Annotated in this window: 56 protein-coding genes and 1 pseudogene (2 of these 57 cut by a window edge); 24 read left to right on the forward strand and 33 right to left on the reverse strand. The window is 33.0% G+C overall.

Annotated features, from left to right (window positions below):
* The 8 genes from N4A35_06240 to N4A35_06275 all read left to right on the forward strand — a co-directional run.
* Nucleotides 1–584: the 3' portion of an FAD-binding oxidoreductase gene (locus N4A35_06240; GenBank protein MCT4581000.1), read on the forward strand. The gene continues 481 nt to the left of window position 1, outside the view; only the last 584 of its 1,065 coding nucleotides appear in the window; the start codon falls outside the window, past its left edge; the stop codon is at nucleotides 582–584.
* Nucleotides 585–641: 57 nt separating this feature from the next.
* Entirely contained in the window at nucleotides 642–4,439 is a 3,798-nt protein-coding gene (locus N4A35_06245; GenBank protein ID MCT4581001.1) for a PKD domain-containing protein, read from the forward strand.
* Nucleotides 4,439–4,822: a gliding motility-associated C-terminal domain-containing protein gene (locus tag N4A35_06250; GenBank protein ID MCT4581002.1), complete on the forward strand. Its 384-nt coding sequence runs from the start codon at nucleotides 4,439–4,441 to the stop codon at nucleotides 4,820–4,822. The genes N4A35_06245 and N4A35_06250 overlap by 1 nt, the downstream gene beginning before the upstream one ends.
* A gap of 75 nt (nucleotides 4,823–4,897) precedes the next feature.
* Nucleotides 4,898–5,905 carry a CBS domain-containing protein gene (locus tag N4A35_06255; GenBank protein ID MCT4581003.1) on the forward strand — a complete coding sequence of 336 codons (1,008 nt, stop codon included), beginning with the start codon at nucleotides 4,898–4,900 and terminating at the stop codon, nucleotides 5,903–5,905.
* Between the two features lie 208 nt (nucleotides 5,906–6,113).
* The gene (locus tag N4A35_06260; protein MCT4581004.1) at nucleotides 6,114–6,236 is read left to right on the forward strand and encodes a hypothetical protein; all 123 of its coding nucleotides are present in this window, start codon (nucleotides 6,114–6,116) and stop codon (nucleotides 6,234–6,236) included.
* Between the two features lie 93 nt (nucleotides 6,237–6,329).
* Nucleotides 6,330–6,683: a 4Fe-4S dicluster domain-containing protein gene (locus N4A35_06265; GenBank protein MCT4581005.1), complete on the forward strand. Its 354-nt coding sequence runs from the start codon at nucleotides 6,330–6,332 to the stop codon at nucleotides 6,681–6,683.
* An 87-nt stretch (nucleotides 6,684–6,770) separates the two neighbouring features.
* Nucleotides 6,771–7,658: a hypothetical protein gene (locus tag N4A35_06270; protein MCT4581006.1), complete on the forward strand. Its 888-nt coding sequence runs from the start codon at nucleotides 6,771–6,773 to the stop codon at nucleotides 7,656–7,658.
* A gap of 64 nt (nucleotides 7,659–7,722) precedes the next feature.
* Nucleotides 7,723–8,925: an NAD(P)-dependent oxidoreductase gene (locus N4A35_06275; protein ID MCT4581007.1), complete on the forward strand. Its 1,203-nt coding sequence runs from the start codon at nucleotides 7,723–7,725 to the stop codon at nucleotides 8,923–8,925.
* Nucleotides 8,926–9,028: 103 nt separating this feature from the next.
* Here N4A35_06275 and N4A35_06280 read toward each other — a convergent pair whose 3' ends face one another.
* Nucleotides 9,029–9,331 (reverse strand): hypothetical protein, encoded by a 303-nt coding sequence (locus tag N4A35_06280; GenBank protein ID MCT4581008.1) that lies wholly within the window; start codon nucleotides 9,329–9,331, stop codon nucleotides 9,029–9,031.
* A 391-nt stretch (nucleotides 9,332–9,722) separates the two neighbouring features.
* Between N4A35_06280 and N4A35_06285 the strand changes: the two genes are divergently transcribed.
* Nucleotides 9,723–9,992, forward strand: a complete 270-nt coding sequence (locus N4A35_06285; protein ID MCT4581009.1) for a hypothetical protein — start codon at nucleotides 9,723–9,725, stop codon at nucleotides 9,990–9,992.
* Nucleotides 9,993–10,008: 16 nt separating this feature from the next.
* On the opposite strand, the gene N4A35_06290 is transcribed toward N4A35_06285, so the two are convergent.
* From N4A35_06290 to N4A35_06305, 4 genes and pseudogenes are all read right to left on the reverse strand, one after another.
* Nucleotides 10,009–11,403, reverse strand: coding sequence for a radical SAM protein (locus tag N4A35_06290; protein ID MCT4581010.1), 1,395 nt, complete (start codon nucleotides 11,401–11,403; stop codon nucleotides 10,009–10,011).
* Nucleotides 11,393–12,139, reverse strand: a complete 747-nt coding sequence (locus N4A35_06295; protein MCT4581011.1) for a prolipoprotein diacylglyceryl transferase — start codon at nucleotides 12,137–12,139, stop codon at nucleotides 11,393–11,395. Before N4A35_06295 ends, N4A35_06290 begins: the two co-directional genes overlap by 11 nt.
* Nucleotides 12,139–12,564 (reverse strand): annotated as a pseudogene (gene ruvX / locus N4A35_06300) (Holliday junction resolvase RuvX). The gene N4A35_06295 and the pseudogene ruvX overlap by 1 nt, the downstream one beginning before the upstream one ends.
* Entirely contained in the window at nucleotides 12,564–13,892 is a 1,329-nt protein-coding gene (locus N4A35_06305) for an exonuclease domain-containing protein (protein MCT4581012.1), read from the reverse strand. The pseudogene ruvX and the gene N4A35_06305 overlap by 1 nt, the downstream one beginning before the upstream one ends.
* A gap of 108 nt (nucleotides 13,893–14,000) precedes the next feature.
* Between N4A35_06305 and N4A35_06310 the strand changes: the two genes are divergently transcribed.
* Genes N4A35_06310 through N4A35_06320 form a run of 3 tightly spaced genes read left to right on the forward strand, consistent with a single transcriptional unit; the run spans nucleotide 14,001 to nucleotide 17,085 of the window.
* Nucleotides 14,001–15,527 (forward strand): hypothetical protein, encoded by a 1,527-nt coding sequence (locus N4A35_06310; protein MCT4581013.1) that lies wholly within the window; start codon nucleotides 14,001–14,003, stop codon nucleotides 15,525–15,527.
* A 7-nt stretch (nucleotides 15,528–15,534) separates the two neighbouring features.
* Nucleotides 15,535–16,539, forward strand: a complete 1,005-nt coding sequence (locus N4A35_06315; protein ID MCT4581014.1) for a hypothetical protein — start codon at nucleotides 15,535–15,537, stop codon at nucleotides 16,537–16,539.
* A gap of 3 nt (nucleotides 16,540–16,542) precedes the next feature.
* Complete coding sequence (locus tag N4A35_06320; protein MCT4581015.1) at nucleotides 16,543–17,085, forward strand: hypothetical protein; 543 nt, start codon at nucleotides 16,543–16,545, stop codon at nucleotides 17,083–17,085.
* A 28-nt stretch (nucleotides 17,086–17,113) separates the two neighbouring features.
* Here N4A35_06320 and ligA read toward each other — a convergent pair whose 3' ends face one another.
* Together ligA and N4A35_06330 are read right to left on the reverse strand one after the other, a co-directional pair.
* A complete protein-coding gene (ligA, locus tag N4A35_06325) occupies nucleotides 17,114–19,123 on the reverse strand; it encodes an NAD-dependent DNA ligase LigA (protein MCT4581016.1) in 2,010 nt (669 codons plus the stop codon).
* Entirely contained in the window at nucleotides 19,123–19,815 is a 693-nt protein-coding gene (locus tag N4A35_06330; GenBank protein MCT4581017.1) for a hypothetical protein, read from the reverse strand. Before N4A35_06330 ends, ligA begins: the two co-directional genes overlap by 1 nt.
* A gap of 103 nt (nucleotides 19,816–19,918) precedes the next feature.
* On the opposite strand from N4A35_06330, the gene N4A35_06335 reads away from it, so the two are divergent.
* The 4 genes from N4A35_06335 (at nucleotide 19,919) to N4A35_06350 (ending at nucleotide 25,958) form a co-directional block, all read left to right on the forward strand.
* A complete protein-coding gene (locus N4A35_06335; protein ID MCT4581018.1) occupies nucleotides 19,919–21,361 on the forward strand; it encodes an aminoacyl-histidine dipeptidase in 1,443 nt (480 codons plus the stop codon).
* Nucleotides 21,362–21,665: 304 nt separating this feature from the next.
* On the forward strand, nucleotides 21,666–22,655 hold the full coding sequence (locus tag N4A35_06340) for a hypothetical protein (GenBank protein MCT4581019.1): 990 nt from the start codon (nucleotides 21,666–21,668) through the stop codon (nucleotides 22,653–22,655).
* Nucleotides 22,656–22,782: 127 nt separating this feature from the next.
* Entirely contained in the window at nucleotides 22,783–25,194 is a 2,412-nt protein-coding gene (locus tag N4A35_06345; GenBank protein ID MCT4581020.1) for a prolyl oligopeptidase family serine peptidase, read from the forward strand.
* 14 nt (nucleotides 25,195–25,208) lie between these two features.
* Nucleotides 25,209–25,958 (forward strand): CPBP family intramembrane metalloprotease, encoded by a 750-nt coding sequence (locus N4A35_06350; GenBank protein ID MCT4581021.1) that lies wholly within the window; start codon nucleotides 25,209–25,211, stop codon nucleotides 25,956–25,958.
* An 18-nt stretch (nucleotides 25,959–25,976) separates the two neighbouring features.
* Here the strand turns inward: N4A35_06350 and N4A35_06355 are convergent, their stop codons facing one another.
* From N4A35_06355 to N4A35_06445, 19 genes are all read right to left on the reverse strand, one after another.
* On the reverse strand, nucleotides 25,977–27,137 hold the full coding sequence (locus tag N4A35_06355) for a glycosyltransferase (GenBank protein MCT4581022.1): 1,161 nt from the start codon (nucleotides 27,135–27,137) through the stop codon (nucleotides 25,977–25,979).
* A 4-nt stretch (nucleotides 27,138–27,141) separates the two neighbouring features.
* Nucleotides 27,142–28,344: a glycosyltransferase family 4 protein gene (locus N4A35_06360; protein ID MCT4581023.1), complete on the reverse strand. Its 1,203-nt coding sequence runs from the start codon at nucleotides 28,342–28,344 to the stop codon at nucleotides 27,142–27,144.
* Nucleotides 28,345–28,357: 13 nt separating this feature from the next.
* On the reverse strand, nucleotides 28,358–29,803 hold the full coding sequence (locus N4A35_06365; protein ID MCT4581024.1) for an LptF/LptG family permease: 1,446 nt from the start codon (nucleotides 29,801–29,803) through the stop codon (nucleotides 28,358–28,360).
* Between the two features lie 109 nt (nucleotides 29,804–29,912).
* Nucleotides 29,913–30,293, reverse strand: coding sequence for an START-like domain-containing protein (locus N4A35_06370; protein MCT4581025.1), 381 nt, complete (start codon nucleotides 30,291–30,293; stop codon nucleotides 29,913–29,915).
* A gap of 124 nt (nucleotides 30,294–30,417) precedes the next feature.
* Nucleotides 30,418–31,122: a DNA repair protein RadC gene (gene radC, locus N4A35_06375; GenBank protein ID MCT4581026.1), complete on the reverse strand. Its 705-nt coding sequence runs from the start codon at nucleotides 31,120–31,122 to the stop codon at nucleotides 30,418–30,420.
* 200 nt (nucleotides 31,123–31,322) lie between these two features.
* A complete protein-coding gene (kbl, locus tag N4A35_06380; GenBank protein MCT4581027.1) occupies nucleotides 31,323–32,513 on the reverse strand; it encodes a glycine C-acetyltransferase in 1,191 nt (396 codons plus the stop codon).
* Nucleotides 32,514–32,710: 197 nt separating this feature from the next.
* Nucleotides 32,711–33,424, reverse strand: a complete 714-nt coding sequence (locus N4A35_06385; GenBank protein MCT4581028.1) for a DNA alkylation repair protein — start codon at nucleotides 33,422–33,424, stop codon at nucleotides 32,711–32,713.
* Nucleotides 33,425–33,431: 7 nt separating this feature from the next.
* On the reverse strand, nucleotides 33,432–34,079 hold the full coding sequence (locus N4A35_06390) for a protein-L-isoaspartate(D-aspartate) O-methyltransferase (protein ID MCT4581029.1): 648 nt from the start codon (nucleotides 34,077–34,079) through the stop codon (nucleotides 33,432–33,434).
* A gap of 96 nt (nucleotides 34,080–34,175) precedes the next feature.
* Nucleotides 34,176–35,630 carry a glycosyltransferase family 39 protein gene (locus N4A35_06395; GenBank protein ID MCT4581030.1) on the reverse strand — a complete coding sequence of 485 codons (1,455 nt, stop codon included), beginning with the start codon at nucleotides 35,628–35,630 and terminating at the stop codon, nucleotides 34,176–34,178.
* Nucleotides 35,627–36,334: a phenylalanine-4-hydroxylase gene (locus N4A35_06400; GenBank protein MCT4581031.1), complete on the reverse strand. Its 708-nt coding sequence runs from the start codon at nucleotides 36,332–36,334 to the stop codon at nucleotides 35,627–35,629. The genes N4A35_06395 and N4A35_06400 overlap by 4 nt, the downstream gene beginning before the upstream one ends.
* Nucleotides 36,335–36,343: 9 nt before the next feature.
* Nucleotides 36,344–37,126: a nucleoside triphosphate pyrophosphohydrolase gene (gene mazG, locus N4A35_06405; protein MCT4581032.1), complete on the reverse strand. Its 783-nt coding sequence runs from the start codon at nucleotides 37,124–37,126 to the stop codon at nucleotides 36,344–36,346.
* A 97-nt stretch (nucleotides 37,127–37,223) separates the two neighbouring features.
* Nucleotides 37,224–37,862, reverse strand: coding sequence for a YqaE/Pmp3 family membrane protein (locus tag N4A35_06410; protein ID MCT4581033.1), 639 nt, complete (start codon nucleotides 37,860–37,862; stop codon nucleotides 37,224–37,226).
* Between the two features lie 44 nt (nucleotides 37,863–37,906).
* Entirely contained in the window at nucleotides 37,907–40,174 is a 2,268-nt protein-coding gene (locus N4A35_06415) for a DUF1573 domain-containing protein (GenBank protein MCT4581034.1), read from the reverse strand.
* Nucleotides 40,174–40,653, reverse strand: coding sequence for a hypothetical protein (locus tag N4A35_06420; GenBank protein MCT4581035.1), 480 nt, complete (start codon nucleotides 40,651–40,653; stop codon nucleotides 40,174–40,176). The genes N4A35_06415 and N4A35_06420 overlap by 1 nt, the downstream gene beginning before the upstream one ends.
* A gap of 161 nt (nucleotides 40,654–40,814) precedes the next feature.
* Nucleotides 40,815–41,246 carry a peptidylprolyl isomerase gene (locus tag N4A35_06425; GenBank protein ID MCT4581036.1) on the reverse strand — a complete coding sequence of 144 codons (432 nt, stop codon included), beginning with the start codon at nucleotides 41,244–41,246 and terminating at the stop codon, nucleotides 40,815–40,817.
* 7 nt (nucleotides 41,247–41,253) lie between these two features.
* Nucleotides 41,254–41,577 carry a DUF4359 domain-containing protein gene (locus tag N4A35_06430; GenBank protein ID MCT4581037.1) on the reverse strand — a complete coding sequence of 108 codons (324 nt, stop codon included), beginning with the start codon at nucleotides 41,575–41,577 and terminating at the stop codon, nucleotides 41,254–41,256.
* A gap of 78 nt (nucleotides 41,578–41,655) precedes the next feature.
* A complete protein-coding gene (locus N4A35_06435; GenBank protein MCT4581038.1) occupies nucleotides 41,656–42,045 on the reverse strand; it encodes a DUF1573 domain-containing protein in 390 nt (129 codons plus the stop codon).
* A 161-nt stretch (nucleotides 42,046–42,206) separates the two neighbouring features.
* A complete protein-coding gene (locus tag N4A35_06440) occupies nucleotides 42,207–42,662 on the reverse strand; it encodes a DUF1573 domain-containing protein (protein MCT4581039.1) in 456 nt (151 codons plus the stop codon).
* A gap of 143 nt (nucleotides 42,663–42,805) precedes the next feature.
* Nucleotides 42,806–43,582, reverse strand: a complete 777-nt coding sequence (locus N4A35_06445; protein MCT4581040.1) for an enoyl-CoA hydratase-related protein — start codon at nucleotides 43,580–43,582, stop codon at nucleotides 42,806–42,808.
* A 147-nt stretch (nucleotides 43,583–43,729) separates the two neighbouring features.
* On the opposite strand from N4A35_06445, the gene N4A35_06450 reads away from it, so the two are divergent.
* Complete coding sequence (locus N4A35_06450) at nucleotides 43,730–44,503, forward strand: N-acetyltransferase (protein ID MCT4581041.1); 774 nt, start codon at nucleotides 43,730–43,732, stop codon at nucleotides 44,501–44,503.
* Nucleotides 44,504–44,610: 107 nt separating this feature from the next.
* On the opposite strand, the gene N4A35_06455 is transcribed toward N4A35_06450, so the two are convergent.
* The gene (locus N4A35_06455; protein MCT4581042.1) at nucleotides 44,611–45,417 is read right to left on the reverse strand and encodes an SDR family oxidoreductase; all 807 of its coding nucleotides are present in this window, start codon (nucleotides 45,415–45,417) and stop codon (nucleotides 44,611–44,613) included.
* Nucleotides 45,418–45,580: 163 nt separating this feature from the next.
* On the opposite strand from N4A35_06455, the gene N4A35_06460 reads away from it, so the two are divergent.
* Together N4A35_06460 and N4A35_06465 are read left to right on the forward strand one after the other, a co-directional pair.
* The gene (locus N4A35_06460; GenBank protein MCT4581043.1) at nucleotides 45,581–45,769 is read left to right on the forward strand and encodes a membrane or secreted protein; all 189 of its coding nucleotides are present in this window, start codon (nucleotides 45,581–45,583) and stop codon (nucleotides 45,767–45,769) included.
* Between the two features lie 86 nt (nucleotides 45,770–45,855).
* Nucleotides 45,856–46,050, forward strand: coding sequence for a hypothetical protein (locus tag N4A35_06465; GenBank protein MCT4581044.1), 195 nt, complete (start codon nucleotides 45,856–45,858; stop codon nucleotides 46,048–46,050).
* Between the two features lie 15 nt (nucleotides 46,051–46,065).
* Here the strand turns inward: N4A35_06465 and N4A35_06470 are convergent, their stop codons facing one another.
* The 4 genes from N4A35_06470 to N4A35_06485 form a co-directional block, all read right to left on the reverse strand.
* The gene (locus N4A35_06470) at nucleotides 46,066–47,598 is read right to left on the reverse strand and encodes a phospholipase D-like domain-containing protein (GenBank protein ID MCT4581045.1); all 1,533 of its coding nucleotides are present in this window, start codon (nucleotides 47,596–47,598) and stop codon (nucleotides 46,066–46,068) included.
* On the reverse strand, nucleotides 47,599–48,510 hold the full coding sequence (locus N4A35_06475; protein ID MCT4581046.1) for a DUF72 domain-containing protein: 912 nt from the start codon (nucleotides 48,508–48,510) through the stop codon (nucleotides 47,599–47,601).
* 86 nt (nucleotides 48,511–48,596) lie between these two features.
* Entirely contained in the window at nucleotides 48,597–48,848 is a 252-nt protein-coding gene (gene purS / locus N4A35_06480) for a phosphoribosylformylglycinamidine synthase subunit PurS (GenBank protein ID MCT4581047.1), read from the reverse strand.
* Entirely contained in the window at nucleotides 48,845–49,579 is a 735-nt protein-coding gene (locus N4A35_06485) for a CDP-alcohol phosphatidyltransferase family protein (protein MCT4581048.1), read from the reverse strand. Before N4A35_06485 ends, purS begins: the two co-directional genes overlap by 4 nt.
* Nucleotides 49,580–49,722: 143 nt before the next feature.
* Between N4A35_06485 and N4A35_06490 the strand changes: the two genes are divergently transcribed.
* Complete coding sequence (locus N4A35_06490) at nucleotides 49,723–50,595, forward strand: aminotransferase class IV (protein MCT4581049.1); 873 nt, start codon at nucleotides 49,723–49,725, stop codon at nucleotides 50,593–50,595.
* Here the strand turns inward: N4A35_06490 and N4A35_06495 are convergent.
* Nucleotides 50,564–51,148 carry a YqgE/AlgH family protein gene (locus N4A35_06495; GenBank protein MCT4581050.1) on the reverse strand — a complete coding sequence of 195 codons (585 nt, stop codon included), beginning with the start codon at nucleotides 51,146–51,148 and terminating at the stop codon, nucleotides 50,564–50,566. The genes N4A35_06490 and N4A35_06495 overlap by 32 nt on opposite strands.
* Before the next feature lie 118 nt (nucleotides 51,149–51,266).
* Here N4A35_06495 and N4A35_06500 point away from each other — a divergent pair, with 118 nt between their 5' ends.
* The gene (locus N4A35_06500; protein ID MCT4581051.1) at nucleotides 51,267–52,178 is read left to right on the forward strand and encodes a hypothetical protein; all 912 of its coding nucleotides are present in this window, start codon (nucleotides 51,267–51,269) and stop codon (nucleotides 52,176–52,178) included.
* 1,043 nt (nucleotides 52,179–53,221) lie between these two features.
* Here N4A35_06500 and N4A35_06505 read toward each other — a convergent pair.
* The gene (locus tag N4A35_06505; GenBank protein ID MCT4581052.1) at nucleotides 53,222–54,196 is read right to left on the reverse strand and encodes a DUF368 domain-containing protein; all 975 of its coding nucleotides are present in this window, start codon (nucleotides 54,194–54,196) and stop codon (nucleotides 53,222–53,224) included.
* 127 nt (nucleotides 54,197–54,323) lie between these two features.
* Between N4A35_06505 and N4A35_06510 the strand changes: the two genes are divergently transcribed.
* The 3 genes in view from N4A35_06510 to N4A35_06520 are tightly spaced (at most 17 nt apart) and all read left to right on the forward strand, a layout consistent with a single transcriptional unit that may run on beyond the window.
* Nucleotides 54,324–55,883: a hypothetical protein gene (locus N4A35_06510; GenBank protein ID MCT4581053.1), complete on the forward strand. Its 1,560-nt coding sequence runs from the start codon at nucleotides 54,324–54,326 to the stop codon at nucleotides 55,881–55,883.
* A gap of 17 nt (nucleotides 55,884–55,900) precedes the next feature.
* Nucleotides 55,901–56,641 carry a DUF2807 domain-containing protein gene (locus N4A35_06515; GenBank protein ID MCT4581054.1) on the forward strand — a complete coding sequence of 247 codons (741 nt, stop codon included), beginning with the start codon at nucleotides 55,901–55,903 and terminating at the stop codon, nucleotides 56,639–56,641.
* Nucleotides 56,641–57,671, forward strand: the 5' portion of a protein-coding gene (locus tag N4A35_06520) for a glycosyltransferase family 39 protein (GenBank protein MCT4581055.1). Its footprint extends 937 nt past the window's final position; the window shows 1,031 of its 1,968 coding nt (coding positions 1–1,031); the start codon lies at nucleotides 56,641–56,643; the stop codon falls past the right edge of the window. The genes N4A35_06515 and N4A35_06520 overlap by 1 nt, the downstream gene beginning before the upstream one ends.

Raw genomic sequence — 57,671 nt, forward strand, 5'->3', positions numbered from 1 at the left:
AGTTGAATGCTATTGAATCTAGTAATTTTGATTTAATTTCTATCTATTCTAGAGAGCAGACTGGTGATGCTTTAACGGAAGGAAGAATTGACAAAACAAAGGCCATTGCATTATTTAAAGAAAAATCGGAATTACTAAAAGCTGATGGTTTTTACATGTGTGGACCTGAAGAGATGATCGTTGCAACTGCTGAAAGTTTAAAAGATTTAGGAGTAGCAGACGACAAAGTTCACTATGAATTATTTACTACACCTGTTTTATTAGCGCAAGAAACAAAACAAGAAACTAGTAATTTTGAAGGAGCCGCTACTGTTACCGTAATTTACGACGATGAAGAAGTTGAATTCACATTAAACGCTGATGGAGACACCATCCTTGATGCTGCAATGGAAAACGATGTTGATGTTCCTTTTTCTTGTAAAGGTGCTGTTTGTTGTACTTGTAAAGCTCTAGTAACTGAAGGAAAAGCAATTATGACAGCGAACTACTCTCTTAGTGAAAGTGAAGTTGAAGAAGGATATATTTTGACTTGCCAAGCTCACCCAGCTTCTGAAAAAGTTGTGGTAGATTTTGATGAGGCCTAAGCTATAGGCAACTTCCCCCTAACAAGTAGCGTCTATTAAATATATAATGTGTGTGTTATGAGAAGTATTATCCTTTTGTTAGGCATTTTATTGTACGTCAATTTTTCTTGGGCACAGTGTAATAATATCCCTATAGATTTAAACACTTGGACCGCTCAAGGGGGGACTTGGAATGTGTCAGGTTCTGGAACCTCTGTTTTTCAGACAGTGAATGGACCAAACGTTTATTTTTTAAGCCCTCAACCCTTTATTAATGTTATTATTTCTGGAACATTACGTACTGATGATGCAGATGATGATAATATGGGATTTGTATTTGGTGTAGAAGGTACTATAGACACCTCTCCATTTCACTATTATAGATTTGAATGGGATGAAGGTGGGAATGGGAACGGTATGTACGTCAGAGAATACGACCAAACAGGACTTGTTGCAACCCATTTATCTTTAGTAGGGAATCATTGGACTCGAGGAATGAATCATAACTTTACGCTGACCTATCAATCTAGTAAAATAATCATTACGATGGATGGAACGCAGGTTTTGGAAATGGATGGTTGCTTTAACCCTGGAAAATTTGGTTTTTTTAATCGCTCTCAAGCAAATGTTACCTACTCCAACTTTCAATATTTACCTACTCCAGATTTTCAATTTGTTTCAAATGATAGTATTTGTATTACAGAACCTGCAATAACAGATATTTTCTGTGTAAGCTCTAACACTAATCCTTATGCTGAGATTAGATGGGATTTTGGAGATGGAACCATTATCTCTAATGTTACTAATGCTTCACACAATTATGCAGCAGCTGGTACCTATAACTTAGAACTATATGTTCGAGATTTTTTTGGATGTGAAGATTCAATTACCAAACAAATTAGAATCTTTGACCCATCTTTTACTTTAGGACCTGATCAAAGTATATGCCCGGGGGCTTTTAATGCAACTTTTACTTCTAGTAATACCAACCCAGGAAATACATACCTCTGGTCTAGTGGCGAAACAACACCTAACATTACTAAAAACACAACAGCCGAATATCGTCTAACGTTAACTGATGCCAATGGATGTATCGCAAGAGACACGGTTAATTTATCTGTTGGTGTTTTACCAACTGTTTCCTACACTGCAAACTCTGAATGTATTTATGATAATGTTGTCTTTACCAATACAACTAATAGTACGCAATCTGTATTCTGGGATTTTGGAGATGGAAATACTTCCAATGCTGCTAATCCAAGTCACCAATATGCCGCTAGTGGAAACTATACTACCAAATTAGTAGCTACTTTTGGTCAAGGATGCAAAGATTCAACGACTCTAGCTATCGATATCTTTGATGCTCCCCAAGCCAACTTTACTGGAAATGATGACTGTTTTAATAATACTGCAATATTTACCAATACTTCTTCGATTAATACAGGAACAATTACAAATAACATTTGGAGCTTTGGTGATGGGGGAACTGGAAATCAATTGAACGAAAGTCATGACTATGCTACAGCAGGAAATTATACCGTAGAATTGGTAACAGTTTCTAATAATTTATGTTACGATACTGTTTCTTATTCATTTGATAGACATGCAATTCCAAACATGGCTTACAACTTCAGTAATGCCTGTCTATATGATAGCATTTTATTTACCAACAATTCTACTGTAGATATGCCTTCTGTTTTCCAATCTTATGAATGGTTTTTTGGAGATGGAAATACCTCTGCTAATAACAGCCCTTATCATAAGTATTCAAATTATGGAAACTATACAACAAAGTTAATTGGGACTACACAATTTGGGTGTCAAGACTCATTAACACAATCGATAACAATACACCCTACTCCTAGTGCTGAATTTTCCTTTGTCAACGACTGTTATAATGTTTTAGCTAATTTTACGGATCAATCTACCATAGGAAATGGCACAATTACAGATTGGAATTGGAGCTTTGGTGATGGTTTAACAGGAAATTTAGACAATGAAACTCACCTTTACAATACAGATGGAAACTTTGTGGTAGAATTAGTGGTTTCTTCTGACAATAGTTGTACAGATACTGTAACACATACCATTACTAGATTTCCATTACCAATACCAGCTTATACTGCTAACTCAGAATGTGTATATGACCAGGTACAATTTAATGATGTTTCAACCATTAATGCACCAGATAATATAACCACTTGGGAATGGTCTTTTGGACCTGGGTTAAATGCTAATCAGCAATCTCCTAATATTCTATTTCCATCTGCAGGTAGTAATCCCGTAAAATTAGTATTAACATCAAACAATGGTTGTAAAGATTCTATCTCAAGTACAATAGATATTTATGCCCAACCAAACGCAAACTTTATTACGAATGATGATTGTAATAATATACCTGCAACTTTTATCGATAATTCATCTGTAGTAGATGGTATCATTACAAATTGGGAGTGGGATTTAGATGATGGTACTTCTTCTACCAATCAAAATTTAACTCATTATTACCAAACACCTGGAACCTACACTATAGAACTGATTGTTACGAGCAGTAATTTATGTAAAGATACACTTACACAACAATTAGTTCGCCACCCCATCCCTACTGCCAGCTTTAATTTTCAAAACGAATGCCAGTATGACGCTTTAACTTTTACCAATCAAAGTTCAATTACTAATGGAAATACAATTATTGACTATAGTTGGGACTTTGGTGATGGTAGTAACCTTAACCAAAACGAACACCCTACTCACTTTTTTTCAAACTCAGGTCTTTATGAAGTTCAATTAACAATCACTTCAGATAATAACTGTATTGACGATACCACTGTATATGTAGAAGTGTATGCAGTACCACAAGTTAACTTTTTAGCTCAAGATCAGTGCATTAATGTTGGTGAAAGTAATTTTACCAATGTTAGCACTATTAATAGTGGCGGGTTTAACGAATGGAAGTGGAATTTTGGTGATGGAGCTATAGATAATGTATTGCATGCTAATCATCAATATAATAGTAGTGGGAATTATACCGTAGAATTAATTGGGATTTCCAACAATGGATGTTCAGACACCATAACCAAACCTGTCACTATTTACAATAAGCCTACAGCTAGTATGTTTATTAATAAAACTGAAGATTGTGTCCCAGTTTGCTTTTATTTTGCTGATTTATCAACTGATGATAATGGTATTAGCTTTTGGGAATGGGAATTTGAAAACCATGAGGCTAGTATTCAACAGCATCCAAGTATTTGTATAGAAGAAGCTGGAGAATATGATGTTTCATTAATCGTTACCAACATCTACAATTGTAAAGATACCATCATCGAAACGGATTTACTTAAAGCAAGACCTAATCCTATTGCAGATTTTACAATGTCCACTCAACTCACTGATATACTTAACCCTTTCCTTTCTTTTACCAACAATAGCTTTGATGCGCAAACTTGGAAATGGGATTTAGGAGATGGAACAATTGATGCAGCTAACTACGACACAGAGAATACCTACAACAATGCTGGTGTTTATCCTATTCAATTATATGTTGAGAATCAATATGGTTGTAATGACAGTTTAACTAAAGACTTAACTGTTCGATCAAAAGCATTCCACTATTTACCAAATTCATTTACTCCCAATGGAGATGGAATCAATGACGCTTTTAAAGTTCAAGAAGAAAGTTTAAATTTTGAAAGCTTAAGCGTCTATGACCGATGGGGAAAACCAGTTTTTTATAGTGAAGACATTCTTCAGGAATGGAATGGTACTACAAATGGTATAGCTTCTAAAGGAGGTACCTATGTTTGGATTTTACGTTATATTGATGAATTTGATAACAATCAAATTGAAAAAGGAAGTGTCACACTAATAAAATAATGAAAACCTATACTTTAATCCCACTCCTACTATTTTTTTTAGCTTGTAATACTACCAAGCCTACGACTTCTTCAGCTCAGCCCAAAAATATTTCAAAAGACGCTGTATTGGATCAAATTGAATGTGAAAATGCATTTACGCCTAACAATGATGGTCAAAATGATTCTTTTATACCTGTTTTAAAGAAGGGAGAGTTTGTCGAATTTAAAGTCTATTCTCGCTGGGGTAATCTAGTTTATTCAACGCTATCCCCTAGTCAGAAATGGGACGGAAAAGAAAAAGGGAAATTATGTCCAAATGGGGTTTATACCTGGAGTTTAGAATTTATAAATGAAACGAACGAACGTTTACTTGTAGGCGGGCAGGTTACTTTAATACGATAAAGCATTAAAAAATCTTTATAAATACTCTCAATATCTCATTTCAAATGATAACTTTGCAGTTTAAATAAAAAAAGAATGGAATTATATTTAGATTCAGCAGATATAGAAGAAATAAAAGAGGTCAGTAAACTAGGCTTAATTGCAGGGCTTACTACTACTCCAACTTTTATGCACAGACACGGTATCACAGATGTAGATGGTGCTATTGTAGAATTATCTAAAATTGTAGATGTTCTACAAATAGAAGCTTTAGGTTCAACAGCAGAAGAAATTGTAGCAGAAGCATACAGACAAGAAGCTTTAGGACTTGATCGTAAGAAAACTGTTTACAAAATTCCTATTTCAATGGAAGGTGCTAAAGCTTGTAAGCAATTGACTGATGATGGTTTTATGGTAAACATACACTTAGTTTATACCTTACAACAAGCTTTTATGGCGATGAACGCTGGAGCAACTTATATTTGTCCTTTAGTTGGTAGATTACAGGATCAAGGACATGATGCTTTATCTTTAGTTGCTCAATGTGTGGAGGCTGTGAATTACTATGGATATAATTCAAAAATTATGTTCTCATCAGTTAGACATTCTGAACATGTTAGAAATGCTATTAACTTAGGTGTTCATACAGTAACTGTTCCTTGGAAAGTGATGAAACAATTAACAGAAAACAATTTTACTAAGACTGGAACTGAAGAGTTTGAAGTACATACAAGATTGATGACTGTAAAAGTAAAAGAAGCAATTAACAATAATAATCCTGTTGTTACTGCTGACACAACTATTTCTGATTGTTTATTAAAAATGACAGCAGGAGGTTTTGGAGCTGTAACAGTTATTAGTGAATCAAATGAACCTATTGGTATCTTTACTGATGGAGATTTAAGAAGATTAATTGAATCTGAAGGAACTGACGGTATCAATAAGAATGTAGGGGATTTAGATTTAAATATTCCTTTAAGCATTGATTCAGATGAAATTTTATTCAAAGCGCAAGAGATCTTCACAAAGAATAAAGTTGATGGACTAGTTGTCACCGAAAACGGTAAAGTTATTGGAATGCTTGACATACAAGATTTGGTATAAATAAAAAAATGATCATGTATAGCCTCATTTGAAAATCAAATGAGGCTTTTTTTTGCTATATCAAACCAATCGACAAACTATTTGTCATTAAAAACAGTATGTTTATCATTATTTCATGAGTTTATAAACATTTTTGAAACTTAACACAATAAAATTTTGGCTTAGATTTTGATATTTCTTAGCTTTATTCACTTAAAATAAAACAAAAATGAAAAAAAGAATCATCACTCTATCACTTATAGGTCTATTCCTTGCTGGAATGACAGCTTGTAATGCATCAAAAGGTTCTTCTAAAGGGAAAGGTGGACATTGCCCAGCATACGGAAACTAATTACTATTTTAGAACAATTCTAAAAAAAAATTACTATTCATCTTCGAATAAGGTATTATCTTTGCACTTAGATTTAATAAAAAAAGTTGAACAATGGCAATAATAATTACAGACGAATGTATTAATTGTGGGGCTTGTGAGCCAGAATGCCCTAATAATGCTATTTATGAGGGGGGAGCAGAATGGAAGTTTTCTGAAGGTACATCCTTAAAAGGAAAAGTAACAGGAGCTAATAGTGGGATTACTGTTGATGCAGATGCTGAAAATGAGCCTGTAGATATGGACGTTTACTATATCGTTCCAGATAAATGTACTGAATGTAAAGGTTTCCATGACGAACCACAATGTGCAGCAGTTTGCCCTGTAGACTGTTGTGTAGACGACGAAGATATTAGAGAAACAGACGAAGAACTATTGGCTAAAAAAGATGCATTACACAATGCATAGTCACTTTTGTAACTAATTATCGAAAACACCGTACTTGATTATCAATACGGTGTTTTTTTTGGTCAAATATTTGTAATAACATCAACAATGAAAGTTAATTTAAGCATATTTTTTTTATTTTTTTTGGTATCATCATCGTATACTCAAACGTATATTGCTAACTTAAATGATGCTGAAGATTCATTGGTCGTTCTTTTAAATAAAGCTAGAGCTCAGAAAAATGAACACGATAAATTAATGGCTAATAAAGTGTTTAAGGAAAAACTAAAATATGTGTTAACCAGAAATAGTAAGTCATATAATTTTCCATTTGAGACCCTAAGTAAGCAAATGAGTACTTTAAAATCCCCCGATGGTGTTTTCCGTTTATTCAATTGGAATCTTGAACTTAACAAATACGGAGAACACAAATACTATTGTATAGTGATGAAGTACGATAAGAAAAAAGATGACTATTACATTATCGACTGTAAAGACAAGTCAAAATACGCTCGAACTCCAGAATACACTCAGTTTACTGAAAAGAAATGGTTTGGAGCATTATATTATAAGATTATTCCTGTACAAAAAGGAGCAAGAACAATTTACACGCTTTTAGGATGGGACGGTAACGATATCTCTTCCAACAAAAAATTGATCGAAACAATGAAGTTTAGTGGTAATTCTAAACTAAAATTTGGTGATCCTTTATTTAAATTTGATGATGAAAAAATTAAAAGGCGTGTAATATTTCAATACAAACAAGATACTTACATGTCAGTAAAGCATCAAAAAATAAAAAAAGAAGATCATATAATATTCGACCACCTCTCTCCTACTTCTCCTGAATTAGAGGGGATAAAAGATTGGTATGTTACAGATCTTAGCTTTGATGCTTTTGTTTGGAGAAAAGGAAAATGGAACTACATCAAAGATATAGATGCCAGAACAGGCAAAAAATTCAAGACAAAATATAATAACCCTGAAAATAACTAAGTCTACTTGTTTTCTTATGATTATCTATGTATTTTTAGCCACCTAAAAATGTTAGATAGTTATGATTAAAATTGGAATTATTAAAGAGGGAAAAACTCCACCAGATAAAAGGGTTCCTCTTTCACCAGAACAGTGCGAGCGTATCTTAAATGATTATGATGATGTAGAGATTTATGTTCAAAAAAGTAACATCAGGAAATTTTCTGATAGGGACTATGAACGTTTAGGTATTGCTGTTGTTGACGATGTAAGCCATTGTGATATATTAATGGGCGTTAAAGAAGTTCCGGTTGATGAGTTAATTCCAAATAAAAAATACCTTTTCTTCTCACATACATTTAAAGAACAGCCGTACAACAGAAAATTACTACAAGCTATTATTGATAAAAATATTCAATTAATTGATTGGGAAGTGATCACCAATTCTAAAGGGCAACGTTTGATAGCCTTTGGAAGATATGCAGGGATTGTAGGATGTTACAATGGCTTTTTAGCTTATGGACTTAAAAGTGGACTATACAATTTAAAGCCAGCTCACCAATGTGAAGACAGAGCAGAAATGGAAGATCAATTACCCAATATCAAATTACCTAATAATTTTAAAGCAGTTATTACTGGAAAAGGCCGTGTTGGAGGTGGAGCACTTGAAGTCATAGAAAAAATAGCAATCAAGGAAGTTAGCCCAACAGCATTCTTAACAGAAACCTTTAACGAACCTGTATATACTGTTTTAGATGTTGCTGATTACTATGAAAGAGATGATATGCAACCTATGAATAAACAGGAATTCTATCAAAATCCTAAGGGATACCACTCTGTTTTTCCTAAGTATGCAAAAGTAGCAAATATGTATATTGCTTGCCATTATTGGGATAGTGAATCACCATTCATCTTTACTAGAGAAGATGCCAAATCAAAAGACTTTAATATTGAAATTGTTGCTGATATTAGTTGCGACATAGATTGCGCAGTTGCCTCTACACTTGAGCCATCTACCATTGCTGAGCCGCTTTATGGCTATGACCCAGTAACCGAATCGGTTGTTGACTTTAATAAAGAAGGAGCTATAGGTGTTATGGCTGTTGATAACCTTCCTTGTGAATTACCTAAAGATGCTTCAGAAAGTTTTGGGGAAATGTTTATCGAACATGTCCTAGAGCCTTTACTAGGAAACGATCCTGAAAATATTATTGAAAGAGCTTCTGAAACTAAAAATGGAAAATTAACAACTCACTTTTCTTACTTAGAAGACTATTTAAAAGGTTAAATAAGTTTAATTTATACAAAACAAAAAGGAGCTACCAACTTTGATAGCTCCTTTTTAACTTTAATCTATAAAGCCAATTAACACAAAAACACTTACTAACGTATTAACTTAAAAGATTAAAAGCAATTATAACTAAATCAATTACTATAGCAATAATACCTGAATAAATAACCCATTTCATTGGCGCTACAGCCAACATCATAGATAGTGAAAACATAGTAGAAAAAGCTAATAAAAATAATTGAGTCGTACTGTTTATACCTCCTGTTCCAACTGCAATACCTCCCATACATCCTACAACTAATAATAAAATAGCCATAATTCCGTATCGATTAAGGTTAGCGTCAAAAAATAACTTATCTAAAAGTGCTATTCCTGTTACATCATCTTGATTATTCTCATTCATAATTCTATTGTAGTTTTTATTTTGATGTAAAATTAAACTACTCTATTCTATGTGGTTATGATTTGTATTACTATAAAAAATGATTTTAATCAGAAAATCATCCGTTGCACAAACCAATTCCAACGATCAACAAAACGCTAGCAATTATAGCTATATATTTAGCTATAGCCCTTTTTTTAAATAACAAAAAAAATAGTGCAAGTAAAAATAAAGCTGGACTCAATAATATTGATAATAAACCTATTTCTTCAGCCAAAGTTATTTTTATATATACTTCTAATAAAATCATAGCATCATACTGGAGCAAATACCCAAACTAACTATTAGATAAACAACAGCTAAAATTAACAGCACTTTTCCTGTTTTCTTTTTTTGTTTTGCAAAAAACGGAATGGAAATTAATCCCAACAGAATCGCTGGTCCAAACATTACCAAAAAGATCATTAAAAATAACCCATCCAAATTGACTTCTAAAAGTGTCATAGCTCTTTTATTTTATAAAACTTATATTATTCCAGTACACATTCCAAAACCTATTATAGCATACAATACACCAAATAACATCACTGATTTTCCTAACTTTTTTTTGTCATACGACAACAATACTCCTCCAATAAATAAAAGTAAGATAGGCACCCAAATAGGCGATGTTATTAAATAAAACTGCTCTCCATCTATCACAATGCTGTTCTTAATTGGTTTAACAATTCTACTTTATCATCTCTATACAAAAGATTCATTGTTTCGAAAGGTATAATTTTATAATCCTTATTCACAATGTGGACACAAGATTTTTTTATTGCACGTACATCAAAATTATGTGCATCAATAAACTGCATAATAATTACACGAAATAGATTATCATAGCTCAATTCGGGAGCGTCTATCTCTGGCAAACAACACATAATTGATTTTAGATTTTCACTTGCACACTCAACAGAGTTCCCTGTACTAAACAGCTCTATCATTTTACCATGCAATGCTTCATCCTGCTCATAAACGATGGTATTTTTTTTGCTATTATCTAGTAGGTCAGCAGGATTAATATACCTTGTCAACGGGAAAACTTCACCTCCTAGTTTTAATGCATATCCCATTACTAACGCGTCAGGATTACAAGGTACAGGAATTAAATCATCAGCATTAAAGATTGGAGATTGTTCTAGAATTTTTCTTCTAACTTCAGTTAGTGTAATTCGATCAGTTTGTTCATTAAAGTTTTCTAATCGACCAGCAATTTGAGTAGGTTGAAAGGTAACGCCTCTAACAGCTTTTTGTTGTAAAGCATAATCAATTATTTCTCCTATTTCGCCATCATTTAAACCATTTTGTAAGGTAACCACCAATGTTGTTGAAAGGTTTAACTCGTTTAAATGGTCAAGTGCTTGTTGATGTACTTTGACCAATTCAGCACCTCTCAATTCCTTTAATACAGTATCACTAAAAGAATCAAACTGTAAATACAACTCAAAATCTGGCATATAGCTTGCTAAACGTTGAGCAAAATCAAAATTGGTTGCAATTTTAATTCCATTGGTATTGACCATCAAATGACGAATAGGTAATGTTTTAGCATAATCTAAAATTTCAAAAAATTGAGGATGTATCGTTGGTTCTCCCCCACTAATCTGAACAACATCCGGCTCTTTTTCATTCTTGACTACCGCATCCAACATCTTTTTAACCTCCTCTAAAGTCCGATGTCTCCCATAATTTGGTGATGAGCCAGCATAACAAGTTGGACAGGTTAAATTACAGCGATCTGTTACTTCAACTATAGTTAGACAAGAGTGTTGTTCATGATCTGGACATAATCCGCAATCATAGGGACAACCAAAATCTGTTTTAGTATTAAACTGGTATGGAAACTCAGATGCTTTGTTGTAGTTTCTGATATTTTTGTAATAGGCAATATCATCTGCGATTAAGACTTTAGAGTTTCCATGTTCTTTACAGCGCTTTAACATGTATACCTTTTCATTCTCAAAAACAATTTTTGCATCCACACGCTTTAAACATTCTGGACATAAACTTTGCGTATAATCGTAATAGGTATATTTTCTAGTTGGCATTTCTAAAGACGTTAATAATAGTTTTATGGTAATAAACCACACACAAGATACATAAATATTGAATCGTACTCAATCCTAATAATAAAAACTCATTGGGTTTTAAAAACTCAATAAAGAATCGAAATAAAAAATAAGCAATCATAAACCACTGAAAAGTCAACCCATAAGCCAATTTCTGCTTTTGATTTAACTTTTTGAGCCCCCAGAAAAGAACCATTAAAAAAAAGAGTTCGTAAAGAGCTATAGGATGACGGCTTATCCCATCCCCCAAATCCATTCCCATAAAAAATGTGGTAGCTTTACCATAAGTAAACTCCTTTATTCCCATCAGAAAGCAACCTATTCTTCCTATAAATATTCCAACTATAATGGGAAAGGTAAATAAATCTCCAGAGGACTGTTGTTCCCCTATGATCTTCTTTGCTAGCTCTACCCCCAATAAACCACCAAAAAGGCCTCCCATAATGGTTTTGGTATTCATCAATTCCAACCAATTTTGATTCGCCATCAATAAAGGATTTTCTAATATCCCCACTACTCTTGAACCTATTAAGGCCCCTAAAGCAGCTCCTAAAACAATTGACAAGCGATTATTAGACGAAATGACATCTTCGGTTCTTTTTCTCAAGAAAACATAATAACGAAAAGCCACAAAAAATGCTAAATACTCTAGAATTAGATGAACGTTTAGCTGCACACCTAATATTGCCGGTTCAAAGGGAATTTCTATAGGCATTAAAACAGCTTATTTTCCATTTGTTGCATATAACTTTGTAAAATAATTGTAGCGCTTACTTCATCAATTAATTCTTTTTTCTGACGATTTTTTTTCTTTACTCCCGACATAAAGATGGCCTGTGAAGCTAGTTTAGATGTAAAACGTTCATCTATCTTATCTATTTTTTGTTGAGGAAATTTCTTGGCTAAATGTTTAATCAATTTTTCAATTTCGTGCGAACTGTCTGTTTGTTGATTTTTTAAAGATTTAGGCTCTCCTACAACAATTGTCTCTACCTCTTCTTTTTGAAGATAAGTTGTCAGAAAATCTATTAATTCACTTGAGTGAACAGTCGTTAAACCAGAAGCTATGAGTTGTAACTAATCTGTTACAGCAATTCCCACTCTTTTGGTTCCGTAATCTATCGCTAATATTCTAGGCATCAAAAAACTATTTTTTTTATCGGCTCATTAAACTTCTCTGAACGAATAATTGTTCTTGTAGTAATCGTCTCCTCTCTTCTTATCAGATAATTCTCAACCTCTTCTATGGTGGAAATACTTACTTCTTCTCTATTGAGAAATCCATACCCTTTGTAGGTTCCTTTCTCTACCAAAACAAAAGATTGTTCTCCAGCAGCTCTACCTTTTCCAGCCAATAAAAAAGAACTTGAAGCATTATCATACTCATCTAAAAACTTTTGAATATTTTCTTGATGTTCTTCTTGTTCTATGACTAAAGAATCGAACTCTGGCATACCACATAATTGAGGTTTTAATTCAAACTCCTCTATTTTTTTGATTAGCCAATTTCTAGTATCAGATAAACTCGGAAATGTTTTTAAGGGTTTCACTTGATTCCCTATTTTCGTAATTCCTAATTGAGCGATTCCTTTTTGATTTTCATACAGAAAAACACCAAATTTATTGACTTTACTTTTTTGAGAACGATTATATATAGGCCAGTAATGTTTAATCTCTGCATCCTCTAGTAAAGAAGCAATGAGTTCTGTACCAGTTAACTCCGTTGAAACATGATAAACCTCTTTATAAAATGAAAGTTTTTGTGCGGTTGCTTTTCCGGTAAAATGCGTCGTAACACGCTTTTTGATATTCTTTGCTTTTCCTATGTAAATAATTTCCTTTCGACTGTTATAGAAATAGTATATTCCCGTTTCCTGAGGCAATTTATTAAATATTCTTTCTGGTAAATTGGCTGGTAAATTCGGTTGTTTTGATACCGTTTTTAATGTCGCTAAAATGTCTCCCTCCCCTTTTTCTATTAACAAATGAAAGAGCTCAGTTGTAGCCATGGTATCAGACATAGCACGGTGTTTACTCTCATGCTTTATCCCTAACGTTTTCGTGAGCTTGCCCAAACTATAAGATGGTAGTCCAGGTAGTATTTTTCGTCCTAAACGAACTGTACATAACCGGGGTTGACCAATGGAATATCCCGCTAATTCTAATTCATACTTGACATATTTATAATCAAAATTAACATTATGTGCCACAAAGATTTTGCCCTCTAATAGCTCGGCAATCTCTTTTGCTACCTCTGCAAATTGAGGAGCGTTTTCTACCATTTCATTAGAAATTCCGGTCAAATTTTGAATAAAAGGAGGGATATAAGCATTAGGATTTACAAGCGTTTCATAGGTTTCTATTATTTGCTGACCATCTGTTACTACAATGGCTATTTCTGTAATTCCCCCAGTAGAAGAAAAACTCCCTGTAGTTTCAATATCGACTATTGCATATAAATTACTCATACTTATCGATGCTAAGGTAATGATTTTAGGTTTTTTAACAGCATATATCTGTAGAGATTTATATCTTTAAAAGATAAAGTCTATTTTTGCCTGACAAAAAGTAATTGGATGAGAAAATTTCAAAAAATAATCACAGTACTTGCACTAAGTATCTTAACCCTATTAATTATTGGTGGGCTATTTTTTATTACCCAATCCAAAAAGAATACACCCCTTAATATTGTTCCCTATAATGCTAGCAATGTTGCTTTTATTAAACCTGAAAAAATTGCTAAGGATTTTTACACTTTATTAAAAAGAAATCCAACACTTTTAGATTCTGCTACTAATTCGAAAGTAGACCTTAAAGAAATAGAAGATAATATGGGAGGTAACGGACTTAACCCGTTAGTTGATGGAGTGATTTATACCTTTACCGACAGTATTGACCATGCTAATTATATTGGAATTATCTGTGAGGTTATTAATGAAGAAAAATTTATCAAATCATTGACTAAAACACCTGAAACGATACAACGCAATGTCTTTCAAAATGGAGAAATTATCACCTTAGCTCAAGAAAATATAATTCTATTAAGGCATCAAAAACAAGCTGTTATTCTTCAAAATACAACGCCTCAAGGAACTACCCAAATAGCAATTGCAGAACACCAATTTGAAACCATTTTTTCTCAAACTCCTCAGTTTTTGAGTCAAGTTGATGCTAGCTATTCTGACTTTATTGAGCAAGAAAATCACTTAGGTATTTGGTCTAGTAAAGAGAATCCATTGCTTAAAGAATATTTTGATTTGTTTAAATTCACTCAAAACTTTGGAAGTAAAACCTTTAGTTTAAATTCAAACAAAGAAACTATTGATTTACAGATAGTTACCAAAATTAAAAGCGCAAATATTCTCACTTCTAAAAACCAAAAAGCCATTGCTCTAAATACCAACGAGCTGATTAAATTTAGTCTTTCTACTACTCCCTTTTATTTAAAAGATATCTTTCAAAAGTCACTTCAAGAAGAGCAACATTATATCCTAGATTTTTGTGAGGGAGCTTTTTGTTCAGGTATTATTGGTTATAGAACGTCGCCGGTATACACGACTAAAATGGATCAAAAAATAGACCCCGAAACGTTTTCAACAGTTCTAGCTATTGATACTGTTGAAGCAAGCCCATTATTTAATATTCCTGAAGTAATGCATGCTTTAAAAATTTCAAATCCTAATGCCTTATTTGACACATTAAACCAAGATAGTTTAATTAAAAACCATGCTGGATACTGGACAATTCCCCATCCTTATTTTGTCGAAGAACTACTCTATTTAGCAATAAAAGATGATGTACTTTATATCGGAACCAATAAAAACTTTGAGGCATTAACTCCAGAATTTACGACTTTTAGTTTGGTTGCTGATCTTCCTAAGACCATCAAAAGTTACCCACCCAAAAATGCTATTCAAAAAATAGGGTTATCTGTTATACCAGATTTTAAAGTTACAACAATCGCTATTGAATATGATAAAATTGAGGAAAATAACCTCTACTTAAAAGGGGCTATGCACACTTCTGATCCCTCTCAACACGCTCTACTTATACTCGCAGGTGAAGTCCTTAATCTACGTGGAATACTAAAAGGATTTATCTAATTTAACTATGAAAATATACTTTAGCAAGTTAAAGCGTGGGACTTCCACCTTTTGGTACGCAGTGGATCTTTTAATGATCATTCTTATCCTTGTGAACTTATTTTGGATGGGATTTGATTTAGCCTTTACTACGAAGTTTTTTAGAGGTCTAGTCTATAGTGTTAGTGAGGATTTTCACAACTTTTATTACAATATTGTACATCCAGATTTTTTATTTTACGATTTATTCTTTGTGGCCATTTTTTTATCAGAATTTGTACTAAGATGGGGGTATTCAATTTACCATAAAAAGTTTGAAAAGTGGTACATCTTTCCTTTTTATTTCTGGTACGATTTAATTGGTTGTATTCCGCTACAAGCATTCCGTTTTTTACGTTTAATTCGGATTGCTTCATTGATTATTCGCTTACAGAAAAAAGGCGTTATAGACGTACGAGAGACATGGTGGTATCAAGCCGCAATGAAATACTATTATATTTTTGTAGAGGAGGTTTCAGATCGCGTTACGGTCAATGTTATCTCAGGTGCTCAAGACGAAATTAAAGCAGGAAATCCAATTGTTGAACAAATCATTAAGGAAGTTATTTACCCTAAAAAAGATATTATAGCGCATTGGGCTGCTGAACGCGTCCGATATGCCTCTGCTCAAGTGTACGTTGATAAACGAGATGACATTAGAGCCTATGTAGCACTTGCAGTAAAAGAAGCTGTTGCCAATAATAAGGAAATAGCTGATTTAGAAAAAATACCTGTACTGGGTAAACAAATAGCCAAAACATTAGAAAGCTCTATTAGTGATATTACTTCCAATGTTATTGAAAAAACATTAATTGATATGGCTCAGGAAGATTCTACAGCTCTATTAAATGAAGTTATTGAAGTTTCGCTAAGAACTATTTTACATCCATCTGAAGAAGCTAGATTTGAAGAAGCTGTTACTGAAATGACTGTTGAGTCTCTTGAGTTGGTTAAAGATCAAGTGAAAATTAAACGTTGGAAAAATAAAGATTAGAACATGCGATGGGATTATAAACTAGTCTATTATTTATTGCTAACCTACTTTATGTATGGTTTATTCAATTGGTTTTCTTTAGGCGATTTTGTCGTACCACTTCCAATCTCTTTTGTATTTGCCGCAATTATTCCGTTAGTTTTTATCTTTACCACTAAGCCGAGTTATCATAGTCTTCTATACTTAACCATACCACTATTACTTTTTAAAGATTTAGTGATTTACGACAATGAGGCCATTGGAATAGGATTTATTATTACGAGTGTAATAGCTTTAACGAGTCTTGGTATAATTATACTAAAACAGTACTATCAACAAACTCTTATACGTTTTAATGGTTTATTATTGATCTCTACTCCTATCCTATTAATTGGAAACAATAAGCTTTCAATACTTTTGATTGCTTTAACTACATTTACCACATACAGAACCCTACAAGCTGAACAGGTACAACAAGTCTCACTTGAGCGTTCATTACTAATCACCCTATTCATTCATTCCTTATTCCTATTGAACGAAACTTCTAATTGGTTGGTAAGATTATAGTTAAAACCACTAAAATATGGCTATATTATTAAGCTTCACCAACTAAAGCCAATAACTCTTGTTCACTTAACATCTTAATCCCTAATTTTTCAGCTTTAGCCAACTTACTTGGTCCCATTTTATCACCACGTATCAAATAATCTGTTTTACTTGAAATAGAAGAAGCGTTTTTACCTCCATGTGACTCAATTAATTTCTTTAGATCATTTCTACTCATCTCAAAAACACCAGAAACCACAATAGACTTTCCTTCTAATACCGCAGATTGTTGTTGATGCTCAGTCTCATCTAACTCAAATTGTAATCCAGCTTTCCTTAAGCGACTTACAATACTCACATTCATTTCATCTTCGAAAAAAGACTTTACGCTTTCTGCTATTCTTCCTCCAATTTCATCAACAGCTACTAACTCTTCTTCTGATGCAGCTATTAAAGCATCAATATTTCTAAAATGTTTGGCTAGTTTTTTTGCTACTGTTTCCCCTACATATCGAATTCCTAACGCAAATAACACTTTTTCAAAAGGAACTTTTTTAGAGTCTTCAAGTCCTTTCAACAAGTTGTTCACAGACTTCTCTGCCATACGTTCTAAAGGCTCTACCTGTTCAAACGTTAAATCATATAAATCTGCACTATTTTTTATTAATCCAGCCTCAAATAGCTGAACTACCGTTTCCACTCCTAACCCATCAATGTTCATCATTTTACGTCCAATAAAATGTTCTATTTTTCCAGTAATTTGAGGTTTACAATTAGAAGAATTTGGACAATAATGCTGTGCTTCACCCTCTACTCGAACTAACTCTGATCCACATTCAGGACAATGGGTAATATAAACCGTTGGCGCAGAATCTACTGGCCGTTTAGAAAGCTCAACTGCGATAATTTTAGGGATAATTTCTCCTCCTTTTTCCACATAAACAGTATCCTTTTCTCTTACATCCAATTTTTCAATTTGATCGGCGTTATGTAGACTCGCTCGTTTAACTGTAGTTCCAGCTAGCTGTACAGGTTCTAAGTTAGCAACAGGCGTTATTGCTCCAGTACGTCCTACTTGATAGGTTATTTCATTTAATACTGTTGAAACGCGTTCTGCCTTAAATTTGTATGCAATGGCCCAACGCGGAGATTTAGAAGTAAACCCCAGTTCTTGTTGCTTATGGTGGTTATTGACTTTAATAACAATTCCATCAATTTCAAAAGGTAATTCCGATCGTTTTTCATCCCAATAGTTGATAAATTTCATGATCCCATCAATTGAATTAACCTTTTTGATATAATTATGAGCTAAAGAAGGGGTTTTAAAGCCCCATTCTTTGACAGAATTAACAGCCTCAAAATGTCCATCAAAGGGATTAGCTTCCGCATAAAATTGATACAATTGACAATCTAGCCCTCTTGATGCTACAACAGAAGAATCTTGCATTTTAATTGTTCCTGAAGCTGTATTTCTTGGATTAGCAAATATAGGTTCCCCAGCAGCTTCACGCTCTTTATTCAATCGGTTAAATGCAGCCAATGGAAAAACAATTTCTCCACGGATATCAAAACTATCCGGATAATCTCCTTCTAATTTCAAAGGAATTGAACGGATAGTTCGAACATTGGCCGTTACATCTTCTCCTTCAATACCATCTCCACGTGTTAAAGCTCTAACTAACTCTCCATTTTCATAAGTAATGCTTATCGCTACCCCATCATATTTCAGCTCGCATACATATTCTATTTCTCCTCCGATTAACTTCTGAACCCTTTCCTCAAACTCTTGAATCTCTTCTTTTGAGTAACTGTTCGCTAAAGAAAGCATTGGAAAACGATGCGCTACCGTTTCAAAATTTTTGGTAATATCTCCTCCTACACGTTTTGTAGGCGAATTAGGTGATGCAAACTCAGGATGTTTTTCTTCTAATTCTTGCAACTCCTTCAACAATAAATCAAAATCATAATCAGAAATTACGGATTCATTTAACACATAGTAATTATAATTATGTTGATTCAGTTCTTGGGTTAAAAATGCTATTCTTTCTTGTAGTTCCATTAATCCTTTTTATTTAGGTCGAAGATGCCCTCTTTTTTCTTGTCGTTCTTTTTATCAAATAAGTTCTTGCGCCATTTGTAAAACACTCCAGCCTTTTTACAAGGTCTACCTAATTTTAATTTAATCATAAAATAAGGAGCATTAAAATTTTCATGCACCAAGTCATTGCGATGAAAAAAATGACGATATCCTACTCCTCCACCCAACCAAACGAATGGAACTGTTTTAAATAAAAAAACACCTCCTACATCTATTACGGGAGCAAAGTCATTAAAATAAGTTTTTGTTTTTGTTGTATTTAACTCCCTATATTTTACATTGATGTTCCCCCCTCCAACACTCAAGGGTAAGGAAAATAACTTTCTTTTTTCTGAAAGTAATATTGGTTCAACGAATAGGTTCACATAATTAATTTGTGCTTCTAAACTAGTACTGGCATTGGGGTAATTAAACGCATCTAACTGATAATCAAATGTAATGTTATTCGCTCGATATACTCCAAAACCTACATTTACTTTACAGCCATATTTATAGCCCACCCTTACTCCTAGTGTATTGACTTTAGTTGGATGAAAAAGTGAACTTTTTCGATCTAAAGATAACAACAACCTTGTTTTCTCTTGCGCTATTCCACTCAAGCCAATAGAAGTAATCAATAACAGTAATAAATATTTAGATTTAAAAAAACACATACACAACAAAGATAAAATTTTTAACAAATTATAACCCTTTTGATTACAATATACATACCAAATTACTGGCTATTTATTATCTTTGCTACAAACTAAAACTACAATGGAAGTAAGAGAATTAGAACCTAAAATCTTGTGGAACAATTTTGAAGATTTAAACGCTGTTCCAAGACCCTCAAAAAAGGAAGAAAGAATTATTAAATATGTGAAAGAGTTTGGTGAACAACTAAAATTAGACACTTATGTTGATCATATTGGTAATGTCATTATAAAAAAACCAGCTACACCTGGAATGGAAGATCGTAAAACGGTAATTTTACAATCTCACATTGATATGGTACACCAAAAAAATGCTGATACTGACTTTGATTTTAATACACAAGGGATTCAATCCTATATTGACAATGATTGGGTAAAAGCAAAAGGAACTACATTAGGAGCTGACAATGGAATTGGGGCTGCGGCAATGCTATCTATTCTTGCAAGTAATGACCTCGAACATCCTGCTATAGAAGCACTTTTCACCATTGATGAAGAAACTGGAATGACCGGCGCTTTCAATTTAGAAACAGGAATACTAGATGGTAAAATCATGTTAAACCTCGATACGGAAGATGATGATGAGTTTTCGATTGGATGTGCAGGGGGAATTGATACCAACACCTCATACGAATACACAACAACGGTTCCTTCAAGTGAAGCTAAAGCTTTTAAAATAAGTATTAGAGGACTAAAAGGTGGGCATTCTGGAATGGATATTCACTTAGAACGCGGGAATGCTAACAAGCTCATGAATCGCCTAATTGCTGACGCTAGTCAATATGGTTTGCAAGTAGCCGAAATTGATGGAGGAAGTTTAAGAAACGCTATTCCTAGAGAATCTTTTGCGGTAATTACTATTGAAGATGAAGCTTTTTTAACTGTTTTTAAGGAAAGAGCTGAAGGAATCAAAAATGAATTCTCTATTGCTGATCCTGATTTAGACATCACTATTGAAGCTACTGATTCTCCTGCTGAAGTAATGGCTATGGGTGATGTTGAAAAAATGACAAACTCCTTAAGAGCTGTTCATAATGGTGTTTATAGAATGAGTATGGCCATTCCAGGATTAGTTGAAACATCTTCTTCTTTGGCAAGGGTCATTGTAAAAGATGGTATTTTTAAAACTCAAAGTTTGCAACGTAGCTCTGTAGATACATCTAAAATGGATATTGCACATACAATTGGTGCAGCATTTAAAAATATGGGAGCTACAGTTGAACACAACGGATCTTACCCGGGATGGTCTCCCAATCCAGATTCTGAGATTTTAGACATCATGGTAAAAAAATACACCACTGCTTTTAATGAAGAACCTAAAGTTGCTGCTTGTCATGCTGGTTTAGAGTGCGGAATATTAGGAGAGCGTTACCCTGGTGTTGATATGATCTCTTTTGGACCAACGATCAAAAACCCACATTCACCAGATGAAAAAGTGAACATTGCTTCTGTTCAAAAATTCTGGGGATTCTTACTTGATATCTTAAAAGATATTCCTAAAAAATAACTTTTTTATACAGTTATATAACCTATCAGAAAAAGTGCATAATTGCACTTTTTCTGTTAATGGAGATAAGAGTTTAAATTGAATACATTATAAAAAATATGATTTAAACGCTAATGAAAACATTCCGAACAATAATTGCTTTTGTTTATGCTCTAATTCCTTTTGGTGTCCTTTGCATGGTAAGTACATGAATACAAGCAAAACCATTAAAACTAAATCCAACACTCAATGGAAGCAACATTCTTACGATATTGGAGTTGGGATGTTAGCCCTGTATTTACAAGGCTAATCTTTTTTACAGAATATGAATAAAATATGGAGCTATATCATCACCAACAAGACCATTAGTCTTTTAAACCTAGTCCTTATACTAGCTCCTTTACTTCCCTATTCATATAGCTTTTCCCCTATTCTATCAGAAAAAACAACACCATGGATAACTAATTTTATCTTTGATCAGATTCCCCATTCCATAGCTTATATAACTCTTATAATTTTGACCATCAGTTTTCAGTTGATAAGAAATATTTTTTGGAAAAAAGCAATTTTAATCCTTAGTATGATCATTGGCTTTATCTTCTTTATTGATGGAGCTTTTACTATCGGTTTCCCTATTCAAGATTATTTACCTGGAATTGGAAATTTATTAATTTTAGCGTTTTTCCCTTTAACTACTTCAGTTTTTATTGTGACTTTGATTTTTGACTCTCCACCCTCTGATAATCACTATAATACTTTACAACTTATGCCTACTTACGACACCATAAAAAAAGGAATTCCTAATACGATAGCTATTCCTCATGAATTAGAATTATTTTGTAATTGGTTAGATCAAAATGGCTACCCAATTAGTGGTTGTTTTGAACTAAGAGCAGATGATGGAGAAACAATGCGTTATTGGCTTGGGATGGAAGGACACTCAGACCGATTTGGGATATTTGGAGCGGGTTCTGATGGTTCATTATATGCTTTTTGGATGGATGATGAGGGCCAACAAAAAATTGTACATTTAGGCTCAGAAGGTGGACAACTATATATCCTGGCAGATAATTTTATTGACTTTTTAAGATTATTAGCTATTGGATATGATGAAATTGGATTTGCAGATTTAAGCAAAACAGTTGAAGAGTGGAATATCTCACAAGGGCTTCCTCCTAATGATGGTATAAACTCTATTTTTCAAAAATGGGTTAAAACCACCTTTAAAACAACTATTCCAATAAAAGGAAATGAAATTGTCTCAATAAATGATACATCATTTAATGATTGGATCAATACTAACCAATCCAATTAAGAATTAGAATCCTCCACAACGTCTCTTATACAACTTCTCCATATTACTTTAAAACAGTTATATTTGCATTGACTACATAGGGAATACTATTTTATTCAATTAAACAGCTAAACTACAACAAATCATAATGAAACAATTTATTTACCTCTTTCTATCCCTTTCAACACTTCATATAATGGCCCAAGAAAACCAAACCTACCAACAACCTCCTAAAGAAATTCTCGAACTAGTAGACGTACCAAGAGCTCCCTATGTATTACTCGATGAACAAAAGGAAAATATGGTATTGGTATATCGAAATGCCTACCAATCTATCGAAGAGTTATCAAAAGAAGAAATGCGCCTTGGTGGACTACGCATCGACCCGCAAACCAATATTGGAAGTCGAGTAAACTATTTTAACAATATTAAGCTTAAAAGAATTAACCAGAACAATGATGCACTAATTCAAGTTAAGGGACTCCCCTCTTCTCCAAAATTGACCAATTTTAGATGGTCTCCCAATCAAACAAAGCTTGCCTTGACCAACACGACTACTGATGGTGTTGAAGTTTGGGTCATTGACATTAAAACAGCTACAGCTTCTAAAATTACTGAAGCCAATATCAATGCTAACCTAAGAAGTTCCATCAATTGGTTTAAAGATGGAAAATCCCTATTAATCAAAGCAATAGCGAGTAACAAACTCCCGTTAATCAATACCAAAACAGCAGTCCCAACAGGACCAATTATTTCTATTAACGAAGGAAAAAAAGCTCAGAATAGAACCTACCAAGATTTATTAAAAAATAAAAATGATGAGCATAACTTTGAACAATTGGCTTTATCTGAACTCTATGTAGTTAACCTAGACGGTACAAAAAAGAAATGGTTGGGCAGTGATTTATATTATGGGATCAATTTTTCTCCTGATGGAAATTATGTACTTGTTACCACTATTGAAAGACCATTTTCATACCTTGTTCCTTATTATAGATTTCCTTCAAAAACAACTGTATATACTAAAGAAGGTAAAAAAGTTGAAACAGTTGTTGAAGTCCCCTTAATAGAAGATCTTCCCAAAGGATTTATGGCTGTTAGAACAGGAAAACGACGTTTTAGCTGGAGAAATGATAAACCAGCGACACTTTATTATGCTGAGGCTCTAGATAAAGGTGATCCGGAAAACAACGTTGAATATAGAGATGAAATTTTTGAATTAGATGCTCCATTTGTACAAAAGGGTAAATCTATACTCAAAACAGTAAACCGATTTAGCTCAATTGAGTGGGGGAATGATAACATAGCTATTGCACATGATTACTGGTGGGATACAAGAAATACTAAATCTTATCTTTTTAACCCATCAGACGCCCAACAACAACCGACTATTCTTTTTGATCGTAACTACCAAGATCGATACAGTGATCCTGGGAATTTTGTTACTGAGAAAAATGCTATGGGAAGTGAAATTTTAGCGATCGTTAATAATACTGTCTTTACCATTGGTGATGGCCATAGTAAAGAAGGACAATACCCATTCCTTGATCAATACAGCTTAAAGACGTTAAAAAAGAAACGAATTTATCAATCTAACTATACCGACAAAATAGAAGATTTAAGAAATTTTGACCCCAAAAAAGGAGAACTTTTAGTACGAATTGAATCTTCTACTGAATATCCTAACTACTTTTTTAGAAATGTTAAAAAAGGACAATTAACTCAATTAACAGCCTTTGAAAATCCATTTAAAAGCTTGCAAGATGTTCATAAGGAAGTCATTCACTACCAACGTGAGGACGGTGTTGAACTTTCTGGCACATTGTATTTACCACTTGGATATGACCAAAACAAAAAGGAAAAAGTTCCTTTAATAATGTGGGCTTATCCTAGAGAATTTAAAGATAAAGCTAGTGCAGGTCAAAATACCAAAAACCCAAATGAATTTACCTACCCTTATTATGGTTCAATGATTTATTGGGTAACTAGAGGATATGCCATTTTAGATGATGCCTCTTTCCCTATTGTTGGAGAAGGAAATAATGAACCTAATGATACGTTTAGAACTCAATTAGTTGCTGATGCAAAGGCTGCAATTGATGCTATTGATAATATGGGCTACATTGACAGAAACCGAGTAGCTGTAGGTGGCCATAGCTATGGTGCTTTTATGGTAGCTAACTTGCTTTCTCACTCTAATTTATTTGCTGCTGGTATTGCAAGAAGCGGGGCTTATAATAGAACATTAACTCCTTTTGGCTTTCAAAGTGAACAAAGAAACTACTGGGAAGCTCCTGAAATTTACAATTCTATGTCTCCTTTTATGCACGCAGATAAAATGAACCAACCTCTATTATTGATTCATGGAGAAGCTGATAATAACTCTGGAACTTACCCAATGCAAAGTGAACGTTACTTTAATGCATTAAAAGGACTAGGTGCTACGGTTAGATTAGTTATTCTTCCTAAGGAGAGCCATGGATACAGTTCTAAAGAGAGTATTCTTCACTTATTGTGGGAGCAAGATCAATGGCTTGAAAAATATGTAAAAAACAAATAACACGGCATTAGCTAATGAAAAAACAAAAGACTGCTTTAGGCTTTATCCTATTTGGACTTGGGGTTATTGGTATTTTATCCATTCTTACAATGGATATTCCTCTACCACCTGAAGCCGAAGCTATTCTTAGTGAATTATTCACTCCTTTTCAAATCAAGTTACTGACATTGATCAATCCAACCATACTTTTAAGCATAGCTGTATTGATAGGTACTGTACTTTATCAAAAAGTAAATTTTAGTGTTCCACTAATAGAGCAAACTTTAGGTATAAAAAAAGAAAAACACCAACTTTTACCCTTTCTTAAATATGGTGCTACAGGAGGAATAATTGCAGGAGTATTGTTAAGTATAATTAGTTGGAGCTTCACCCCTATTTTACCTACTGAATTTATAGAACTAGGAGAAAATCTTCAACCTTCCATAGCCGCTCGCTTTTTATATGGCGGAATCACGGAAGAAATTTTAATGCGCTTTGGACTAATGACCTTAATCACCTGGATCGCATATAAAATTTTTGGCAATAGCCCCATTACATTTTGGATAGGAATCATCATTGCAGCTATAGTTTTTGCTTTAGGTCACTTTCCTATAGCCTATCAGGCAGTTGGCACTCCTTCAGCAGGCTTGTTAACTTATATTCTTATTGGTAATACTACAGGAGGAATAATTTTTGGCTGGTTATACTGGAAAAAAGGATTAGAAAGTGCGATTATAGCCCACATATTTGCACATGTCACGATGTTAGTTTTCGAACTCTTTTAAACCGTTCTTTTTACTCAATTAGATGCCTTTTTTTTCGATAACAGCTTCTAGTTTTTTTGTAGATTCCTCCCAGCTATAAGTTGATTTTACAAAAGAACGTGCTTTTTCTCCTAGTTCTACTCTCCTATCATGACTGGTTAGTAAACTGTTGATCTTTACTGCAAAATCTTCTGCTGTTTCAGCAACTTCCAATTCGAAACTATCTTTAGCTCCTAGTGAATTGTTAACTAAAGAAGTCGTAATGCAAGGGAGCTCCATGGCCATGGCCTCTAATAATTTATTTTGAAGTCCAGTACCTATAAACAAGGGGGCGACAAATATTTTTGCACTAGCATAAGCCTCCCTAATGTCATCTACCCATCCAGAAACAACAACATTTTTATTTGCTAAAGCTTTCACTTCTTTAGCTGGATTTGCCCCAGCAATTTTTAAGGTAATCGTCTCACTTAAAAGAGGCAAAATTTCATTTACTATATACTGAACAGCTGCAACATTAGGAGCATAACTCATATTTCCAACAAAAATCAAATCGAACTTTTTAGCATGAGGCATCGCTTGAAAAAAATCGGTATCTATTCCATTAGTCACAATCGTAATATCATCACGCTTTTGATGATAGATCAACTGCCTTTCCTTTTCAGAGATAATCGAATGCTGATCAAAATAATCATAAATTAAGTGTTCATATTTCAACAAACGTTTAGCTTCCTCTTTAAACAAAGGTTTTAAAATTCCTGAATAAGGAGTCCTTCGATCTATACCTTTAGAAAAAGCATCCATATAATCTAATGTTTTAACAATATGGTGCTCATTTTTCACATATTCAGCTGCTCGTATCAATTGACAAAAAATACGATCAGGTTGATAACTCTGAATCAATTGACTAATTTTCCGGTGTACATTAGCTTGATAAAAGTAGTTGACTTGATAGGGCTTACTCGAAAATAAAGCTTTAAATAAATTAAAATAAATTTTCAGCTTGTTGAGCCTAAATACTTTGACTTCGTGACAAAATGATTTTAAATGATCAATATGCTCTTGATCTGTATGATTATCATCCAAACAACACAACAGGATATTATGACGTTTAGAAAGTTCTTTTAACTGATGATAAACCCTCAACTTATCCCCTTTATCTAAAGGGTATGGAACACGCGAAACAATCACAAACAACTTCATAACACTATCCTTTCAAAGATTGATAAAAATTAACCAACTGATGATTAATAATTTCGTTGTTATATTTTTTCTCTACTAAATCCCTTGCATTTTGGCCGATGTCTTTGATTCTTCTTTTATCTTCTAGTAACCAACTAATTTGCTTAATAAACTCATTCTTTTTATTGGCAATCAATATATTTTCTCTATCCTTATAATCAATTCCCTCTGCTCCTACACTAGTAGATATTACTACTTTTCCTAAAGCCATTCCTTCAATAATTTTAATACGCATTCCTCCAGCAGAAAGTAAAGGCACTAACATAACATCATGCTCTAAAATAAATGCTTTCGCATCTTCTACTTCTCCATGATTAATAATATTTTTCCAATTGGTACTAAACAACCAGTCTGGCATGTTTCTTCCTGCAATATTGAATTTGAGCTGTGGAAAAGCTTCTTGTATTTTAGGCCAAATACTTTCTCCAAACCAAGCGATTCCCTCTAAGTTAGGTTTCCAATCCATAGAACCTAGGTGAAAAAAAGAAATTGTAGCTTTTTCTTTTTGTTCTTGATACTCAAACTGATTGAGTTCTATACCAAAAGGAATCGTAATCACAGGTTTAACGCAACCTAACTTCCTATATTTCTCCCCATCTTCATCTGTTATTGAAGCAATTCCATCTACATCATTTATCACATTCGACTCATATTGCTTTAATTGCTTTGCTAAAATCTTAAGGTATACTTGCTTCGCTTTATTTGAAGTACTATTGGCTAAACGCTCCCAAATCATATATTCCAAATTATGTGAACGAAGTACGAGTTTAGCATCAGAAAAACGCTTGATCGTAGCAATATAAGGAGTCATAAATAAACTTTCTATATGAACGACATCAAATTGTTCTTGCTCAAGTATTTCTCGTAATAAACGATCAAAATCTGTGGAAAAAAAGCGACTAATATTATAAGAATCAGATGTTACTAAACTAGAAAAGGCATCTACGATATTAATTTCTGTATCTACAAATACAGCCTCCATTCTTGTTTTCTTGAAGAAATCTTGATCTATTAGCTCTTTTTTGAAAGGATGTTTAGTAGTACATATTGTAATTAATTTTACAGCTATACCATTATCAATAAAACCTTTGGTAATATTATTCATTGCAATACAACCTCCATCAATAGCTGGTTGTGGGGGTTTATGACATATTTGCAAGACTTTCATACCTTTTTATTCTTTATCTTTTACCTCTTATCTTCTGAAAAAACTTAACGTAAGCATCCATATCAAATAACTTGGAATCATTATTTGCTTTAAAGAATACAAATATAGTAATTGGTGTAAGAATAATGGCACTCAACCACATTCCAACGACTGGAGACAACACTGAGTCTAAAGCCATTTCCTCACCTGCTCTTGTAAAAATGAAGTAAAATAAAAATAAGATGATCCCAATTAATACAGGAATCCCTATCCCTCCTTTTTTAACAATAGCACCTAACGAGCCGCCTAATATCAATAACATCATACAGGCATACGATAAAGTAAACTTTTGGTGCCAACTAATATCTTTTTTCATGATGTATTTTTGAGAGCTTTCATCGAGCGCTACCGGAACTTTTTGACTATTGATTAATCCTCTAGTGATATCAATTGCTCTTAAAATATTCTGTTTTCTTGAAACGCTATCCAACTTTTGAAAGTAATTTTCTGTTGGAACAATTGAATCGTAACTGTAAGTCACCGAATCACTAATCCCTCTGGTTATTGAAAATTTATTTCTAGTAATATGATACTGAGAAGTATTTGTTTTTTGCCTTGCTTCAACAGCAGAATCTCGTAATACTTTTAATTGATCTAGAGAAAGAAAATGCTCATCTTTAGAATAAGTATCTTCACTAGAGCGTTCAAAATCAAATGATTTTAGTTTTATTTTTAACGTAGCTTTTTCAAAGTAATAACGCATAAATGGTAACTCTGAATCTTTCATGGTTTCGGGGTTAAACTCTTGAAAAATAAAACCATCATATAAATCCAAAATCATAAAAGAGCTATTTTTCGGATGCGTTATAGAACCTTTCTTAGCACTAATGATTCTTTTATAATCACGTGGATCTTCTGTATAATTTTGAGAGGTTTTCATCTCAGAGTAATCATAAATCAATAAATCTTCAAAAATACCATCCGCCTTTTTCTTGCCTATTCGGATGTTATAATTTTCCAATTCATCAAAAAAGATTCCCTCTTTAAAAACAATTGCTGCCTTTGTCTGTTGAATATCATAAATCAACACGCGCATTTTAAAATTAGCAATGGGCCAAAGATTATTGGTAAAATAAAAAGCTCCTAATGCAACAAAAATCATGAAGATCATTAATGGTTTCATGATCTTGTATAGCGACAACCCTGAAGCTTTCATTGCTGTAAGCTCATTGTGTTCAGCTAAATTACCTAAGGTCATGATCGAAGCTAGTAGAACGGATAGCGGAAGTGCAATAGGCACCCAATTTGCAGAAGCATAAAACAGTAATTCGAGTACAATATACCATTCTAGCCCTTTCCCCATTAAATCATCAATATAGAGCCACAAAAACTGCATATCCAGAATCACCATCCAGATAAGAAAAACCAAAATAAAAGGTCCGATAAATGCACCTAATACAACTTTAGTTAACTTTTTCAATCGTTTTTGTTTTAAAAAATAAAATCCTGTAGAGTCAACTACAAGATTTTATACAAAAGTAATATAATATTTTCTTATTATATAGGCTAAAAGCGCTTATTCTTGAAAACTAACCACCAATGGCTGATTTTAATTTCTGAATATTGCTTTCCCACAATAACTTAGCCTCATCAATCTCATCTTCTTCTGCAAAATCAGTAACAACTAAAGCTACTTCTTTTGTCAAATCATCGATTTGAATCGCCATTTCAAAATAATACGAAGTATCTTCGTCGTCTTCCCATTGGAAACGTACTTCATTCCCCTTTTTAGACTTTAATAACGTTGCTGAGTCTTCGTCACCATCCCAAAAGAATGTATAAACATCTCCTTTGATATTGACATCATCTGCAAACCATTCAGATAGACCACTAGGGCTAATTAAACAATTAAATATAATATTGGGAGATGACTTTACTAAAGTCTCTATTGTAAATTTCTGTTTTTCCATTAAATATAATTTATCCCTATAAAATTAGGGTTTATCGTAGTCGGCACAATATAAACAAAAAAAAGAGAAATATTAAGTTATCTTTAATACAGCTTTACTTTTTTGCATTTTTTTAACAAAAATGTTAAATTAAACCTTCATCTGCAAAGCTGTAATAGGTTTGATTTGCAATGACTAAATGATCTAATATAGGAATGTCCATGATTTTTCCTGTTTCTACTAATTTATCTGTTAATCGAAGATCTGAAGCACTTGGTTTCAACTGTCCTGATGGATGGTTATGAGCAATAATTAAAGCAGAGGCTAATTTTTCTATGGCTGGTTTAAAAATTAACTTAATGTCTGCAATTGTACCACTTACCCCTCCTTTGCTAATTTGTTTTTTAAACAATACCTTATTGGACCTAGATAAGCCCATCACCCAAAACTCTTCATGAGGTAAATCTTCAAATAAAGGGGTTAGCTGTTCATAGGCATCTTTACTCGACTTTATTGCATACAATACAGGTACTTCTTCGGTTTTTCTCCTTCTTCCCAATTCTAAGGCGGCGGCAATACTTACCGCCTTTGCAGTGCCTACTCCCTTGAATTCCATTAGTCTATCTAATGTCATTTGACCTAGTTCTATGAGACTATTATTGGCGCTTTTTAATATTTTTTTTGATAATTCAACTGCTGTTTCTTCTCTATTTCCAGAACCAATTAGTATAGCAATTAACTCTGCATTGGTTAATGTTTGCCGACCTTTATCTAACAATTTTTCTCTTGGTCTGTCGGCTAGATCCCACTCTGTAATGGAAATCTTTTGTTTGGGGAGGCTTTTTTTCATAAGTTACTAAGTTAAACTTTTTAGGACAAAAAAACATAACTAACTTAAAAACAAGTGGATGGGGCAAGGAAAAGAGAGTTAAGAAAAGAGAATAGAGAAAAGAGAAAAGAGAACAGCAGAGAAGAGAGGTAAGCTACTAAAACAAGAAAATCCAACTGATAGCAGTAGGATTTTCTTGTTTATGAATAAAATGAGTATCGTTAATCAATTACATTTAGTTTCTTACCAACTTTAATAAAAGCATTGATTGCTTTATCTAAGTGTTCTATTTCGTGAGCTGCAGAAATTTGTGTTCTAATTCTAGCTTTTCCTTTAGGAACTACTGGGTAAAAGAACCCAATTGCATATACGCCCTCTTTTAATAATTCATCAGCAAATTGTTGAGATAATGCTGCATCATACAACATAATTGGAACAATTGGAGAATCACCTTTTACAACATCAAATCCAGCTGCAAGGATCTTTTCTTTAAAATATTTAGTATTCGCTTCTAATTTATCTCTTAAAGAAGTATCGGTACTTAAAATATCAAAGACTTTGTTGGCTGCACCTACAATACTTGGTGCTAAAGAATTAGAAAACAAATAAGGACGAGAACGTTGACGTAACATCTCAATAATCTCCTTTTTTCCTGTCGTATATCCTCCCATAGCTCCACCTAAAGCTTTTCCTAAGGTTCCCGTAATAATATCTACACGATCCATTACATTATGATATTCTGGCACTCCCCTACCTGTTTCCCCAATAAAACCGGCTGAGTGACATTCATCTGTCATTACCAATGCTCCATATTTATCTGCTAAATCGCAAATCTCATTCATTTTAGCAATATCTCCATCCATAGAAAACACTCCATCAGTAACAATAATCGTATGACGTTGTGCTTGTGCTTTCTTCAATTGCTCTTCTAAATCTGCCATATCGCTATGTTTATAACGATAACGTTGCGCTTTACATAAACGAACTCCATCAATAATAGAAGCATGATTTAATTCATCTGAAATAATCGCATCTTCTGCTGTAAACAAAGGTTCAAATACCCCTCCATTGGCATCAAAAGCAGCAGCATATAATATGGTATCTTCTGTACCGTAGAATTTTGCAATTCGCTCTTCTAATTCTTTATGTATATCTTGTGTACCGCAAATAAAACGAACAGAAGACATTCCAAAACCATGGGTATCTAGCGCATCTTTTGACGCTTGGATAACTTCTGGATTAGAGGATAAACCTAAATAGTTATTGGCACACATAATTACAACGTCTTCTCCTGTATTTACGTGTACTTCTGCTCCTTGAGGGGTGGTGATTATTCGTTCTGATTTATACAACCCAGCCTCTTTTATCTCGGCTAATTCTTTCTGTAAATGTTCTTTTATTTTTCCGTACATAGTTTAGATTTTAGTTCTAAAGTTGTTTATTGATACGATAAACTCCTTTTGCAACAAATTTAAGGTTTCTTATCTAATGATGTTGTTTAAAATCATAAAATAATTACTTGATGATGGACTAATTATTCAACTCAAAAAACTAAAATGCTGTGAAATACAAGTTGCTGTTAAAATTTACTCCCTCCAACAATATTCTATTACTTCGGTCTGTAGATACTTCTTGGATAGTCTAAAATATTCAGTTGCTCTTTATTCAACTCTCTCAATGCATCTTTTGCTATCCATTGTGCAGCTTTGCTTTTATTTTGAAGAATACGATTGGCACTTTCTATTGCTAACTGATGTAAGTCTTTGTTTCTTTTACCAATACTTCTTAACGCCCAATTTACAGCTTTTTTGACATAAATTCTCTCATCTTCAATAGCTTGTTCGATTACAGGAATAAATGCTTCGATTTGACTATTTGCAGCATTCTTATTGGCAAAACAATACCCCACCATTAAGGTATAACCTGCTCTTTTTTGGAACTCTTCTTCCCTTTTTGTCCATTCAAACACCTTTTGATAAGCAAAGCTGGTTGCCCCTAAAAAGCTCATACAGAAAGAATCGCAAATTTCCCAATTTTCAAACGTACTTACCCATTTTTCGGCAAGCTCCTCTGTTACATTTTTTGGATCATATAACTTCGAACACAACAAACGTCCTTCATAAATGCCTGAATCAAATAACTGAATAGCTAACGCGTCATTTTCTGGACTTTTCTTCCCACATTTTTTAGCCAGTTCTTTTAAATCTTTGTGGTATACTCCTAACGAATTATTGGCTACGACTCCAAACTTTTGTTGTTTAAACTGAACCTTGTCTTGATCTGCTAAACGTTTAAGCTCTGCTATGACTTCTTGATAATTCACAAGGTTATTAATACTGTTTATTCACCAACATTGGAACAAAACTAAATTCTCCAAATTCAGTTTTTTCGATTGTGTTTTCTCCAGTTTTCACAAGTAGCGTCATAATTTGTTTGTCGCCTTCTCCCAAAGGAATAACCATTCTTCCGCCTACTTTTAATTGTTTGACCAATTCTTCTGGAATATGAGGAGCACCACAGGTGATAATGATTCTATCGTAAGGCCCAAAAACATCTTTACCAACAAAACCATCTCCAAAAAATGCTTGAGCCCGATAATTCATATCGTGTAACAAACGCTTGGTCTTAACAAATAATTCTCGTTGTCGCTCTATAGTATATACTTTTGCTCCCATTTCACACAATACCGCAGTTTGATAACCAGACCCTGTACCTATCTCAAGTACTTTGGTCCCCTTAGAAACTTGTAACAAATCTGTTTGAAACGCAACAGTATAGGGCTGAGAAATAGTTTGCCCTGCTCCTATTGGAAAAGCGACATCTTCGTAGGCAAACTTGTTATGAAAAACTTTATCAAAATAAATATGTCGAGGAACTTTACCGATCACCTCTAGTACTTCTTCATTCGTAATCCCTTTCTCTCTAAGTGTTAGCACCAGTTTTTTACGCTGTCCTTGATGTAAAAATGTATCTTCGATATTCATAATAACAAAAATAAGGTACTTTCTAAAAAATTGAAAATCTACATACAATTAGATGCTAACAAACACTTTTGAATAAATTTTATCCCCTTATTAGGCTCCCTCAAAATAGTAAAATGTAATTCCCGCTATGTTTTCAGTTTTAACTAAACGATACCTCGATGATAAGGTATTCAAAATATTATTATTGGGGTGATGATAAGCGCTTTTGTTGTCTATAAATACAACCTTTTCACCAGTTGATTCAACTAATTCTGTAGCATTATATATCGGATAAATTTTATTCTTATTCAAGGGCTTTTTGAAAACACGTTCTGTTTGATAATCATCAAAATAGGTTTGAAAGAGATGTCGATCCCAATAGTATACGATTTCTTTATCAAAAAAAACTGGAGCAAAGTAAATGGTAGCTGCCTCCTCTTTTTGGATTTGTTTGATTTGTTCAGCAACAGGCTTTATTTCTATATGAGTCCCACTATAAAGAGCTTCTTTAGTACTCACCTCAAAGGATAATAACATAGCTAATACTGATACCAACAATAACCATCTAGTCCCCCATTTTTGTTGGTTGTTAAATTGATAAAGTACACTTACAAAACTTAAATATAAAATGGGCAGCAAAAAGTAAAAATAACGATTTAGGAGTATCCCTAATTTAAAAGAAATTATAAATGAGATCCCCAAAGGCAGCCATACAAATAAGTGTAAAATCACTTTATTCTTTTTCTTCTCTTTTGTAATCCCCCATTTGATTAAACCTATTACCATCACCACAATGAATAGCACTGTAACAAGCGGCTTATTCCAGTAATCAACCAAAAGGAAATAAAAAGCATCAATGCCACTAGATGTTTTTACCCAGGTTCCGTTTACTCCAGAATCTAGCATTCGCTTGAACAATACAGGAACAATAGGAGCTCCAATTAACAATAAAGTACCAAGATGTATCAGGTATTTCTTAATTAAATTACGGTAAATGAATAAAACGATTGCTCCTTCCATTACTGGAATCCAATACGCCATATAGTGACTATAGAGTATCAATCCATTTACAACGGTTAACCCTAGCCATGAAGCATTAGGTTGACCTTTATGAATAATATCTAGAAAAAAATAAACAGACCAAGCCACCAAAAAGCCTATTAAACTATAAACTCTTGCTTCATGAGCCAAAAACAATGAAAATGAAGAAAATATAAATAACAAAGCGGTATAAAAACCTGCTTTTTTTCCAATAAATCGCTCTCCAATGTATATAATTGGCAGAACTGTTCCTACATTAAATAATAAACTTAAACTTCGAATCGACAGCTCACTTACTCCAAAAGGTTGAATCCAAAAATGCAATAAAATTTCCCATAAAGGAGGGTTATTCCCTTTAAAAAGCCAGGTTGTAATTTCCTTTACAGAAAGCTGGGCATTATATACAGAAAAACATTCATCTCCTCCAATATCTGTTTCTACAATATTCCATCCTTTAAGTAGACCTGCTAACACTAGCAGTAAGCTACTCCATAACAGTGTTTTATATTTAATTAAAGAACTCATAAAACTGCTTCAATTCCTTCAAGGGAAGCAAAAAGCTCTTCAAAAGAATCGATACATATATATTCATCTTGAACTTCATCAGTATGAAATGATTTTTTCAATACTTCATGAATTTTGAAAGGAATCTTTTCAATATCTGGTCGAACACATCTATTAGACTCTCCATAAGAAGATATAATTCCAGCTCCATATATCGTTGGGTTGTGCTGGTTAATCATTCCAAACTCTATCGTAAACCAATATAAACGCTGTAATTCAGTAACTTTTTCTTTATCGTCTATTACACTACATCCTATTTTTCCAAACTTCTGCATAAACTCAGAAAAGACGGGATTAGAAAGCAAAGGTACATGCCCAAAAATATCATGGAACATATCAGGCTCTTCTAAATAATCTAACTGTTCCATTGTTCTAAGCCAAGTAGAAGAACAAAACTTTTTCTCCGCCAACAATTGAAAAAACTCTTCAACAGGAATCAATCCTGGTACAATTACAATTTCCCAACCTGTTGACTGTTTAAACCATTCATTAATAGCTGCTATACAAGGAATAGACTCAGCATTTAAAACAGGAGACAGTTCATTTAAAGCAAGCTCATATTCTTCTGAGACTTTATCTTTTAGGTTTTTAACTTGTCGGTTAAATAGTGTTTTCCAAACAGTTTTATCTTCGGAAGTATAAGCTTCCATATCTTGTATCATCATCAAACGGTCTTATTTCTTTTTTGCTGCTTCCCAATAAGCATTCATTTCATCTAACGTCATTGAAGAAATTTCCTTTCCTTCTGCTTTAGCCCCCTCTTCCAGGTATTGAAAACGTTGAATAAACTTTTTATTCGTTTTTTCTAGCGCACTTTCAGGGTCAACACCAATAAAACGAGCATAATTAATCAGAGAAAACAATACGTCTCCAAATTCTGCTTCTATTTTTTCTTGACTTCCCTCATTTATCTCAGTATGTAACTCTTTAAACTCTTCTTGTACCTTTTCAAAAACTTGTTCTTTTTGATCCCAATCAAAGCCTACACCTCTAGCCTTTTCTTGAATTCTTGTGGCTTTTACCATAGAAGGTAATGACTTAGGTACTCCAGCTAAAACCGACTTTTTATTCTTTTTAATTTTGATTTTCTCCCAATTAGCTTTGACTTCTTCTTCTGTCTCAGCTACTACATCACCATAAATATGCGGGTGTCTCTCCACTAACTTATCACAAACAGTATTCAAAACATCTGCCACATCAAAAGCTCCTACTTCAGACCCTAATTTTGAGTAAAAAACCATGTGTAACATCAAGTCTCCTATTTCACCTTTGATTTCATCTAGGTTCTTCTCTAGAATTGCATCTGTCAATTCATAAGTCTCTTCTATTGTTAAATAACTTAAACTTTCAAATGTTTGTTTTTTATCCCAAGGACATTTTGCCCTTAAATCTTCCATGATCCCTAAAAGCCTTTCAAATGCTTTTAGTTTATCTTCTATACTGTTGTTTGCTTGCATCCTGTAAAAGTAATGACTTCAATTAAAATGATAGATATTTTAGCATAAAAAAAGCCCTATATAGATAGGGCTTTATAATTAAGGTTAGGTTAAAAACCTAAATCATATCGAATATTACTAAAAGCGCGTAAATTACTCCAGGTAAAATAAAGAACAACCATAATAATACTGAAATTAATGTTTTTGTTGGATCCCAATCTGTATAAATTCCAACAGCAACAAAAGGAAGTATAATTGCCAAAACAATTAACAAGATCATCATGTCATCTGCTAAATTTGAAGCAGTATTTGATGAACTACTAATCATTGAGTCTTTGTTTATTTTTGATTTTACCTTAGCCATTTTCTTCGCTAACTTTTCTACAGTTTTATGTTCCTTTACAGGTTCTTCTTTCTGAGATGTTGTTGATTTCACATTAGTCTCAGCGACCTCTTCTACTACAGAATTAACAGGGGCAGTTTTGGATACTACTGCTTCTTTTGGTGTTTTTATTTGAACTTCAATTGGCTCAACGCTGTTTTCTGAAGCTTGGTTCAACACCAATTCTTCTTGCTGTTCCTTTCCTTGAACCTTGTGATTTTTCTTTATGGATTTATGAAAACCTTTATTGTATTTTCTTTTTTGTAAAAAACCACTTGTTACTACACTTTCAGATGTACTACAAGAAGAAAATATTAAAGCGAAAACTGCCACTAATGTGAACAGTAAAGATGATTTTGTAATGATTTGTTTCATGATTTTTATATTTTTTTCAAAATTAAATATTTTATCTCTAACTGTTACTCTTTAACTATTTCTGTTGTTAACACTAATCTTTTAATTTTTGGAAAAGCATTCGCAAAAATAGTTGCTGATTTAACTTGTTTTCCTTCTAAATGCTTCGTGTCTAATTCCATTGTAAAAATAGCTTGACCTCCTGGCTGAATGCTTTTTGTGTCAATTGAAATCTTTGTACAACTACAAACTGTTTCCATTCCAACAATTTCTAATGGAGCATTTCCTGTATTTTTGATGATAAATTCATGTTTTAAAACTTCTCCTTGTTTCACTTTACCAAAATCATACGTCCCAGTACCAACTGTTAAAGCTGCATAAGCTCCTTTTCGTTCAGCAAAAGTAACTGACTGAATTTCTATTTTACGCTCTAAAGCAGCACCTTTACTATAAACAGAATTACGTTGATCATTATAGTTATCACTTATCGCATTACTAGCAGTATATTCTCCAAATGGTATTTTTACAAAAGAAAGTGTTCCTCCATCTGGTGCAGTAGCATCTAAATATGGGATAAACTCTCCTTTATTGTATTCTCTGAGGTAGTTAATTAAACTTGAAATTCGTCGTTTAGTTAAATTCACATTATACGCTGTTTTTGCTAGAGGACTTGCAAACCCTTTTATTGTTATTTCAATCTTTTGTCCCTTTTTTAATTCTGCCAGAAGCAAATTCGTAAATAAATTTAAATCAGATACACCTTTATCAACATAATGCTTAAATAGATTATCTATATCCAACTCTGCTTCCAATGCTTGCTCATCTTTTAACCCCTTAGCATATTCTGTTTTATACTTAGGGTGTAGTGAAGTATAAGCATCATAGGTTGTTAGATAATTTAAAGCGACAACAGTATCCATACTTCTAGGCCCAGGTCTATCGTTATGGAAATAGAGCGTTACAGGCAAGTATTTATTCAAATCATCCAGTGTTACAATCTCTTGATTTTCAGCTATCTTTTCTTCATTTAGAATTTTCACTTCATAAATATCATTACAACATGTTGGTCCTTTTTGATAATAGCTTCCCAATCTATTTGAGGTTAAATACCCTACTCTTTCATTATCTTTCTCTGGATAAATAGTGTAATACAAGTCATTCCATTGCGTATTTATTGGAGCTAATAAATTTTCTGGTTTAGTTAAGTTCTCTGGTGTACCTTTAGATTTAAAGACATCAAAACCTCCTTTTCCAAAATGCCAATTTGAACTAAAATATAATACTCGATCTACTGTATCATAAAACGGTGTCACTTCATTATCAATAGAATTGACTAATTTACCTGCATTAATAGGCTTAGAATAGGTATTCCCATCTAATATTTTTGAATACCAAATATCCAATTTTCCATATCCTCCTTTTCGATTGGACACAAAAAATAAATACTCTTGTCCATCAATTTCACAAAAATTAGGTTGCGTAGTCGTTGTACCCTTGGCATTTATTCGCTCTGGCAATTCAGTAGGAACGCTCCATTTTCCATTGGTTAACTTGGTATAAACTAACTTACATTGATTAAGACTATCGCATTGCGTAAAAAATAAAATCCCCTTAGCTGCATTAAAAGAACTGTTGGCATTATGTAATTGGGGGGAATTAATACTTTCTGCTATTAATTTCGATGTTTTTACAGAACTATCATTAAGCTCAGCTTCATATTGTTTTACCCTATACCAATCATCATGAACCTCCAATTCTCCCGCTTTCTTATTCGCTCTAAGACTACTAAAGAAAAGTTTATCTGTAACTTTATTTGCTGCAAACTCCGAATCTGTTGTATTCACATGCTCACCAATATTACTCACATAAACATTTTCTGTTGAATCATTCTTGATCCGATTAGCATAATTACAGGATAAGCCTTCTTGCCTTGCTTTTTGGTATTCATATCCTTTTTTATTTCTACTATACTTTGATTTAACCTTCTTCCATGTTTTAGATGCTGTTCTATATGCTGCATTGTACTTTTGCATAGACGCTAGCCAAAAGGATGCGTCTTTGTATATTCTTCCTCCTTTGTCTTTATCCCAAACTTTTTCGTAATAATATGCAGCTTTAGTATAATTATTATACTTCCTCAAAGCTTCAGCATATTTGTATAGTAAATCGATCTTGGAAGAATCAATTTCCATAGCTTGTTTGTAGTAAATTGATGCGCCATAATAATCACCAGCTTCAGCATTGATATCTGCATAGTCAATCAACTGTTTATAGCTTTGAGCAGAGGTAAACAACGCTCCACAACTTATCATTATGACTAATATATACCGCATTAATTTATTACCTTTTTAACAAGACTATCAGCAACAATATGAACTAATTCCTCAATAGTCGATAGCTCAAATGCCTCTTTACTTTCTTTGCTATATGTTTCCGAATAAACAGACTTATTTGTTTCTTGAACAACCTGATAATCAACTTTTATTTCAGTTACATTTAGTGGTGGGCCATTCACATGGATTTTAAACTCTTTAAATGTTAATTGTTTAATTATTAGTAACTGCTTTGCTGCTGACTTTTCTTTAAAGTTATACCCTTTTTGTAGGAGTTTCTCTTCTACCCTTTCATTTAAAACTTGTACAACAGTTTTCATATTATCGTTATTTAACAATATGATATCCTCTTCGAAAGAAGCATTCACTACTGAATAATCTAGGTCAAAAAAAACAGTTTTTTCGGCTGTGGTGGTTTCTGTTTTAGTTGTCGAACAACTAATTAAACCAATTATTAGTAGGAAAAATAAATAACGCATAGTCAAATATAATATATTCTTTGCTTCAATCTATATCACACAATTATTTAAAGTTAAATAAACTAATTAACGTAAGTGCTATCAAACTGCAATGACTTTATAAACAAAAAAAGCGATACCTATTACAGTATCGCTTTCCCATTTTCTTTCTTCTTTCTTTATTAAAGAACCTCTATACTATTAATTTTATCTCCTTGACGAATATCATCAATAACATCTACTCCTTCTACGACTTTACCAAAACAAGTATGGTTTCTATCTAAATGAGCAGTATTGGTTCTACTATGGCAAATAAAGAATTGTGAACCTCCAGTATTTCTACCAGCATGTGCCATAGACAAAACACCTCTATCATGGTATTGGTTATCTCCATCTAATTCACAATCGATCGAATAACCAGGCCCACCAGCTCCAGTTCCATTAGGACATCCTCCTTGGATTACAAAATCCGGTATTACTCTGTGAAAATTCAATCCATTATAATACCCTTTTTCGGCTAATGTGATAAAGTTCTCTACTGTTTTTGGAGCATCATTTTCGTAAAACTCTACGGTCATGTCTCCTTTTTCTGTATGTATAATTGCTTTTTTCATGCGTTATTTATTTAAATGGTTCTTCTGATTGTAAAGGTAAAAAGTTTTTACCTATTCCTAAGAATTTATAGGGTTCTTGTTTATCTAATTTTACTTCATAAATAGAAAACAAATAATAGTCTTCTTTACTGGTCAACTCTTTTGTTAACTTTCCTCCCACTTCAGCAGCTAAATCCCCTAATATATTTTTTATTTTAGACGATTCATTTTTACCTCCTTTTACCCTTGTCGCAATATATTCTTCAGAATAAACTTTAAACTCTTCTTCAGTTGGATTGGTAAAGAATAAAGCTACTGCAACAACTATAATGAATAATAAAAATTTTTTCATGTCAACAAATTTGGGCACAAAAATAAAAAAAACCGCAACTTAAATTGCGGTTTTCTCTAATAATTATAGCTATAATTCTTATGCCTTTACTTCTCCTTTAATTCTAATTATTTTGGTTGGTGCATTTACAGCATTCGATTTAATGGTCACTGACTTATTAATTACACCTACTCTTTTGGTATCGTATGTTACCTTTAATTTGGCTGAAGCTCCTGGCGCAATTGGTTCTCTTGGCCATTCTGGCACTGTACATCCACATGATCCAACACATTCTGATATTAATAACGGTACCGAACCGGTATTTTTAAATACAAAATCATATGTCCCGTCTCCATGTTGTTGGATGACTCCATAATCGTGTGTTTCTGTTTCAAATGAAATTTCAGCACCTCCAATAGCTTGAGCATTTACATTGACAAATAAAGCTGCTAAAAAAAAGAGGGTGAAAACTGCTACTACTTTTTTCATGATACTTATGTTTTTTAGATTAGACTACTCAAAGATACAGGAGTTAAGTGCTTTTCGTTCTTTTTTAACTTTACAATAACATACCTTAACAATTTTAAACATAAGGCACAAAAAAAGCCATTTCAATTGAAATGGCTTTTTAATATTGATCGTAACACTTTTTAGTGTTGAACTGGTCCCTCAGTTGGTTTAATTGGTGTAGCAGTATTATCTGGTGCTAAAACCTCTCCTTTAATTCTAATAATTTTAGTTGGAGCATTTACAGCATTAGACTGGATCGTAACTGATTTGTTTATTGCTCCAATTCTTTTAGTATCATACTTTACTTTAATTGTAGCAGAAGCTCCTGGAGCGATAGGCTCTCTTGGCCAAGTAGGAACAGTACATCCACAAGAACCTCTAGAGTTTGAAATTAACAAAGGCTCTGTCCCTGTGTTTTTAAACGTAAACTCGCACTCACCATTAGCGTGTTGCTTAATTTTACCATAATCATGAGTTTCTTTCTCAAAAGTAATCTCTGCTCCACCTATTTTTGCTGGAGTAGCATCTTGTGCATTAGCAGTAAAAAGAACTACTGCTAAAAATAGCATCCCAAAAGTTAATAACGCTTTTTTCATAATTTTAAATTGTTTTTGTTTCTACTTTACTGTACAAATATAAAAAATGTTTTCAATTCATAAACACTTTAACATATCTATAACAGCCGTAATGGTTAAATAATTATTCTGTTTAAGGAATTTTAACAAACTCTGTGCCAATACTATTTTCCTTTATAGACTGGTTTTCTTTTTTCAAAGAAAGCTGTTAAGCTTTCTTTATGATCATAAGTTTTCGCTGCTTTGGCTTGCAATTCTTTTTCTAGCCCTAATTGTTCTTCTAAACTATTTTCAAAAGTAGCATTTAATGCTTGTTTAGTTAATGCCAGTCCAACTGTTGGCCTACTCGCTAGTTTTTTAGCAAAATCAAAAACAGTCTGTTCCAACTCTGCATCAGGAACCACATTATAAATCATTCCTAAGTCTTTGGCTTCTTGAGCAGACACTTTATTCCCAAGAAACATCATAGCTGTAGCTCTCTGCATACCTATCAAACGAGGCAAAGTATAGGTACCTCCACTATCGGGAACTAATCCTATATTACTAAACGACTGAATAAAAGTAGAAGACTCAGATGCAAATGTTATATCACACACTAATGCTAAATTAGCTCCAGCTCCAGCTGCAATTCCATTTACCCCACCAATTACAGGCTTTTCCAATGCTCTAATTAACTTCACAATCGGATTATAGGTATGATCCACTATTTCTTCAATAGATGGTCCCCCTTCTCGCGTTGCTTCTTCCAAATCTTGCCCAGCACAGAACCCTCTCCCACTTCCTGTAAAAACGACTGCTCTTATGGCTTCATCTTTACATTTATTTAAAGCATCTATCACATCATCTGCCATTTCAAAATTAAAGCTATTCAACACTTTTTCTCTGTTTAGCGTTATGACAGCAACACTATCTTTTATCTCAAATTTAATATTCTCGTACATTTTCTCGTTTTTCCCAAAACTAATAAATATTTCGGTAATCCACTTCTTTAAAGTAATCTTCCATAAAAAGTATTTGGTTACGCTGACTTTTATCAGTACAACAATACTTTAAATTGCCTAAATTCATACACTATAAAAGTATGGCCCATGGAAAATTTCATCACATTAGACAGTAATAATATTGCTCAAGAACATATCTGTTGTGCGATATCAGATAAAAAATGTACAACGAGTTATCAAGCTAAAAAGGATTGGCTAAAACAAGAATTCTCCAATGGCTATGTTTTTAGAAGAATTGATGCTCGAGCAAAGGTTTTCATTGAATATGGGCCAGCTGAAAACGCCTGGTTACCAATCGAAGCTCCTAACTTTCTTAATATTAATTGTTTTTGGGTTTCAGGAAAATATAAAAAGAATGGGTATGGAAAACAACTGTTAGCATTTGCTATTCAAGATGCGCTAGATCAAGGTAAAAATGGTTTAGTAACGGTTGTAGGAACTAAAAAATATCATTTTATGAGTGATACAAAGTGGTTGCTAAAACAAGGCTTTAAAACCATAGATCAAACAGCTGATGGTTTTAGTTTATTAGTTAAGGATTTATCAGAATATACCACACAACCCCAATTTAAAGCTTGTGCCAAAAACAGTATCCCCGCCAAAAACAAAGGTATAGTGGTTTATTATTCTAACCGTTGTCCTTTTTCTGAGTTTCATGCGAAACATTCTTTATTAGAGACAGCAGAGAAGAGAAATATTCCTGTTGAGATTATTAAACTAAGTACAATGGAACAGGCTCAGAACTCCCCTACTCCTGCTACTATTTTTAGTTTATTTTTAGACGGGAAATTTATCACCACAGACATTAGTGTATGTATGGATAGTCGCTATGATAAAATCTTAGCTAAAGTAAAAAAATAATGCCACACATTCTATCCTCTTCTCATTAACGTGATTTCAATATAAATGCTCTTCAATAAAAAAGGCCCAACGTAATGTTGAGCCTTTTTGAATCGTTTTTTTATTTCTTAAAACTTATCCATTACTGTAGTAGTAACTCCAGTAGCAGAGAAACCACCATCGTGGAATAAGTTCTGCATCGTAACATATTTTGTTAAATCAGAGAACATCGCTACACAATAGTTAGCGCAATCAACCGCACCTGCATTACCTAATGGACTCATGCTATCAGAATAATTGATAAATTGATCAAAACCTGAAACTCCACTTCCTGCAGTTGTTACAGTAGGAGATTGTGAAATGGTATTTACTCTTACTTTTTTCTTTAATCCATAGTGATAACCAAAGCTTCTTGAAATAGATTCTAACAATGATTTCGCATCAGCCATATCATTATAATCAGGGAATATTCTTTGTGCTGCGATATATGTTAACGCTACAACTGACCCCCACTCACTAATAGCATCATGTTTCATTGCTACAGCTAAGGTTTTATGTAATGAAGTTGCTGAAACATCCATACTCGTTTTATACCATTCGTAGTTTAAATCTGTATAATGCTTTTTCTTTCTGACGTTAGGAGACATCCCAATAGAATGTAAAATAAAATCAATTTTACCTCCTAAAATTTCTTGTGCCTTTAAAATTAAGTTTTCTAAATCTTCAACTTTAGTAGCATCAGCTGGAATAATTTGTGAATTTGTTGCTTCTGCCAATTTGTTGATCTCTCCCATTCGCATTGCAATAGGTGCATTGGTTAAAACAAATTCAGCTCCTTGTTCATGTGCTTGCTCAGCAACTTTCCAAGCAATCGACATTTCGTTTAATGCGCCAAAGATAATTCCTCTTTTTCCTTTTAATAATCCGTTCCCCATATTGTAGTTGGTTTTAGTTCTTTTGGGTGCAAATATATTTATTTATTAAGATTATTAATAAAATCTGTTAATTTAATATGAATAGTAACTAATATTACACAACCAATTCTAAAGTAATTTGTATTTTTGTATTGGATTTAATTACAAACAAATAGTTAATCGTATGAAATTAGTATTGTTTACAGTTGGGCTTTTAGCTTTGGGATTTGCAGGAATTGCTATTAAAATATGGGCTAAAAAGGATGGTGAATTTGCTGGAACATGTGCAAATAGTAGTCCTATTTTGAATGATAATAACGAGTCGACTTGCACAGTTTGTGGTGCAAGACCTGATGAAAGGTGTAAAAATTAATTTTTTTACTCTCAAAAAAGAGAAGTTCAGACAACTTTTGGCATAGTTTTTTCGTTTATACTGTAAGAACCAAAACCTTACGAATTATGTCAAGAATAGAAAAAATAGCTTTTATTAGTAGCTTTTGGTCTTTGTTGCAGATTAAAGTTAAAGACCATTTATCTCAGTTTTTAGATTCAGATTTGGATTTGCTTATTCAACAAATCTTAGAAAAAATAAAAAATACAGAAAACCCTAATCCTCTATTACATGTCTTTCACATGCCTGTATTTTTAAATTAATTGCAGCATCAATTACTAATTTTTCACGATTTTCTTTACAACATTATTATACCTTGTCATAATCCTAAGATAATATATGCCTATAGGATATAATGATAAGTCAAATGCTTGAGATAGGTTTATTTCTCTAGCTTCAAGAATTCTACCTGTACCATCTATTAATTGAACGTTTATTTCATCAGAGATTGTTGCTGATATATTTTTTAGATAAATCCAACTTGTAGAGGGATTGGGATAAGTTACAATATTATTGAGTAATGCTTTTTCATGACCAAAGTTTGTAAAGGTATTCAAATCTTCATAATATTCATTGACGATCCCCGCATCGTGTATAATAATCGTATTCTCATCGTATTTTTCTTCTGCTGAGTTAGACCAATTATAACTTCCAGTAATCACCAGCGGGTTGGAATTAGAATCTAATGCATCAACAAATGCATATTTATTATGCATATCATCTTTTCTGTTAAACTTTAACAGTGCTACGCCTCCATTTTCAAGGTTATTATCTTCCGATCCATAATAACTTTTATTATCAATTACTCCATAAACATCTACTCCATCATTATTCCGTTTTAATAATGTTTGAGCAAACAAGTCTCTTGTAAATGTAAATAACGCAAAACCTAAATCGTTGTCTGCTGTTTTTAATTGATCGTTTATTGCTTGTTCTACATGGTCAGAAGGAGAAAAGTATAATTCAACTGCTTTTCCTCCAATGTTAAAAAAATGAGGGGTATTGTCCGTCTTATCTATTCCAAATTTGCTATTACTTGTAGGTGTATGGCCTGTACTTCCCCACATTTCGTTAAATTCTAACGTATAAGCTTTCCCTAAGGCCTGATCCTGAATTATCAATAGGTTGTTAGAGTCTTCTTCTAAGTTATTTTCTGTAAAATTGGCTGAGGTTATTAAAACTTTACACGTTGTTTCAGAACCTACATCTACTACAATAAATTTGTTGTGCATTTGACCTTTAGGTTCCTCACGTTTGAGTGTGGCAATGTTTTCATCTAAATTTTTAGGAAAATCTCCTAAGCTGCTACTTCCTGCAATAAATCGAACAACGACACCTCTATTGTTGGCCTCATTGATTGCGGCTCCTATCTTTTTACTTTTTGTATAAAAGACACAAAGGTCTAATGTTACTTCAGCCGCATTGATGATCTCAATAATTTTATTTTCAAAATTGGTATATTTTGCATCAGCAATAGCTGAAAAATCATTATTGGGTTGATGGTTAAAGAAAACTTCTATACTTCCTGTAGAATTGGATTGAGTCGAAAACAGCCCTATTTCAGTAGTTCCCGCTGAAGCTATTCCTTTTACATAGTAAAAAGTTGCTGGATCTAAGTTGAGCATACTATTGCCCGTAATTATTCCTAATTCCAGATCTTTAGTTGTTCCATACTCCAAGTTGGTTAATGGCCCTATAGTTGTAGAAAAAGAAATACTATTAGGAGTGATTAACGTAGGAACAAGCTTTTGACTATATAAAGTCGTCCAAGCACTCCAAAGGTATATTGTATATAAAATGCGTCTTTTCATCTAAAATAATACACTAGAACGGTAATCTTTTAATAAAGGTATATCAAATGACGAATTTTTATTTATTGTTGAAATGAGTTGATTATTGAATGGTACAACATCTTCTCTCGACTCACCAGGAACATGTGCATAAAACCATACATCTGTAATTCCTTGATTCGTCAAATCTATTATTCTCTTTGCCCAGTTATTGATTCTGATTTCATCAATGGATGTCCCCACATTTCCAACAAAACGAACAAATAAATGTTGATTGACCACTCTAAAATGTAGGACGTCTCTTCTACCAGGAGTATCGGTTAAAACTGGGATAATATTATTTTCTAAAAATAATTGATGCCATTCATTTTTAATGGATTCAGATTCAAACCACTCAGGCGCTCTTAACTCAATGGCAACAGCTATATCTCGAGGAATATATTTTACAAATTCTTCTAAGACAGAAAATTTATCTGGCCTAAAGTAATTTGCCATTACAGCGAATGCTACTCCATTTTTATCACCAATTAAATCTAATGCTACTAAAAAACGTTCTAATTGTTCTTTTGCAGCATCTTCCATGATGTTTTTACGATGTGTGATCACTTGGGGAAACTTCATTGAAAAAGTAAAATCATCTGGTGTTTCATCTAACCATTTTAGAATCGTTGACTCCTTAGGAGTTCCATATCTCGTTGCATTAACCTCAATACTATTAAATTGCTCTGAATATGCTTTCAGAAAGTTTTTTATTGGAGTTTTGGGAGGATATAAGGTCCCTTTATAGTTTTTATCAGACCAAACTGGAGCCCCAAAATGAAAACGAACTGTTTCTTTTGAGGATAGTGTACTCAATACCTTTTCCGTTAATTCAGGGATTGGTTCAAAAGTAAAATCAATTCCTGTTTTATCTTCAATATTTCCAAACTTCATGTTACTAAATTAGTACAATTAATTAAAACAAAAAAAGCCAACACAATAAGTGTTGGCTTAAAATTATTTATTTAACTCTGCCTAAATTATGCTTCTACCAGGCTAAATTGGTAGCTCTCCATAATTTGGTTACACAATAACTTTTTACAAGCTTCATCTACCTTTTGCTCAGCAATTTCTTTAGAATCGGCATCAACTTTTAAGGTGATGTGCTTCCCTATTCTAACGTTACTGATTTCATTTAAACCTACATTCCCCATATTTTGAGAAACAGCTTTTCCTTGAGGATCTAATAAAGCCTCTAAAGGCATGATGTCGATTTCTGCTTTGAATGTCATTCTATTTGTTTTTTGTTCGAGTTATTGATAATTGAAATAATGATATACAAAAGTATAATAATTGGAATAGAAATGTATACGATTTTAAGGAAAATAGTTAGGATAATTGTAATTATCGTCATCCCAATAAAAGTATAACGTATTTCATTGTTTTTCCATCCAAATGTTTTAAATTTTAATGCCAGCAGTTCTATGTTGGCATTGAGTAACCAGCTAAAAATTAGGATCAACAAAATCAATATTGAGCCTAAATATAAAGGAGGTAATGAATTTTTAATATATTCCATATAAATCAATGGAATGGCTATAAAAAAAAGAGAGTTAGCAGGTGTTGGGACACCAATAAACTTATCTGATTGATTTTCATCTACATTAAATTTGGCTAAACGTACTGCTGAAGCCAATGGAATAACAAATGCTATATAAGGTATATATTCCGCTAAGAGTACTTGAGCATCATATTGTTTAAAAATGATATTCAGTAGGGTAAACATTATCACACCTGGAGCGACTCCAAAAGTCACCATATCTGATAAAGAATCTAACTGTTTCCCTATTTCGTTACTCACTTTTAATAATCGCGCTGCAAAACCATCGAAAAAATCAAATATAGCTCCTAAGACTACCAACCCAGCGGCTAAAAAAAACTCCCCCTCAAAACCTGATTTAACGGCTAATATCCCGCAAAAAAGGTTACTTAATGTTAACAAATTGGGTATATGTCTTTTTATATTCATTACTACAAAAAAACAAAATAATTACTCGTTAGGATTGCAATTTTTAATAACTTTTCTTTTTGGTGATAACTACTCTCTTTTTATACTCCATTAAATGTTAATTTTGTACTAAATTAGAGTTAGAAAAACAATTTTAGATGACGAAAGGAGATTTTGTATTAATTAACGGAGAATTTTTTGAAACCTCTTCACCTTATTTAAAGGAGAATCGATCTTTTATGTATGGTGATGGATTATTTGAATCCATCCGTGTAATTAATGGTATTCCATTTAACCTTGAAAATCATATTTTAAGAATGTTAGAAGGTGCTAAGATTCTTGGTATCAAAACTCCTCCTCATTACACAACAGAATATTTCAACACACAAATTAAACATTTGTTGGATAAAAATAGTATTAAAGCTGGTGGACGCGTTCGTTTAAGTGTATTTAGAAATGATGGCGGTTATTATAAAGCGATCAATAATACGAGTTCTTATTTAATTACCGCAGATCTATTACCTCATAATTTATACAAAATGAATGAGGAAGGGTTGTTGATTGATGTCTATGATGCGATTAACAAACACAAAAACATTTTGTCAAATTTCAAAACTTCTAATGCGTTACATTCAATCATGGCTGGTAATTATGCCAATGATAATCAATTAGATGATTGTTTTATTGTCAATAGCAAAAGACATATTATTGAAGCTATTTCTTCTAACATCTTTTTAGTTTCTAATGGTGTATTATATACGCCTCCTTTAGCTGATGGGTGTATTGGGGGAACTATGAGAATGCATGTGATTAATACAGCCTTAAAAAACAGGTATAAAGTATATGAAACATCTTTATTGCCTCAAAATTTGATGGTTGCTGATGAAATCTTTTTAACCAATGCCATCCAAGGAATACAATGGGTAGGAGGTTATAAATCTAAACGTTATTTTAATAATGTTAGTAAAGAACTATTAAACTTAATCAATCAAGAAGAGGCTAATTTAAAGATGGATTTAAAGGAAAGTTAGCAATTAATTGAAATTTTCCTCCTTTAGAAGCTAAAATGTTTTTCCAGTAAGTTTCATCATTTCTTTCCATAACATCGATGATGTCAAATTGAGAAACAATCCAAGAATCTTTGGCTATTTCATCTTCCAGTTGTCCAGAAGACCAACCTGAATAACCTAAAAAGAATTGTATTTGATGGTTTCCAATTAAACCGGTATTGATTAATGTAGTGATTTGATCAAAGTTTCCTCCTGTATACAATCCTTTCTTTACTTCTACACTCCCCTCTATTTCTTTCCCTAAAGTATGCATATAATAAAGGTTATTAGGACTTACTGGTCCACCTAACCCTACCTTAAAGTCATCAGATTTTATTGCAGGAATTAGCTCTGTTAATTTTACATCCAATGTATTATTTACAACATATCCGAAAGACCCTTTATCGTTATGCTCACACAAACAAATAACAGATCGTTGAAAGTATTTATCTTCATTAAAAGGTTCTGAGATTAAAACAAGGCCTTTTTCAGGAGACAAAGTGTTTAATTTAGCTATATCAAATATCTCTTTCATAAATTTAGGACAACTAAAGTAAGCATTTTTTATAGAACCTCTTCACTTTTAGTTCACATTAAAGTAATCTTATTTTTCTTTTCAATTGGGATTTCCTTTAACTTTACAAAAAAAAATAATGCCAAAGAAAATAGAAATAGAACAAATCCTCATATTAGTAATTTCTTTTATCCTTTTGGTTTCTGGTTTAGGAAAACTTTTTGGAGAAGGGAAACTATTAGGAGGAATTGCTGCCTTTGATTTAAGAATGATAGAAGATGGTTTTGGGAACTGGATGAGCACTCCTATTTTTAACCGAATTTTTGTCGCTCTCGAAATCAATGTGGGGATTTTAATGCTCACAAAGTGGGTCAAGCGAAGCTGGTTATATTATATGCTCGTTGCCTTAACTATTTTGTATGTTATAGACGTTATTCTAGGTTGGAATAATCGCCTTTCTATTGACAACAACCTCCTTTTTCTATTTAATCGTTTCTTGACTTTAACTACTCTCCCTTTCCTTATTATTAGTTTATTTTTACTCAAAAAGAAAAAAAACAATTACAACTCATGGCTTAGCCTTGTAGTTATCGTACCATTTGTTGCTTTGCCTTTTATCATTAACCCTATTTTTATTGAAGACATGGAGAGTAAAAGCATTCAATATGAAGCTGTTGATGAAAATTGGGAAATTATAGCTTCTAAGTTTCAAGAAAAAGCAATAAACATTAATGAAGGAGCTTATTTAATTGCTTTTTTTAGCACTAACTGTAAGCATTGCAACGAATTAGCTCAAGTTATAGGCGTCTCTAAAAGAGGCTTTAAATCAAGCAGAAAAATTTTAATGGTCTTTCCCGGAAATGAAGAAGATACTCAAGCATTTATCCAACGTAATAAAGCCGATTTCGATTATATTAGGGTTACACCAGATCAATTTACCAAAGCTGCTGGCTTCTCTTTCCCCTCCTTATTTTCTTTGAAAAATGGTAAAGTTGTAAAACATTGGACAGGGAATAACTTTAGCTTTAAAGTTAGAGATGAAGAGATTTGATAATGAGATAATGAGATGATTAGCTAATGTGATAATTAGATGATGGGAGCATTATTTAATTAGAAAATAGAGTAAAGAATAAAGACAATTAGATAATGAGCTGATGAGAGAATTAGCTGATGAGATGATGGAAAAATAGCAAAGAAGAAAATACAATCTATTAACTCATTGCAGCACTAACCCAGTCAGTTCGAGTGCCGACAAAGGAGGCGTATCGAGAACTAGACGACCTATTTAACTAGAAAATAGAATAGAGAACAGAGACAATTAGATGATGGGATAATAAGCTAATTAGATGATAGGAAAATAGTAAAGAAGAAGATCCAATCCATTAACTCATTGCAGCATCAAATAGATTAAGGTTGTTTAATCAGTTGTTAAGGTAAAACAATGATATGAAGCTATTTTGGATCTATCCAACGGGGTATTTTACTCCTCGCTCTGGGTTAAACAACTTTCTGGAGGGGCTCACTAACGTAGCCGTTCGGGTTAAATTTATGGTGGATTAGGTTATTAGACCCATAGTGATGAAAACATAACCTCACAAGACCATTAAATAACGCCAACAGACCATTCTTCCTATTGCTTTTAACGTAATATCTTCCCAAAAACGAGTAATAACAATCCTTTAAACTGGTTTGAATTATAGATTATTAACTAGAGTAAATAAAACATTGTTCGTTACACCACCTACCCTACACAACAAAGAAGAGAGAAAAGAGAAGAAGAGAGAAAATAGCAAAGAACAGAGACAATTAGATAATTAGCTAATGTGATAATTAGATGATGGGAAAATAGTAAAGATGAAGATTCAACCCATTACAGCATTAATCCAGTCAGTTCGAGTGCCGACAAAGGAGGTGTATCGAGAACTAAACGACCTATTTAACTAGAAAATAGAATAGAGAACAGAGACAATTAGATAATGAGCTAATGTGATAATTAGATGATGGAAAAATAGTAAAGATGAAGATTCAATCTATTAACTCATTACAGCATTAGCTAATTCGCTAATTATCTAATTATCTAATTATCAAAAGGTCTTACTTTTTCAATTTATTAGCTAAAGCTTCCATTCCAAAAATTAAAGCAAACCCTAAAAGACTAAATAGCAATGCTACAAAAATTTGAGAATCTGCATTTTGATATACGCTTGGAATTCCTGCTTCGGAGATAGAATTAAGAACAGGAACATCATAATTTTCTGGTAAGACATTATGGTCTAAAAAAGTCACCCATTCCCCATGACTATTCATTCTAAAACTATCTATTTTTTTCCAAGGCCAAATTTTATTTAAAGAGCCTACTAAAAAACCTGTTAATAAAGCCACCGTAATATCATGAAATTTAGCAAACGTCCATTTCAGCACTTTACTAAATGCCAATAATCCTACGACACATCCCCCCATAAAAGTTGCTATTGTTACAATTTCTTTATCCTTTACAGCTCCTAAAATAGTTTGATAAGAACCGAGAATCAGTAATATAAAACTCCCTGAAATTCCTGGTAATATCATCGCACAAATAGCTATCATACCTGATATAAAAACGTAAAATGTAGAATCGCTTTGAGCTAAAGGCGGTAATATTGTGATATAGTATGCTATTACTGAACCTATTACCAAAGCAATCACAGGGGCTACAGACCATTGTTTAACTTGTTTTCCGACATAAATAACACTGGCTAATACTAGTCCAAAAAAGAAACTCCACAACAATACTGGTTCATTATCTAACAAAAAACTAATGACTTTTGCTAGCGATACAATGCTGATTGCAATCCCTAAAAACAAAGCGACAATAAAATTCCCATTCAAAGCTTTCCAAGCTGCCGCTATTCCTTCATTTCTAAGCGTTTTTAGCAACCCTAAGTTTACTCCGCTTATGGTCGTAATTAACTCTTCATATATCCCAGAAATAAATGCTATTGTTCCACCTGAAACTCCTGGGACCACGTCTGCCGCTCCCATGGCCATCCCTTTTAAAGTCAATAATAGATAGTCTTTTGTTGTTCTCATTCGTTTAATATTTAATGCGAAGTTATCATTTTGTGTTATATTTTTGTAAATACTCTTAAAAATACAGCTGTTTTTTTTGTTGTTATCAAGAATCATTTATTTTTGTAGGTACATATACTTATATTAAATGAATAGATTAAACGGCTTAATTGGTGGAGTATTATTTTCATCAGCACTAATAATAACCAGTTGTGGTGAAAATACCCAAAAAGAAGCATTAAAAAACTCTCCAGAGTATAATATGATTGCTTCAGTTCAAAACCCTGCTGCAATGCTTTCTCTTGATGTCATGGATTTGTTAGAGAAATCTAACATTAAAGAATCTCACGAGGTTCCTGCTCAATTTAAAATGCTTTTAAATACTCAAATTGAACAACATTTTAACTCAGAAAACCAAGGATTCAAGGTCGAAGGTAATATTCCTTTAGTAGTTTCGGCTACAACCGACAATAAGTTTAATTATTTAATGAGCTTTACAGATGTTATTGACGCTGAAAAGACAGGATCTTCTTTAGCGCTGTATTTTAATGGTCATGTAGAGAAAAATGAAGCAATTTCTACCTTGAGCTTTACGACTCCTGATTCAATTATGAATGGTTGTTTTGCTTGGGACACTAAAAAACTGGTGGTTGTTGTTTCTGAAAATCAAGACAACAAGGCTTTAGCTGAAAAGGCATTAGCCAATAGATATGTTGATGCTGCTGACAATGCAAAAATCAAACACTTTATAGCCGCTGACAACGACTTTAGTTCACTTGTTTTTATGGACACTTATACTCAAATGGCGAATGAAATGAGTCATACAAAAGTAGATGAAGAACTAAGTGCAGCCTATCAAGGGATGACGATGACTGGTGCAGGAAACTTTAACAATGGAAGCTTTCTTTTTGAATCAAATTTAGATGCTGAAACATTTGTAAAATCTGGATTTAATAACTTAAATGATCAAGGTTTAAATACTGAATACAACAACTTTATTAGTGATAATGGTAAAGCTATAGCATTTGGTGGAGTCTCTTTAAATTTAGATGCTGTTGTTAAAGCAATGAATCATACTCATACTGAATATGGTAACTATGATGAAGAGTTAGCCAAGATGGGGATTAAAAAAGAAGACTTAAATCAAGTTTTTGATGGCAACTTTAGTCTTTCTCTCATGGAAATTGAATCTGTTCCAAGCCCTGGCTACGAAAACAATCCTGCTTTCAATGAAGAGCGACCTAAATTTTTATTGACTTGTGGATTAAAGGATACTGAAAGAATCAAAACAATATTGGAATCCAATGAAGCTGTTAAACCAGTTGAAAACTACTTCTTAGTAGACGATACTTATATTGGGATTCATGAGAACAAACTTTTTGTATCGTTAAGTGATACACTTATTCAAAACCTTTCTAAAGGAGAGCAATTAGCTGCTTTTAACACCTCTTTTAAAAGCCCTGTATATGGAAAGTTGATTACTGATATGAACCAATTACCTATTAACTATAAGACAATGCTCTTGAATGGAGGTGGTGAAGAAGTCTTAAAATTTTATAATGAAATTGAAACAATTGAATTTACTGGTGATATTCACCAGATGACTTTCAAAGTTGAGTTGAAAGATTCTTCAAAAAACACATTAGAATTATTCTCTAATTCTGTAATCAAAAATGTGTTACCATTGGTAATGAACAATATGTTTTAATTGATTTAGATAAGAACATGAAACGCTTACTCCCCTTTACTGTTCTTATTTTTATCATATTGGCCTGTAAAAAACCTGAAGAACGCACTTGTTGGAAAGGTAATGGCGATGAGGCAACCAAAATTATTGACCTCAATCAGATCGATTTTAAAGGTTTTGAGTTACATGATGACATGAACTTTATTCTCATTCCTGACTCATCTAATTATATGGAGATTTCCTCCTATAAAAATAGAGTTGATCATTTTAATTATTACACAGCAGATAGCCTTTTGGTAATTGAGGATAAGAGCAAATGTGACTTTCTTCGTGACTTTGATAAAAAAACTCAAATCGAAATTCACTATAAAAACATTAGTGTTTTAAACATTAAAGGAAATGGAAACGTCAGCACTTCCTCTCCTATTTCCAACAACATTCTACACATTTATTCGCATTCAGCAAATGGAGATCTCAATATTGAAGTTAACGCCAATAGTTTGGTCGTTAAACTAATTAATGGGACGCTAACTGGACTAATAAAAGGACAAGCTGAAAGCGCTAATTTATTTCATTTTGGCTATAGCAAAATTAACTTTGAAAGCTTAGAAGTAGAACACCTCAGAGTTAGTAATAAAAGTGATTCTGATGTTTTTGTAAAAAGTAATAACACCTTAGTTGTTGAGTTATTGAGCTTAGGTAAAATTTATTATAAAGGTACTCCTACTACAGCTATTATTTCTAACACTATGGGAAGCCAACTTATTGATAATAATTAATGAAAGTTCTACTTAAAAACGGTCTCCTCATACTGTTATTTACTTATATCAGTATATTACTTCATCGAGGAGAAATCAATGATTTTCCTAAACATATCCATGCTTGGGCTCAAAGTGATTATTATGCTTTATCCTTAGGTTTTATTGATAACGGTTTGGATTTTTTTCACCCTCAAAACTTTGTACAAAATCCACAATTCCCTGATTATTTTCAGACTCCCAAAGAGAATGGAATTACCGCTGCCGACTTCCCTATTCACACCTATAATGTAGCTTTGTTGATGCGATTATTTGATAGTGAAGCGCCTTGGATTTTTAGAAGTTATACCTTATTTTTTAGTATTGTAGGGATGCTGTTTTTATTTCTTTTGATTAAAGCTCTGAATGGTTCAGATATTAAGGCTTTATTTGGAGTAGCTCTGCTTTTGTTATCGCCTGTTTACCTTTATTATAGAGCAGGATTTTTACCGTCTATACCAGCACTTTCTTTTGTTATTATTGCTTATTACTACTATCTTCTTTATTTAAAAAAAGGACAGTATCAATCTTTTTATATAGCCATTACTTTTTTTACATTGGCAACTTTAACTCGAACGCCATTTGCTATTTTCTTAATTGCTACGTTTTGCCAAGAGGGATTAAATGTGCTCAAAAAAAGAAAGATGAACTATACTATTCTAGCTAGTTATCTTATTTCTTTTTCATTCATTATTGGGTATTTTATCTATAACAATTACTTGAGAAGTCTATATGGCTCTATTTTTCTGAGTAAACCATTAACTCCCGATAGCTGGGAAGTTGCTAAGCATTTATTCTATTCAGCACTTGAAAATTGGAAATGGCATTATTTAACCAAATGGCACTATTTATTTCTTCCTGTTTCTTTAATACTTGGGGTAATTCAATTGATCAGAACTAAAACCATTTCTCCCCTCCATCAACAATTATTATTACAATTTGTGATTGTCTTAACAGGCGTTTTGATGTATTCATTTTTAATGCTAAAGCAATTTAAAGCGCACGATTATTA

This window comes from Flavobacteriales bacterium, assembly GCA_025210295.1.
In the GTDB taxonomy this organism is placed as follows: Bacteria; Bacteroidota; Bacteroidia; order Flavobacteriales_D; family Parvicellaceae; genus S010-51.

Excerpts from the sequence above, each read along its gene's own strand:
- N4A35_06245 (MCT4581001.1), top strand. The coding sequence starts at position 642 with ATGAGAAGTATTATCCTTTTGTTAGGCATTTTATTGTACGTCAATTTT.
- N4A35_06250 (MCT4581002.1), top strand. The coding sequence starts at position 4,439 with ATGAAAACCTATACTTTAATCCCACTCCTACTATTTTTTTTAGCTTGT.
- N4A35_06255 (MCT4581003.1), top strand. The coding sequence starts at position 4,898 with ATGGAATTATATTTAGATTCAGCAGATATAGAAGAAATAAAAGAGGTC.
- N4A35_06260 (MCT4581004.1), top strand. The coding sequence starts at position 6,114 with ATGAAAAAAAGAATCATCACTCTATCACTTATAGGTCTATTCCTTGCT.
- N4A35_06265 (MCT4581005.1), top strand. The coding sequence starts at position 6,330 with ATGGCAATAATAATTACAGACGAATGTATTAATTGTGGGGCTTGTGAG.
- N4A35_06270 (MCT4581006.1), top strand. The coding sequence starts at position 6,771 with ATGAAAGTTAATTTAAGCATATTTTTTTTATTTTTTTTGGTATCATCA.
- N4A35_06280 (MCT4581008.1), bottom strand. The coding sequence starts at position 9,331 with ATGAATGAGAATAATCAAGATGATGTAACAGGAATAGCACTTTTAGAT.
- N4A35_06285 (MCT4581009.1), top strand. The coding sequence starts at position 9,723 with ATGGAAATTAATCCCAACAGAATCGCTGGTCCAAACATTACCAAAAAG.
- N4A35_06290 (MCT4581010.1), bottom strand. The coding sequence starts at position 11,403 with ATGCCAACTAGAAAATATACCTATTACGATTATACGCAAAGTTTATGT.
- N4A35_06295 (MCT4581011.1), bottom strand. The coding sequence starts at position 12,139 with ATGCCTATAGAAATTCCCTTTGAACCGGCAATATTAGGTGTGCAGCTA.
- N4A35_06305 (MCT4581012.1), bottom strand. The coding sequence starts at position 13,892 with ATGAGTAATTTATATGCAATAGTCGATATTGAAACTACAGGGAGTTTT.
- N4A35_06310 (MCT4581013.1), top strand. The coding sequence starts at position 14,001 with ATGAGAAAATTTCAAAAAATAATCACAGTACTTGCACTAAGTATCTTA.
- N4A35_06315 (MCT4581014.1), top strand. The coding sequence starts at position 15,535 with ATGAAAATATACTTTAGCAAGTTAAAGCGTGGGACTTCCACCTTTTGG.
- N4A35_06320 (MCT4581015.1), top strand. The coding sequence starts at position 16,543 with ATGCGATGGGATTATAAACTAGTCTATTATTTATTGCTAACCTACTTT.
- ligA (MCT4581016.1), bottom strand. The coding sequence starts at position 19,123 with ATGGAACTACAAGAAAGAATAGCATTTTTAACCCAAGAACTGAATCAA.
- N4A35_06330 (MCT4581017.1), bottom strand. The coding sequence starts at position 19,815 with ATGTGTTTTTTTAAATCTAAATATTTATTACTGTTATTGATTACTTCT.
- N4A35_06335 (MCT4581018.1), top strand. The coding sequence starts at position 19,919 with ATGGAAGTAAGAGAATTAGAACCTAAAATCTTGTGGAACAATTTTGAA.
- N4A35_06340 (MCT4581019.1), top strand. The coding sequence starts at position 21,666 with ATGAATAAAATATGGAGCTATATCATCACCAACAAGACCATTAGTCTT.
- N4A35_06345 (MCT4581020.1), top strand. The coding sequence starts at position 22,783 with ATGAAACAATTTATTTACCTCTTTCTATCCCTTTCAACACTTCATATA.
- N4A35_06350 (MCT4581021.1), top strand. The coding sequence starts at position 25,209 with ATGAAAAAACAAAAGACTGCTTTAGGCTTTATCCTATTTGGACTTGGG.
- N4A35_06355 (MCT4581022.1), bottom strand. The coding sequence starts at position 27,137 with ATGAAGTTGTTTGTGATTGTTTCGCGTGTTCCATACCCTTTAGATAAA.
- N4A35_06360 (MCT4581023.1), bottom strand. The coding sequence starts at position 28,344 with ATGAAAGTCTTGCAAATATGTCATAAACCCCCACAACCAGCTATTGAT.
- N4A35_06370 (MCT4581025.1), bottom strand. The coding sequence starts at position 30,293 with ATGGAAAAACAGAAATTTACAATAGAGACTTTAGTAAAGTCATCTCCC.
- radC (MCT4581026.1), bottom strand. The coding sequence starts at position 31,122 with ATGAAAAAAAGCCTCCCCAAACAAAAGATTTCCATTACAGAGTGGGAT.
- kbl (MCT4581027.1), bottom strand. The coding sequence starts at position 32,513 with ATGTACGGAAAAATAAAAGAACATTTACAGAAAGAATTAGCCGAGATA.
- N4A35_06395 (MCT4581030.1), bottom strand. The coding sequence starts at position 35,630 with ATGAGTTCTTTAATTAAATATAAAACACTGTTATGGAGTAGCTTACTG.
- N4A35_06400 (MCT4581031.1), bottom strand. The coding sequence starts at position 36,334 with ATGATGATACAAGATATGGAAGCTTATACTTCCGAAGATAAAACTGTT.
- mazG (MCT4581032.1), bottom strand. The coding sequence starts at position 37,126 with ATGCAAGCAAACAACAGTATAGAAGATAAACTAAAAGCATTTGAAAGG.
- N4A35_06410 (MCT4581033.1), bottom strand. The coding sequence starts at position 37,862 with ATGAAACAAATCATTACAAAATCATCTTTACTGTTCACATTAGTGGCA.
- N4A35_06415 (MCT4581034.1), bottom strand. The coding sequence starts at position 40,174 with ATGCGGTATATATTAGTCATAATGATAAGTTGTGGAGCGTTGTTTACC.
- N4A35_06420 (MCT4581035.1), bottom strand. The coding sequence starts at position 40,653 with ATGCGTTATTTATTTTTCCTACTAATAATTGGTTTAATTAGTTGTTCG.
- N4A35_06425 (MCT4581036.1), bottom strand. The coding sequence starts at position 41,246 with ATGAAAAAAGCAATTATACATACAGAAAAAGGAGACATGACCGTAGAG.
- N4A35_06430 (MCT4581037.1), bottom strand. The coding sequence starts at position 41,577 with ATGAAAAAATTTTTATTATTCATTATAGTTGTTGCAGTAGCTTTATTC.
- N4A35_06435 (MCT4581038.1), bottom strand. The coding sequence starts at position 42,045 with ATGAAAAAAGTAGTAGCAGTTTTCACCCTCTTTTTTTTAGCAGCTTTA.
- N4A35_06440 (MCT4581039.1), bottom strand. The coding sequence starts at position 42,662 with ATGAAAAAAGCGTTATTAACTTTTGGGATGCTATTTTTAGCAGTAGTT.
- N4A35_06445 (MCT4581040.1), bottom strand. The coding sequence starts at position 43,582 with ATGTACGAGAATATTAAATTTGAGATAAAAGATAGTGTTGCTGTCATA.
- N4A35_06450 (MCT4581041.1), top strand. The coding sequence starts at position 43,730 with ATGGAAAATTTCATCACATTAGACAGTAATAATATTGCTCAAGAACAT.
- N4A35_06455 (MCT4581042.1), bottom strand. The coding sequence starts at position 45,417 with ATGGGGAACGGATTATTAAAAGGAAAAAGAGGAATTATCTTTGGCGCA.
- N4A35_06460 (MCT4581043.1), top strand. The coding sequence starts at position 45,581 with ATGAAATTAGTATTGTTTACAGTTGGGCTTTTAGCTTTGGGATTTGCA.
- N4A35_06465 (MCT4581044.1), top strand. The coding sequence starts at position 45,856 with ATGTCAAGAATAGAAAAAATAGCTTTTATTAGTAGCTTTTGGTCTTTG.
- N4A35_06470 (MCT4581045.1), bottom strand. The coding sequence starts at position 47,598 with ATGAAAAGACGCATTTTATATACAATATACCTTTGGAGTGCTTGGACG.
- N4A35_06475 (MCT4581046.1), bottom strand. The coding sequence starts at position 48,510 with ATGAAGTTTGGAAATATTGAAGATAAAACAGGAATTGATTTTACTTTT.
- purS (MCT4581047.1), bottom strand. The coding sequence starts at position 48,848 with ATGACATTCAAAGCAGAAATCGACATCATGCCTTTAGAGGCTTTATTA.
- N4A35_06490 (MCT4581049.1), top strand. The coding sequence starts at position 49,723 with ATGACGAAAGGAGATTTTGTATTAATTAACGGAGAATTTTTTGAAACC.
- N4A35_06495 (MCT4581050.1), bottom strand. The coding sequence starts at position 51,148 with ATGAAAGAGATATTTGATATAGCTAAATTAAACACTTTGTCTCCTGAA.
- N4A35_06500 (MCT4581051.1), top strand. The coding sequence starts at position 51,267 with ATGCCAAAGAAAATAGAAATAGAACAAATCCTCATATTAGTAATTTCT.
- N4A35_06505 (MCT4581052.1), bottom strand. The coding sequence starts at position 54,196 with ATGAGAACAACAAAAGACTATCTATTATTGACTTTAAAAGGGATGGCC.
- N4A35_06510 (MCT4581053.1), top strand. The coding sequence starts at position 54,324 with ATGAATAGATTAAACGGCTTAATTGGTGGAGTATTATTTTCATCAGCA.
- N4A35_06515 (MCT4581054.1), top strand. The coding sequence starts at position 55,901 with ATGAAACGCTTACTCCCCTTTACTGTTCTTATTTTTATCATATTGGCC.